The 55293-nt window shown below is 65.2% G+C and carries 55 protein-coding genes and 2 pseudogenes (2 of these 57 running past the window's edge); 32 read left to right on the forward strand and 25 right to left on the reverse strand.

Annotation, left to right across the window (positions count from 1 at the left end):
* From J2W36_RS07815 to J2W36_RS07835, 5 genes are all read right to left on the reverse strand, one after another.
* Positions 1 to 1132: the 5' portion of a sugar ABC transporter ATP-binding protein gene (locus J2W36_RS07815; protein ID WP_307689136.1), read on the reverse strand. It extends 425 nt beyond the left edge of the window; 1132 of the gene's 1557 nt are visible here — the first part of the coding sequence; its start codon is at positions 1130 to 1132; its stop codon lies beyond the left edge, outside the window.
* A gap of 29 nt (positions 1133 to 1161) precedes the next feature.
* Complete coding sequence (locus tag J2W36_RS07820) at positions 1162 to 2313, reverse strand: sugar ABC transporter substrate-binding protein (RefSeq protein ID WP_307689137.1); 1152 nt, start codon at positions 2311 to 2313, stop codon at positions 1162 to 1164.
* Positions 2314 to 2367: 54 nt separating this feature from the next.
* Complete coding sequence (locus J2W36_RS07825) at positions 2368 to 3150, reverse strand: SDR family oxidoreductase (protein WP_307689217.1); 783 nt, start codon at positions 3148 to 3150, stop codon at positions 2368 to 2370.
* Between the two features lie 127 nt (positions 3151 to 3277).
* Complete coding sequence (kce, locus tag J2W36_RS07830; RefSeq protein ID WP_307689138.1) at positions 3278 to 4204, reverse strand: 3,5-dioxohexanoate:acetyl-CoA acetone transferase; 927 nt, start codon at positions 4202 to 4204, stop codon at positions 3278 to 3280.
* A gap of 26 nt (positions 4205 to 4230) precedes the next feature.
* A complete protein-coding gene (locus tag J2W36_RS07835) occupies positions 4231 to 5169 on the reverse strand; it encodes a 3-hydroxyacyl-CoA dehydrogenase (protein ID WP_370869283.1) in 939 nt (312 codons plus the stop codon).
* Positions 5170 to 5379: 210 nt separating this feature from the next.
* Between J2W36_RS07835 and J2W36_RS07840 the strand changes: the two genes are divergently transcribed.
* The gene (locus J2W36_RS07840; RefSeq protein ID WP_370869284.1) at positions 5380 to 6186 is read left to right on the forward strand and encodes a GntR family transcriptional regulator; all 807 of its coding nucleotides are present in this window, start codon (positions 5380 to 5382) and stop codon (positions 6184 to 6186) included.
* A gap of 58 nt (positions 6187 to 6244) precedes the next feature.
* Here J2W36_RS07840 and J2W36_RS07845 read toward each other — a convergent pair whose 3' ends face one another.
* Together J2W36_RS07845 and J2W36_RS07850 are read right to left on the reverse strand one after the other, a co-directional pair.
* On the reverse strand, positions 6245 to 7015 hold the full coding sequence (locus J2W36_RS07845) for an NAD-dependent epimerase/dehydratase family protein (protein WP_307689141.1): 771 nt from the start codon (positions 7013 to 7015) through the stop codon (positions 6245 to 6247).
* Positions 7012 to 7428, reverse strand: a complete 417-nt coding sequence (locus J2W36_RS07850) for a GNAT family N-acetyltransferase (RefSeq protein ID WP_307689142.1) — start codon at positions 7426 to 7428, stop codon at positions 7012 to 7014. The genes J2W36_RS07845 and J2W36_RS07850 overlap by 4 nt, the downstream gene beginning before the upstream one ends.
* A 53-nt stretch (positions 7429 to 7481) precedes the next feature.
* Between J2W36_RS07850 and pdxR the strand changes: the two genes are divergently transcribed.
* Together pdxR and J2W36_RS07860 are read left to right on the forward strand one after the other, a co-directional pair.
* A complete protein-coding gene (gene pdxR / locus J2W36_RS07855) occupies positions 7482 to 8930 on the forward strand; it encodes a MocR-like pyridoxine biosynthesis transcription factor PdxR (protein ID WP_307689143.1) in 1449 nt (482 codons plus the stop codon).
* Positions 8931 to 9124: 194 nt separating this feature from the next.
* Positions 9125 to 9568 (forward strand): hypothetical protein, encoded by a 444-nt coding sequence (locus J2W36_RS07860; protein WP_307689144.1) that lies wholly within the window; start codon positions 9125 to 9127, stop codon positions 9566 to 9568.
* A gap of 63 nt (positions 9569 to 9631) precedes the next feature.
* Here the strand turns inward: J2W36_RS07860 and J2W36_RS07865 are convergent, their stop codons facing one another.
* Positions 9632 to 10351 carry a GntR family transcriptional regulator gene (locus tag J2W36_RS07865; protein ID WP_307689145.1) on the reverse strand — a complete coding sequence of 240 codons (720 nt, stop codon included), beginning with the start codon at positions 10349 to 10351 and terminating at the stop codon, positions 9632 to 9634.
* Between the two features lie 142 nt (positions 10352 to 10493).
* On the opposite strand from J2W36_RS07865, the gene J2W36_RS07870 reads away from it, so the two are divergent.
* The 5 genes from J2W36_RS07870 (at position 10494) to J2W36_RS07890 (ending at position 14597) form a co-directional block, all read left to right on the forward strand.
* Positions 10494 to 11354, forward strand: coding sequence for a fumarylacetoacetate hydrolase family protein (locus J2W36_RS07870; RefSeq protein WP_307689146.1), 861 nt, complete (start codon positions 10494 to 10496; stop codon positions 11352 to 11354).
* A 75-nt stretch (positions 11355 to 11429) separates the two neighbouring features.
* Positions 11430 to 12398, forward strand: coding sequence for a tripartite tricarboxylate transporter substrate binding protein (locus tag J2W36_RS07875; protein ID WP_307689147.1), 969 nt, complete (start codon positions 11430 to 11432; stop codon positions 12396 to 12398).
* Between the two features lie 9 nt (positions 12399 to 12407).
* On the forward strand, positions 12408 to 12986 hold the full coding sequence (locus J2W36_RS07880; protein WP_307689148.1) for an amino acid synthesis family protein: 579 nt from the start codon (positions 12408 to 12410) through the stop codon (positions 12984 to 12986).
* A 40-nt stretch (positions 12987 to 13026) separates the two neighbouring features.
* A complete protein-coding gene (locus tag J2W36_RS07885; protein WP_370869280.1) occupies positions 13027 to 14040 on the forward strand; it encodes a zinc-dependent alcohol dehydrogenase family protein in 1014 nt (337 codons plus the stop codon).
* Positions 14037 to 14597 (forward strand): VOC family protein, encoded by a 561-nt coding sequence (locus J2W36_RS07890; RefSeq protein WP_307689149.1) that lies wholly within the window; start codon positions 14037 to 14039, stop codon positions 14595 to 14597. Before J2W36_RS07885 ends, J2W36_RS07890 begins: the two co-directional genes overlap by 4 nt.
* A gap of 269 nt (positions 14598 to 14866) precedes the next feature.
* On the opposite strand, the gene J2W36_RS07895 is transcribed toward J2W36_RS07890, so the two are convergent.
* Positions 14867 to 15670, reverse strand: coding sequence for a FadR/GntR family transcriptional regulator (locus tag J2W36_RS07895; RefSeq protein ID WP_307689150.1), 804 nt, complete (start codon positions 15668 to 15670; stop codon positions 14867 to 14869).
* Between the two features lie 183 nt (positions 15671 to 15853).
* Here J2W36_RS07895 and J2W36_RS07900 point away from each other — a divergent pair, with 183 nt between their 5' ends.
* From J2W36_RS07900 to J2W36_RS07955, 12 genes are all read left to right on the forward strand, one after another.
* Entirely contained in the window at positions 15854 to 16351 is a 498-nt protein-coding gene (locus J2W36_RS07900) for a RidA family protein (protein WP_307689151.1), read from the forward strand.
* 3 nt (positions 16352 to 16354) lie between these two features.
* Positions 16355 to 17020, forward strand: coding sequence for an amino acid ABC transporter permease (locus J2W36_RS07905; protein ID WP_307689152.1), 666 nt, complete (start codon positions 16355 to 16357; stop codon positions 17018 to 17020).
* 1 nt (position 17021) lies between these two features.
* Complete coding sequence (locus J2W36_RS07910) at positions 17022 to 17678, forward strand: amino acid ABC transporter permease (RefSeq protein ID WP_307689153.1); 657 nt, start codon at positions 17022 to 17024, stop codon at positions 17676 to 17678.
* The gene (locus J2W36_RS07915; RefSeq protein WP_307689154.1) at positions 17659 to 18387 is read left to right on the forward strand and encodes an amino acid ABC transporter ATP-binding protein; all 729 of its coding nucleotides are present in this window, start codon (positions 17659 to 17661) and stop codon (positions 18385 to 18387) included. Before J2W36_RS07910 ends, J2W36_RS07915 begins: the two co-directional genes overlap by 20 nt.
* Positions 18338 to 19237 carry a transporter substrate-binding domain-containing protein gene (locus J2W36_RS07920; RefSeq protein ID WP_307689155.1) on the forward strand — a complete coding sequence of 300 codons (900 nt, stop codon included), beginning with the start codon at positions 18338 to 18340 and terminating at the stop codon, positions 19235 to 19237. The genes J2W36_RS07915 and J2W36_RS07920 overlap by 50 nt, the downstream gene beginning before the upstream one ends.
* Before the next feature lie 10 nt (positions 19238 to 19247).
* Complete coding sequence (locus tag J2W36_RS07925) at positions 19248 to 20270, forward strand: M14 family metallopeptidase (protein WP_307689156.1); 1023 nt, start codon at positions 19248 to 19250, stop codon at positions 20268 to 20270.
* Positions 20267 to 21232, forward strand: a complete 966-nt coding sequence (locus J2W36_RS07930) for a threonine ammonia-lyase (protein WP_307689157.1) — start codon at positions 20267 to 20269, stop codon at positions 21230 to 21232. Before J2W36_RS07925 ends, J2W36_RS07930 begins: the two co-directional genes overlap by 4 nt.
* 223 nt (positions 21233 to 21455) lie before the next feature.
* Entirely contained in the window at positions 21456 to 22253 is a 798-nt protein-coding gene (locus tag J2W36_RS07935) for an alpha/beta fold hydrolase (protein ID WP_307689158.1), read from the forward strand.
* 24 nt (positions 22254 to 22277) lie between these two features.
* Positions 22278 to 24455 (forward strand): EAL domain-containing protein, encoded by a 2178-nt coding sequence (locus J2W36_RS07940; RefSeq protein WP_307689159.1) that lies wholly within the window; start codon positions 22278 to 22280, stop codon positions 24453 to 24455.
* 175 nt (positions 24456 to 24630) lie between these two features.
* Entirely contained in the window at positions 24631 to 26274 is a 1644-nt protein-coding gene (locus tag J2W36_RS07945; protein ID WP_307689160.1) for a hypothetical protein, read from the forward strand.
* A gap of 142 nt (positions 26275 to 26416) precedes the next feature.
* The gene (locus J2W36_RS07950) at positions 26417 to 27325 is read left to right on the forward strand and encodes a class I SAM-dependent methyltransferase (RefSeq protein ID WP_307689161.1); all 909 of its coding nucleotides are present in this window, start codon (positions 26417 to 26419) and stop codon (positions 27323 to 27325) included.
* 13 nt (positions 27326 to 27338) lie between these two features.
* The gene (locus J2W36_RS07955) at positions 27339 to 28325 is read left to right on the forward strand and encodes a Bug family tripartite tricarboxylate transporter substrate binding protein (protein ID WP_307689162.1); all 987 of its coding nucleotides are present in this window, start codon (positions 27339 to 27341) and stop codon (positions 28323 to 28325) included.
* Between the two features lies 1 nt (position 28326).
* On the opposite strand, the gene J2W36_RS07960 is transcribed toward J2W36_RS07955, so the two are convergent.
* The 6 genes from J2W36_RS07960 to J2W36_RS07985 are packed head-to-tail and all read right to left on the reverse strand — an operon-like array spanning position 28327 to position 35547.
* Complete coding sequence (locus J2W36_RS07960; protein ID WP_307689163.1) at positions 28327 to 29271, reverse strand: ABC transporter ATP-binding protein; 945 nt, start codon at positions 29269 to 29271, stop codon at positions 28327 to 28329.
* Positions 29268 to 30287, reverse strand: coding sequence for an ABC transporter ATP-binding protein (locus J2W36_RS07965; RefSeq protein ID WP_307689164.1), 1020 nt, complete (start codon positions 30285 to 30287; stop codon positions 29268 to 29270). Before J2W36_RS07965 ends, J2W36_RS07960 begins: the two co-directional genes overlap by 4 nt.
* Positions 30288 to 30291: 4 nt before the next feature.
* Positions 30292 to 31200, reverse strand: a complete 909-nt coding sequence (locus J2W36_RS07970) for an ABC transporter permease (RefSeq protein WP_307689165.1) — start codon at positions 31198 to 31200, stop codon at positions 30292 to 30294.
* On the reverse strand, positions 31197 to 32207 hold the full coding sequence (locus tag J2W36_RS07975) for an ABC transporter permease (RefSeq protein WP_307689166.1): 1011 nt from the start codon (positions 32205 to 32207) through the stop codon (positions 31197 to 31199). The genes J2W36_RS07970 and J2W36_RS07975 overlap by 4 nt, the downstream gene beginning before the upstream one ends.
* Positions 32204 to 33847, reverse strand: a complete 1644-nt coding sequence (locus J2W36_RS07980) for an ABC transporter substrate-binding protein (RefSeq protein WP_307689167.1) — start codon at positions 33845 to 33847, stop codon at positions 32204 to 32206. Before J2W36_RS07980 ends, J2W36_RS07975 begins: the two co-directional genes overlap by 4 nt.
* A 59-nt stretch (positions 33848 to 33906) precedes the next feature.
* Positions 33907 to 35547, reverse strand: a complete 1641-nt coding sequence (locus J2W36_RS07985; RefSeq protein WP_307689168.1) for an ABC transporter substrate-binding protein — start codon at positions 35545 to 35547, stop codon at positions 33907 to 33909.
* 644 nt (positions 35548 to 36191) lie between these two features.
* Here J2W36_RS07985 and J2W36_RS07990 point away from each other — a divergent pair.
* The gene (locus J2W36_RS07990) at positions 36192 to 37916 is read left to right on the forward strand and encodes a methyl-accepting chemotaxis protein (RefSeq protein ID WP_307689169.1); all 1725 of its coding nucleotides are present in this window, start codon (positions 36192 to 36194) and stop codon (positions 37914 to 37916) included.
* Positions 37917 to 38038: 122 nt separating this feature from the next.
* A pseudogene (locus J2W36_RS07995) lies at positions 38039 to 38149 on the forward strand (integrase core domain-containing protein); the annotation flags it as partial.
* A gap of 210 nt (positions 38150 to 38359) precedes the next feature.
* Here the strand turns inward: J2W36_RS07995 and J2W36_RS08000 are convergent.
* A complete protein-coding gene (locus J2W36_RS08000) occupies positions 38360 to 39049 on the reverse strand; it encodes a dipeptidase (protein ID WP_307689170.1) in 690 nt (229 codons plus the stop codon).
* On the opposite strand from J2W36_RS08000, the gene J2W36_RS08005 reads away from it, so the two are divergent.
* Positions 39048 to 39209: a hypothetical protein gene (locus J2W36_RS08005; RefSeq protein ID WP_307689171.1), complete on the forward strand. Its 162-nt coding sequence runs from the start codon at positions 39048 to 39050 to the stop codon at positions 39207 to 39209. The two genes, J2W36_RS08000 and J2W36_RS08005, sit on opposite strands and share 2 nt — an antisense overlap.
* A gap of 273 nt (positions 39210 to 39482) precedes the next feature.
* On the opposite strand, the pseudogene J2W36_RS08010 reads toward J2W36_RS08005, so the two are convergent.
* Positions 39483 to 40120: pseudogene (locus J2W36_RS08010) on the reverse strand (IS5 family transposase); the annotation flags it as partial.
* Between J2W36_RS08010 and J2W36_RS08015 the strand changes: the two are divergent.
* A complete protein-coding gene (locus J2W36_RS08015; protein ID WP_307689172.1) occupies positions 40046 to 40261 on the forward strand; it encodes a hypothetical protein in 216 nt (71 codons plus the stop codon). The pseudogene J2W36_RS08010 and the gene J2W36_RS08015 overlap by 75 nt on opposite strands.
* A gap of 143 nt (positions 40262 to 40404) precedes the next feature.
* Here J2W36_RS08015 and J2W36_RS08020 read toward each other — a convergent pair whose 3' ends face one another.
* The 4 genes from J2W36_RS08020 to J2W36_RS08035 are packed head-to-tail and all read right to left on the reverse strand — an operon-like array spanning position 40405 to position 44219.
* Positions 40405 to 41145 carry a haloacid dehalogenase type II gene (locus tag J2W36_RS08020; RefSeq protein WP_307689173.1) on the reverse strand — a complete coding sequence of 247 codons (741 nt, stop codon included), beginning with the start codon at positions 41143 to 41145 and terminating at the stop codon, positions 40405 to 40407.
* 26 nt (positions 41146 to 41171) lie between these two features.
* Positions 41172 to 41816, reverse strand: coding sequence for a bifunctional 4-hydroxy-2-oxoglutarate aldolase/2-dehydro-3-deoxy-phosphogluconate aldolase (gene eda / locus J2W36_RS08025; protein ID WP_307689174.1), 645 nt, complete (start codon positions 41814 to 41816; stop codon positions 41172 to 41174).
* A complete protein-coding gene (edd, locus tag J2W36_RS08030) occupies positions 41807 to 43648 on the reverse strand; it encodes a phosphogluconate dehydratase (RefSeq protein ID WP_307689175.1) in 1842 nt (613 codons plus the stop codon). The genes eda and edd overlap by 10 nt, the downstream gene beginning before the upstream one ends.
* A gap of 43 nt (positions 43649 to 43691) precedes the next feature.
* Complete coding sequence (locus tag J2W36_RS08035; protein WP_307689176.1) at positions 43692 to 44219, reverse strand: gluconokinase; 528 nt, start codon at positions 44217 to 44219, stop codon at positions 43692 to 43694.
* Positions 44220 to 44398: 179 nt separating this feature from the next.
* On the opposite strand from J2W36_RS08035, the gene gntR reads away from it, so the two are divergent.
* Positions 44399 to 45421 carry an HTH-type transcriptional regulator GntR gene (gene gntR, locus J2W36_RS08040; protein WP_307689177.1) on the forward strand — a complete coding sequence of 341 codons (1023 nt, stop codon included), beginning with the start codon at positions 44399 to 44401 and terminating at the stop codon, positions 45419 to 45421.
* Between the two features lie 22 nt (positions 45422 to 45443).
* Here gntR and J2W36_RS08045 read toward each other — a convergent pair whose 3' ends face one another.
* Entirely contained in the window at positions 45444 to 46004 is a 561-nt protein-coding gene (locus tag J2W36_RS08045; protein WP_307689178.1) for an OmpA family protein, read from the reverse strand.
* A gap of 150 nt (positions 46005 to 46154) precedes the next feature.
* Between J2W36_RS08045 and J2W36_RS08050 the strand changes: the two genes are divergently transcribed.
* Positions 46155 to 46802, forward strand: coding sequence for a gamma-glutamylcyclotransferase (locus tag J2W36_RS08050; RefSeq protein ID WP_307689179.1), 648 nt, complete (start codon positions 46155 to 46157; stop codon positions 46800 to 46802).
* On the forward strand, positions 46799 to 47356 hold the full coding sequence (locus J2W36_RS08055) for a superoxide dismutase family protein (protein ID WP_307689180.1): 558 nt from the start codon (positions 46799 to 46801) through the stop codon (positions 47354 to 47356). Before J2W36_RS08050 ends, J2W36_RS08055 begins: the two co-directional genes overlap by 4 nt.
* Here J2W36_RS08055 and J2W36_RS08060 read toward each other — a convergent pair.
* Positions 47343 to 47900: a nucleotidyltransferase family protein gene (locus J2W36_RS08060; RefSeq protein WP_307689219.1), complete on the reverse strand. Its 558-nt coding sequence runs from the start codon at positions 47898 to 47900 to the stop codon at positions 47343 to 47345. The two genes, J2W36_RS08055 and J2W36_RS08060, sit on opposite strands and share 14 nt — an antisense overlap.
* A 55-nt stretch (positions 47901 to 47955) precedes the next feature.
* On the opposite strand from J2W36_RS08060, the gene pdxH reads away from it, so the two are divergent.
* From pdxH to J2W36_RS08085, 5 genes are all read left to right on the forward strand, one after another.
* Positions 47956 to 48603, forward strand: a complete 648-nt coding sequence (gene pdxH, locus J2W36_RS08065) for a pyridoxamine 5'-phosphate oxidase (RefSeq protein ID WP_307689181.1) — start codon at positions 47956 to 47958, stop codon at positions 48601 to 48603.
* A gap of 91 nt (positions 48604 to 48694) precedes the next feature.
* Complete coding sequence (gene asd / locus J2W36_RS08070) at positions 48695 to 49537, forward strand: archaetidylserine decarboxylase (protein WP_307689182.1); 843 nt, start codon at positions 48695 to 48697, stop codon at positions 49535 to 49537.
* A 161-nt stretch (positions 49538 to 49698) separates the two neighbouring features.
* Positions 49699 to 50070 carry a winged helix-turn-helix transcriptional regulator gene (locus J2W36_RS08075; RefSeq protein ID WP_307689183.1) on the forward strand — a complete coding sequence of 124 codons (372 nt, stop codon included), beginning with the start codon at positions 49699 to 49701 and terminating at the stop codon, positions 50068 to 50070.
* Between the two features lie 165 nt (positions 50071 to 50235).
* A complete protein-coding gene (locus J2W36_RS08080; RefSeq protein WP_307689185.1) occupies positions 50236 to 51249 on the forward strand; it encodes a CysB family HTH-type transcriptional regulator in 1014 nt (337 codons plus the stop codon).
* Between the two features lie 21 nt (positions 51250 to 51270).
* Entirely contained in the window at positions 51271 to 52488 is a 1218-nt protein-coding gene (locus J2W36_RS08085) for an acyl-CoA dehydrogenase family protein (protein WP_307689186.1), read from the forward strand.
* A 64-nt stretch (positions 52489 to 52552) separates the two neighbouring features.
* Here J2W36_RS08085 and J2W36_RS08090 read toward each other — a convergent pair whose 3' ends face one another.
* Positions 52553 to 53662, reverse strand: coding sequence for an ABC transporter substrate-binding protein (locus J2W36_RS08090; protein ID WP_307689187.1), 1110 nt, complete (start codon positions 53660 to 53662; stop codon positions 52553 to 52555).
* 38 nt (positions 53663 to 53700) lie between these two features.
* A protein-coding gene (locus J2W36_RS08095; protein ID WP_307689188.1) for an ABC transporter permease subunit crosses the window boundary here: on the reverse strand, positions 53701 to 55293 show its 3' portion. Its footprint extends 195 nt past the window's final position; the window shows 1593 of its 1788 coding nt (coding positions 196-1788); the start codon falls outside the window, past its right edge — the gene reads right to left on this strand; it ends in the stop codon at positions 53701 to 53703.

Here is a 55293-nt window from a genome sequence, read left to right on the forward strand (position 1 = left end):
CGCGGCGAAAGCGGTCGAGCACCGGCATCGAAGCGTTGTGCCTGCCCGATAGTTCGAGGAACAGGCCTTCGGTTTTTCGGTCCTCCGGCACCAGGCTGATGCCGGCCTTTACCGCCTCCGCGGGAGAAAGGATGGCCGCCGGGCGACCGTCGAGCTGCAGCGTTCCACCCGTGACGTCGGCCATGCCGAAGCATGCGAGAAACAAGTCGAGCTGGCCCATGCCCTGGAGGCCGGCGACGCCCAGGATTTCGCCCGCGTGCAAGGAGAAGGATGCGTTGCGAAGCTTGCCGGAGGTCGAGAGGTCGACCGCGCCCAGCACTTCGGCGCCGCCTGCCGAACGCGCCGCACGGCGCCTTGGAAACGCGTGCGCCATCTCGCGGCCCGCGATCATGCCGATGATGTCGCCATCGCTGAAGTCGGCGGACGCGCTGGTCGCAATGTGCTTGCCGCCGCGCAGCACCGTGACGGTGTCGCAGAAGGCACGCACCTCGGACAGGCGGTGGGAGATGAACACAACCGTGACGCCCGAAGCGCGCTGCTTGACGATCAGGTCGCCGAGCCAGTCGACGTCGCTGCCCGACAGGGTGGATGTCGATTCGTCGAGCAGCAGCACGCGCGGCTTGCGCATCACCGCGCGCGCAATTTCCAGCTTCTGACGCACGGCCAGCTCCAGATGCTGCACTTCCTCGTCAAGTGCAATGTCGCCGAGTCCGAGCTCCGAGAGACCGTTGCCGATCTGATCGCGCGCCTGCCGGCGCCGCATCATGCCCAGCGGGTTCACGGCGCCGTACGGCAGCAACATGTTGTCGAGCACGCTGAGGTCCTTGACGTGCGTCATCTCCTGGTAGGCCGTCTGGATGCCCAGCGCATGCGAATGGCGCGGACTGCGCAACGAGGCTTCTTCGCCAAACAGCCGGATCGAGCCGCTGTCGGGCGACACCAGCCCCGACAACAGCTTGACCAGGGTGGACTTGCCCGCGCCGTTCTCGCCGAGCAACGCGTGCGAGCCGCCTTGCCTGATCGAGAACGACACGTCGTCGATTGCCCGTGTCGCACCATAAGACTTGGTGACGTGTGCAATGTCGATCGCCAATGCGGCATCGCTGATGAGCGGCTGTAACGAAGCTTTCATGGCCTGGGCGTCCTCGTGCGCGAGGACACTCACTGCTCGGGCTGGCCGACCAGCGCCGCAGACAGTCCGATTTCGGGCATCTGCTCGGAGAAGATGGATGCGAACCACCCGGGATTTGAAACGACGGCCGGCGCGAAGGCATTGCAACCCGCCTTCATCTCGGCCCAGGTTCCTTCCTTGCAGTATTTGACCGTGTCGTTGGTGACCAGCGGCAATGGCAGCTTGGCATTCTTGGGAATCTCTTTGCCTTCGAGCTTCTGCACGGCGAGCTTGAGCGCATACGCACCCGAGTACGGCGGCGATGCATAGGAGATGCGCGGTGCGCCCATGGGGGCGTAGGTACCGTTCGCGCCGTCGACGACCGTGCCTGCAGGCAACATCTGGATGCGTCCACCGTTGGAGCCTTCTCCCGCGCACGGCTTCAGATCCGCTGGCTTGGCACCCGCCTCCAATTGCATGGTGTTGGCGGTATAGCAGCCAACCTGCATCCAGAGGCCATCGATCTGGCTCCAGTTGCGCGTCGCCAGAATCTTCGACAGCTCCGTGCGAGCGACGGCCTGGCTCCACATGCCGTTGGCCTCATTGACCACCTTGAGGTTCGGATACTTCGCGAACACTTCCTTGGCCGCCTTGGTGCGCGCTGTGTCGACGGAGGTGCCCGGCACCCCGTTGATGACAACCACGTTGCCCTTGCCGCCGAGCTTCTTGACCAGCCATTCGGCCGTCACGCGGCCAGCCTCCTCCTGGTCGATGGTCACGTTGTAAGCGCACGGCTCGGTGATGACCGCGTCGTAAGCAATGACGAACACGCCCTTGTCGCAGGCGTTCTTCACGGCCGCATTGAGCGCGGTCGGCGAAATCGGATAGACCACGATGGCCTGCGCACCTTGCTGGACCATGGCGTTGATCTGCTGGATCTGGCGCTGGGCGTTCGGGCCCGCGACCTGCACTTTGAGGTCCACCTTGTCGGCGAAATTCTTATGGGCAGCCAGTGCCTTGACCATGTTGGCCGCCTCGGCCTGCCAGTCGTTGCCGATGTAGCTCATCGACAGGTAGACCTGGAGCTTCTTGTCGGCCGCATGGACTGCGCTCGACAGCATCGCCCCGGTGGCGAGCAGCGCTGCAGCTGCGACCAGGACCGGCTTCTTCATCGACTGGTATTTCATGTAAGTCTCCTGCATGGTTGTCTTTCTTCGGGATTGGTGAACTCAGCGAACGACGTTCAGGGAACGGGATCAGCTCAGCGCCTGCGTGTGGCCGTCGACCACGAGCTCCTGGCCTGTGACATTGCCGGCCAGATCGCTGGCGGCGAATAAGACCATGTTCGCGATGTCCTGCGTCGTCACCATGCGGCCGAGCGCGGCCTGCGCGGTGTATGAACGCGTCACTTCTTCGAGGGAGTGACCGGATGCCTCGGCCTTGGCTGCGATCACCGCGCGGATGCGGGGTCCATCGACTGCGCCGGGAAGAATGGCATTGACGCGTATGCCATCGGCGCCCAGTTCGATGGCGAGCGTCTTGGTGAAGCCCACCACGCCCCACTTCGAAGCCGAGTACGGTGAACGACCGGGCATGCCGAGATGACCAGCGGCCGACGCCAGGTTGACGATCGAGGCGCCAGGACTCTTGCGCAGGCGCGGAACGGCTGCGCGCACACACAGAAACTGCCCCGTGAGGTTGACGGCCAACGTGCGCTCCCAGTCGGCGAGCGAAAGCGTCTCGACGCCGCCGGTCGGGCCGGCAACCCCGGCATTGTTGACCAGGATGTCGAGACCGCCCAGCTTCTGGTCAAGCAGGTCGAACATCGCTGTCACGTCGACCTCGCTGGAGACGTCGGCGCGGCAGCCATGGATCACAGGCAATTCCGTTGCCAGGCGCGCCAGGGCGGACTGCTGTACATCGCACACCAGCACTTTCGCTCCTGCGGACGCGAAGGCGCGCGCGATCTCAAGACCGATACCGTCTGCACCTGCTGTCACCAGCACACGCTTGCCAAACAGTGAGTTTTGATTCCACATGGCATGGACCTCTTCTTTTCTGACTTTGGAAATCATAGATTTGTGATCACAGTAGAAACACGGTGTTTACCCCCGCGCATGCACGGCGACTCAACCACGTAACGTCGGAATGCTTGCGATCTGGCGATCAGAAAGAGACGTTGTCGCCGCCCTTGAGTTGGAGGATTTCGCGCGCTTCTTCAGGGGTTGCGACCGACAGAGACAGGCCTTCGATGATTCCGCGCATGCGTCGCACCTGATCGGCGTTGGTTTTGGCGAGTTCGCCCGGACCATCCCACAGGGAATCTTCCAGACCCACGCGCACGTGTCCACCCATCGCCGCAGCCTGCGCGCCGATCGGCATCTGATTGCGCCCTGCCGGGAGCACGGACCACTGGTAGGCATCGCCGAACAGGCGGTCTGCCGTGCGGCGCATGTGCAGGACGTCCTCCGGATGTGCGCCGATGCCGCCCAGGATGCCGAACACGGACTGGATCAGGAACGGTGGCTTGATCAGGCCCCGCTCGATGAAATGCGCCGCGGTGTAGAGATGACCGATGTCGTAGCACTCGATCTCGAAGCGGGTGCCCTTGTCGCTGCACGACTGGAGGATGTGCGCGATGTCGGTGAAGGTGTTCTTGAAAATCCGGTCATGGCTTCCTTCGAGATACGGACGCTCCCAGTCGTGCTTGAACTCCTTGAAGCGATTGAGCATCGGATACAGGCCCATGTTCATCGAGCCCATGTTCAAGGATGCGACCTCAGGCGCGAACACGTGCGCAGGCCGCAGACGATCCTCGATGGACATCGTGGGCGCGCCGCCGGTGGTGAGGTTGATGACCACGTTGCTGGCCGCCTTGATCTGCGGCAGGAACTGCTTGAAGAGTTCCGGGTCTTGCGAAGGACTTCCATCGACCGGGTTGCGCGCATGAAGATGGACCATCGCCGCGCCGGCCTCTGCCGCACCGATAGCCGCCTCTGCGATCTGTTGCGGCGTCACAGGCAGATACGGCGACATCGACGGCGTGTGGATCGCGCCAGTGACGGCGCAGGTGATGATGACTTTGCGGGGCATGTTGACTCCAGGGGGTTATGTGCTGTTCAGGCGGCAGGTGCCTGGCGCTTGTGTGCCGCCAGGGCCATCAGGCGGCGGTCCCGCCAAGCCGAGCGCGCGCCGATGTCCTCGACGGCCAAATGGGCGCGACGCTCGCGGTCCACCCGGGCGATCGGCTCAGGCGCCCAGCTGAAGGTCTTGACATCGGACATCGTCTCGCGGTTCGATTTTCCATAGCGACTGGCGTAATCCTTCACGCCGGCGGGAGCGTTGAGGTCGATCGTCTCAAACGGTCCCATGAACGACCAACGAAGCGCCAGGCCGTCCTTCAGGACCTTGTCGATGTCCGCGGCACTCGCCAGCCCCCGCTCGAACAAGGTGAAGCACTCGTTGAGCACCACGGCCTGCACGCGATTGAGAAGAAAGCCGTTGATCTCATGGGCCAGCGCCACCGGTGTCTGACCGGCTGCTTCGTAGATCGCATGGGCACGCGCCATGGCGTGCGCAGCGGTCCAGGGGGCAGGGCACAACTCGACCAGCGGCACCAGATACGGCGGATTGGTGGGATGGCCGACCAGGCAGCGCGCGCGTCCTGGCAACGCCTCGGTGAATGTCGACGCAGGCAGCCATGAGGTTGAGCTGGCGAGCACAGCGTCAGGCGGTGCCAGTGCATCGAGTTGCTTGAAGATCGCGATCTTGGAGTCGACAGTTTCGCGAATGTTCTCTTGCACCATGACGACATCGCGCACCGCTTGGGCGAGGTCCGGCTCGCAGCGGATCCGGGCCAGCACGACCGCTGGCGGGTCATCGAGAAGCCCGAAGCCGTCGAGTTCACCGAGACGTTCCCCGATGTACGCCAGGCTTGCCGCCATCGTGCCCTCGTCCGCATCGTGCAACCGGACAGGGTGGCCGGCCCTGGCAAAGACGATCGCCCAGGCGCGGCCGATCAACCCGGCGCCAACGACGGCAACCGGCAGGCGTTGCACCGACGACAGCGCAGCGCTCGATGGCAGATCAGCAGACTCTCGACTCATGGGCATTCCCGCTGGTTTCAATAATGTGATCTTATTGTCTGTGATCACAGTTGAATCTAGGGATTGCCCTATGAAAAACAACCTCTCGACGCTTCACACCTCGCGCGACCAGACACTCTCGTTGTGCTAAAAGATCACAGGTATACAGCAGAAGCCACCAACATGGATTTATCCAAACTCGTCACGCCGCTGACGCGTCAGACGCTCAGCGGCGATGTCTACAAGCAGTTGAGCGAATTGCTCATGAGCGGTCGCGTGATGCCTGGCGAGCAGCTCTCGCTTCGCACCATCGCCGAGGGTCTGGGCGTCAGCGTGATGCCCGTGCGGGAAGCGGTTCACCGCTTGCTCTCCGAAAAGGCGCTCGTTCTGCTGCCCAACCGTGTCCTCAAGGTGCCCATGATGACGGTCAGCCAATTTCGCGAGATCACGTCCATCCGCATTCATCTGGAGAGCCTCGCTGTGAGTCAGGCCGCGCAGCTGATGGACGATCGGGCGCTGGCAGAGATCCGAAATGCGCACGAACGGTTCTCCAAGGAGATAGCCATCAAGAAGCCGGACGTGTCCAGCCTGATCGCGATCAACAAGGAACTGCATTTCGCCATCTACCGACAAGCTCGGATGCCGATGCTGCTGGAGATGATCGAATCGCTCTGGCTGCGCATCGGGCCCATCCTCAACTACGACTTCCGCTCGGGCTCCGCGCGGGTGACGGAGCACGTCTCTGCCTTTCATCACCAACGCATCGTCGACGCGCTCGGGCGACGGGATGCCGCGGGCGCAGCCCAGGCGCTTGCAGGAGATCTTCAGGGCGCATCGGACTTCATCGTGTCGGCCGGCGTGCTGCTGTCCGACGATCCAGTCGCAGGCACTGCACCGGCGGCATCCGCACGCACCACTGCGAAGCGCTCGCCTGCGGGAAGCGCTGGCGCCAAACGCCGCAACATTCCGGCCTCGCTGAAGACACGGTAGCGCTGTCGAATGTGACGCTGGCACCTCGCCGAAACCCGACGTTCGGGACAGGCGCGAACTATCGGTAGATCTCACTGCAAAGAGATCCAACCGGACGTTGGAAGCCTGACAACCCCGGCGCCCATCCCAGCAGGCGCGCTGCCCTCTCGCAAGTGATCTGCGGATCGGGCTCGCTGAGGTTGAAGACGCCGGTGGCCTGCGGATGTTCCACCGCCAGGAACGCCGCGCGCGCGGCATCGTCGACGTGCAGCGGGAGATCGGCAGACGGTGCCATCGACCAGGTGCCCGGGCCGTAGAGCTTGCCGTACCGCAGCACGGTACCGGAGAGACCAGCCGTTTGCAGCACAGCAGATTCGAGCACGCATACGGCCTCGACGGTCGTGGCACGCTCGCCTTGCGCAGCGATATCCAGCGGATCGTCCTCCGCATGCGGCAGTGGGCCGGGCGCGTAGGCCCAGGCGATGCTCTGCGCCACCATGCGCGTGCAACCCGCGGCGAGCGCGGCGGCCACGAGATGGCGCGTACCCTCCTTGCGCAAGCGCGCGTTGCGCTCGAGCGCACCGACCATCGCCTGCGGCGTGCGTTGGGCGGGGAGGTCAGTGAGCTGGTGTACGACCACGTCGGGACGCACGGCCGAGACCGCCTCCGCCAATGCGCTCGCGTCGAACACATCGACGACAACGGGCGACACACCCATATCGCGGAGCGCCTTCGCGCGATCCAGGCTTCGAGTGCTGCCATGCACGCGCCATCCGCCCGCAACAAGCATGCGGGCCAGTGGTGCACCGATGACGCCACTGGCACCGGCGAGAAAGACCGTGCGTGTCATGCCGCCAACGCCTGCGAACGCCCACACCACGCTTCAGTCCAGGCGTGCGCGATTGCCTCGCTGTCGAGCACCAGCTTGCCGCAGCCTCGAGCGCGAGCGATGCGTTCGATCTCGGCCAGCAGCCGTGCGCCGGCACCACCGCCGCGCGCCGTCGCTGCGGTGACAAGGTCGTCGACATAGAGGAAACGGCCATGCACCAGGTTGTCCATGAACCGATAGCCCGCCAGCGCCACGGGCTCGGCGCCCTGCCATTCCGCCAGCAGATGCCAACCCTGTGGGCGCTGTGCACGCACGCGCTCGAGGAACGCCTGCGGTGTCTGCACCATCGGCCGCAGTTCGTGCATCACGGGATGGCACGCGATCAGGTCGTCGTCCGTCTCGGCATGGCGCCAGGTTCGTTCGGTCAGGATCATTTGAATGCACAGCGGCAGTGAAGATGACGCCAGTCTCGTCATCCGATGTCACAATGAACAGGGCCAATTTTCTCCAAAACTACCAGGCCATGACGGCACCTCTCCGAAGCACGCTTCACGAGCAGATCTATGCGCGGCTGAAGCACCAGGTCACCGAAGGCACGCTCGCACCCGGACAGCGCGTGCCTTCGTTGCGCGCCCTCGCCAGCGAACTCGGCATCGCGCGCGGCACGGTAGAGGCGGCCTACGACCGCCTCATCGGCGAAGGCTGGCTGGTGGCACGGGGGCCCGCCGGCACCTTCGTGGCGGAGGGCACGCTGTCGGCGCCCGCCGCCACGGCGTCGACGGTCCGCAAGAAGCATGCGCTGAAGTCCGCCGCGCGGGCCAGGCAGCCCGAACTGCTCCGCCTGGGTCTACCCGCGCTCGACGCATTTCCGCGCAAGCTGTGGACACGGCTGGTCACGCGGCATGCGCGCAGCGCTGGATCGCTCGATCGTCCCGAACCGGCCGGCCATCTGCCGCTGCGCTCAGCGATCGCCGCGTATTTGCAGCGCGCCCGCGGCGTTGCGTGTGATGCGAACCAGGTGTTCATCGTGCCGGGATATCGTGCGGCGCTTTCCCTGGCGGCAGATGTCGTGCTGCGCGCCGGTGACGCCGCATGGATGGAGTCCCCGGGCTTTCCACCGACAGCCCAAGTGCTTGCACGCACGGGTGTGCGTCTCGTGCCGGTGCCGGTGGACGCAGACGGTGTGGTCGTCGCTGATGGCATTCGGCTGGCACCTCGCGCGCGGCTCGCTGTGGTCACGCCGTCGCACCAAAGCCCGCTGGGTGTCTCGCTGGCAATGAACCGCCGCACCGCGCTGCTCGCGTGGGCGAGCGCCGCTGATGCCTGGATACTGGAAGACGACTACGACGGCGAATACCGCTACACGGGTCACCCCCTGCCCGCCCTGCAAAGCCTGGATCCCCACGGCCGCGTCTTGTATGCCGGAACCTTCAGCAAGGTGATGTTTCCGGGTATCCGGCTCGCCTATCTCGTCGTACCGCCGGCGCAGATCGATGCCTTCCAAAAAGCAGCCGAGCAAAGCCCGCATGGGGGCTGTCCCGAGCTGTACCAGGCGGTGGTGGCCGAGTTTCTCTCTCAGGGACACTTGGCGCGTCACGTCAAGAAAATGCGCGCACTCTATGCGCGCCGTCGGAATCAGTTTGTTGAAGCTTTGGCCCCGCTCGAGCGCGACGGCCTGTTCGTCGAACGGCGCCCGGGCGGCATGCACCTGGTGATCCGTTCGACACGCGCGGAAGCCGACACCGCAATCGCCGGTCGACTTCAAGCGGCAGGTTTCGCCGTGCAGGCGCTCTCGACGTGGTGCGCCAATGGCCGTGGCCCCCAGGGCCTGCTCGCAGGTTTCGCCAATGTAGCGACTCCCGCCCAGGCGACAAGAATTGCGGCAAGGATGCGCCGGGCGATGGGCGCCCCTTCCCTGTCCGACCAGATCCCCTGAAGAGGCAAGGATGACCTGGGATCGGGCGGAGGTTCGGCGGGAGCTGACTGCCGCCGAGAAAGTGACCACCGCATGACAAATCAAGCTCCTGATAGTGGAATGTTTTGCTGTCTCGTCATTCCCAAGCCATCTAGAGATCGTAGCCTTGCCCATCGTGTGCCGCATACCGCGACACCTACGAAGGAATTCAAACCATGAACCCCGCTATCTATCGAATCACCGCCACAGCTGCTTTCTCTTGTCTGCTCGCGTGGAGCGCGCAAGCTCAACCCAGCGCTGGCCGCAGCAGTGCCGAAGTCGAAGCCGAGGCCGTTGCCGCAGCACATGCCCCCAATCAGAACGTCGTGCGCGGCTCGCGTGGCGCAGAGGCATTCACCCCCATGGCTGACCCCGATGCCATGCAACGCCAGGCGATTGAAACAGCACATGCGCCGAACCAGAACATCACACGTGGTTCACGGGGCTTTGATCCTTTCACATCGTCTGCAGACGAAGCTGCGATTCGCGCGCAAGCCGTGGCCGCGGCATCAGCACCAGATCAAAACGTCGTCGGTGGTTCGCGCGTCAACAGCCGAGTGATTTCCACGATGCGACCAGCTTCAGACAGCGCGCGCACCGCAACACAAACAAATCGCTGATTTACGCCTTCGCCGGACTCGCAACGACTGCGTTGCAAGCGGCTTCGGCAGGGCGCGCTGCAACTACTGCAGCAAGCCCTGCGCCTGCATGCTCAGCAAGGCGGCAGTCACATTGCGTTCGGTCATCGAAATGTGCTGGCGCAGCAGGCCGACGGCTTGTTCCGCGTCTCGTTCGAGCGCGGCGGTGACCAGCTTCTTGTGTTCGGAGTTCTTTCGGCGCTCGACCTTCCGATGTCGCGCCGAGAACTGCCGGTAGCGTTCCGCGCTGTCGAACAGCGAGGACACCAAGTCCATCAACATCGGCGACGATGTCCCGCCATACATGGCAAGGTGGAATTCTCGATGTGCTGCGGTCCAGGCCTCGCTCAGGATCAGCGGGCCCTCGGGCAACCGCTGCTCGACGAGCGCCAGTGCGTGTGCAGCCCCCACCAACCTGGACTCCCACTGATCGTCTCCACAGGCGATCGCATCGCGCAAGGCCTCCGATTCCACCAGGAGCCGCACGCGGGTCAGATCGGCCACACCCGCGACAGTCAAAGGCGCAACGCGGAATCCCCTGTTCTCGAAAGCACGCACGAACCCTTGCTCCGAGAGGCGGCTCAGCGCTTCCCTCAAGGGGCTGCTGCTCAACGCGTATTGCTTGCTGAGCTCATCGACCCGAAGGCGCTGGCCGGGCTGGAATTCGCAGCGAACGATCGCTTGGCGAAGCCGTCGGTAGGCCCTTTCCGCCAAAGGCACCTCGGATTCCACGAGAACGTCGGATGAAGAGGAAGACTTGATCACGGCGCCATCATACGGTAAGCGCATATTCCAAGTAAAACCGCACAAGGGTTATTACCATGCATAACATTACTTTTTATGCACAAAATAGGTCGACGAGACGCAATCGGACGTCTCGCACCCCTACCCTTGCTGAAAGATTTGTATGAAGCTGATGTCGTACCAACATGCCGGACGAGAAACCTGGGGCGTCGTCGTCGGTGACGGCGTTGCCGATTTGGCCGCCAGAACAGGGCACGCCACCCTCGCGGATTTCATCGCAAGTCCTGACTTCCAGCGACGCGACGCTTTGGTTGCGGGCCTGAAGGCCGATGCCGCGCTGGCTGAGGTGGCGTTTCTGCCGGTCATTCCTCGGCCTGAGAAGATCGTTTGTGCGGTGCGCAACTACATGGACCACCATCAGGAAGTTCTTGCTGCAGGCATGCAGCGTGAACTCTCCGAGCAGCCACCGATCTTCCTGCGCGTCTGGCGCTCGCAGACGCCCCACAACGGACCGATCGTGCGCCCGCATGTCTCGGAGTCACTGGATTGGGAGGGCGAACTGGCTGTGATCATCGGCCAGGGTGGGCGCGATATTTCCGAGGCCGACGCCTGGAAGCATGTGGCGGGCTACAGCTGCTACAACGATGCCAGCATCCGCGAATGGCAATTCCACGCCAAGCAGATCGCGTCCGGCAAGAACTTCGAATCGACCGGGGGCTTCGGGCCATGGATGGTGACCGCCGACGAAATCGAACCGGGCCGCGAATTGAAACTGGAAGTCCGCCTGAATGGCGAAACCGTGCAGTCCAGTCACACCGGTCACATGATCTTCTCCATACCGAAGCTCATCAACTACGCGTCCACCATATTCACGCTGACCCCCGGCGACGTGATTGCCACAGGCACGCCGGCGGGCGTCGGCTGGAGCAAGAAACCTCCGCGCTTCATGAAGCCTGGCGACATGGTCGAGGTGGAGATCGAGGGCGTCGGCCTGCTGCGCAATCCGGTGGTCGCGCAGGACTGAAGCTGCACGCATCCCGCAAACGCGCAGCCGCATCTCGTCGCGATGCGCCCCACAAGAAGATGACGGAGACAAACCATGAAAAGAAGGCATTTCGCCGCGGCGTGCGGCGCCGGCTTCGCCTGGCCGGCGAGCTTCAGCTTCGCGGCGTCCTACCCAGACAAGGCCATCCGGCTGTACCAAGGCTATGCGCCGGGCGGAAACGCCGACGCGATCGCACGGGCTGTCGGTGTGGAAATGAGCAAGACACTCGGTCAAGCGGTGGTGGTGGAGGCGCAGTCGGGGGCCGGAGGCAATATCGCCGCTTCGACGGTAGCGCGCGCCAAGCCGGACGGCTACACGTTGTTGCTGGCGACCGGAGGGCATGCGGTCGCGGGCGCCTTGTACGAAACACTCGCCTACAGAACAGTGAGCGATTTCGACATGGTCTCAACGATCACTTATTTCCCATTCCTGTTCGCGGTCAACGCCAATTCGAAGTTCCGCACGCTCACCGACCTCATGGCGGCGGCCAAGGCGGCTCCGGGCACGGTGAGCTATGGCACGGCAGGAATCGGGTCGACGCAGCACCTCGCCGGTGAACTGTTCGCGTCGATGTCCATGCGCTCGCTGCTCCATGTTCCATATCGAGGCGATGCCGCGTCGCTCACCGCATTGCTGGGTGGCGATGTCGCGTTCATCGTCGCGCCACCCACCGCGGTCATGTCGAACATCGAGGCTGGCAAGCTGCGCGTACTGGCTGTCTCCGGCCCACAGCGCTGGCCCGGCCTGCCGAATGTTCCCACGGTCGCAGAGCAGGGCGTCCCAGGCTACGACGTACGGTCGTGGGCGGGCTTGATGGCGCCGGCAGGAACGCCCGTTGCCATCGTCGAACAGCTCAATGCAGCGGTGATCAAGGCGCTCGAGGTTCCGAGCGTCCGCAAGCGGCTCGAGGACATGGGCGGAGAAGCACGCTCGAGCACGCCCGCTGAGATGAAGACCATGGTCTCAGACGAACTCGACAAATGGAAGCGCGTCGTCGCAGACGCCAGGATTCCCAAACAATAGGCCCTACACATGTCATTGATACAGATACGCAAGCGCAGCCTCGCGGTCGACACCGTCTATCACGAAGGCGGCCCTGTCGCCGACAAACCGTTGAGACTGGCCGCAGCCAGTGCCGTCATCCGAAACCCCTATGCCGGGCGCTACGAGCCGGAGCTGCGCCCCTTCATGGCGGAACTCAGAGACCTCGGCCGCCTGCTGGCCGAGGAACTGGTGCAGACCCTGGGACGCGATCAAGTCGAGGCCTACAGCAAGGCTGCGATCGTCGGCGTCAGCGGGGAACTCGAGCATGCGGCCGTCTGGCACGAAGCAGGTGGATGGGCCATGCGTGAGGTGCTGGGCCATCCAAAGGCCATGGTCCCCGCTGCCATGGCGGTCGCGCACACCGGTTACAGACTGATGGTGCCACTGCACTACATCCACGCCTCTTACGTGCGCAGCCACTACAACACCTTCGAGGTCGGCACTCAGGACGGACCCCGGCCCGACGAAATCCTGTTCGCGCTGGTCATGGCCGACGGTGGGCGGATCCATGCGCGCCTGGGCGGGCTCGCCAAGGAGGAGGTCTCCGTCAACGATGGGCAGCGCTGAGCTGCGAAGAAAACTGCTGATTGGAATTTCGATGACAGACATGAAAGCCGTTCAATTGCGTCAAACGGGAGGACCGGAAGTCCTGTCGCTGGTCACGCTTGCCAGGCCGCGGCCTGGCAAGGGCGAGGTATGCGTGCGCGCGATGGCCATCGGGGCGGGAGGCCCCGACATCCTGATTCGCAAGGGCACCTACAAGTGGATGCCGCCGCTGCCGGCCATCCCTGGCAATGAGATGGCCGGCGTCGTCGATGCCGTCGGGGAAGGCTGCGCACGGCTCGGCGTGGGGGACCGGGTCTTGGTCAGCGCGCGCGAACTGCCGCAGCGCGGCGGATGCTACGCGGAGTACATCTGCGTCGCCGAAGAGGTCCCGTTCCTGCTGCCGGAGAGCGTCGCATTCGACGATGCCGTGAGCCTGGGCAACTTTCAGCTGGCGTTGGCGCTTCTGGCCAGCAACGGCAACCTGCCTGCCCGATCGATCCTGCTGCCCGGTGCAGCCGGAGGTGTTGCCACCGCGGTGACCCAGGTCGCGAAGTCGCGCGGGCTGAAAGTATTCGGGACCGCATCCAACGCGGAGAAGCGCGAATTCGCACTCGCCCATGGTGTGGACGAAATCCTCGATGGCACGCCGTCGCGACTCCCCGAGGCCGTCATGGCGGCGACCGGTGGGCGGGGCGTGGACCTGGCGTTCGACCATGTCGGCGGCGACCTGTTCATTGCGTGCCTCCGCTCGCTTGCGCCATCGGGCATGGCGGTCTCCTACAACATCCTCGCGGGTATGCCGTCCAGTGACGTCTTCGGCGAACTGCGTGCGTTGCTCTCCAGGAGCCTGGCGGTGCGCACGTTCTCGATCCATGCCATCGACCACGACCGTGCGCATCGGCGCGGCTTGATGGACGACGCCATCCGGCTGATGGCGTCGGGCCAAGTTCGCGCACCGACGGCGATCCGTCTTCCGCTGGCCGAAGCGCGCCACGCGCACGAGCTTCTCGACAGCGGAAGCTCGCTCGGAAAGATCGTCCTCTTTCCAACCGCCCAGGAAGAGAGTCCCCAATGACCTCGAGCTACCTGCCCAACCTGTCGCACTGCGGCATCTTCTGTCGTGACCTCGGTCCGATGAAATCGTTCTATTGCGGCGTGTTCGACCTGATCGAAACCGACCGCGGCCACGGCGTCACCTTCAACTTCGAGATCATCTTCCTGAGCGGACGCGGCGACCAGCATCACCAGTTGGTTCTCGCCGGCGGCCGCGGCGCGGATTCGGCAAGTACCGTGATGCAACTGTCGTTCAAGGTGCACACGATCGGTCACCTGCGCGAGGCGCGGCGCCGCGCGCTGTCGCTGGGTGCCACGAAGATGCGCGGGCTCAACCATGGGAATGCACTCTCCATCTACTGCATGGATCCCGAGGACAACACCGTGGAGGTGTATCTCGACACGCCGTGGTATGTGAGTCAGCCGCACGGGGATCCGCTCGACCTCGACCGGCCCGACGATGAGATATGGGCTGAGACCGAACGCATGGTCTGCGCCGATCCCAGCTTCATGCCGGCGTCGGCATGGTCCGGCCAGTTCGCCCAGCGAAGCGCGGAGCTGAAGAAAGAGCTTTCGTGAAGTCACCTGCCCCCTGCCAGCCATACCAGCCGTACCAGCCGTACCAGCGCAATGCCAGCGAAGTCCGTCAACCTGGAGAATGCCCGACCTGAGAAAGAGCAGATACACCGAGGAGCAGCTCATCGGTTTCAGCAAGCACACCGAGGCCGGCTTGGCGGTCAAGGATCTGTGCCGCAAAGTCGGCTCGTGCTGCGCCCACACATCCTGGCCAGACACAGCCGCGTGGCGCCGTCTGAATCCGCATCCGCAATGCCGCTGGCACGCTTTGCCTATCCGTAAACGCTGAGCGAAGCGAGGATTTGTGTGAAGTAGTCGGTGGCAAGACGCGTTGCCGCCTTGGCGTCGCGCGCCTGGAGCGCATCGACGATTGCAGTCAATTCGCGCAGCGCTTTCTCTCGCACGATGGTGCCGACCGGGCTGTGCAGGCTGGATCGCCCGTCATACTGCACCGCGCGGCGATCCGTGACCACCGCTTCAAATACCTGCATCATGAAGCGATTCCGGGTGGCGCGATAGATCGCTTGGTGCACGCCATAGATGCCTTCCTTGAAATCGATCCATTGGTCGGCGTCGCGCACGGCGGCGAGGTGGCGGCGCATCAGCGCGAAGTCCTCTTCGTCCGCACGCTGCGCTGACAGGGCCATCATGGCAGGCTCGAACAGCAACCTGCCTTCCAGGATTTCCCCGTAGGTCGGCACGTTTTCGTGGTGTGCCGCGACCGGAAGATCGGTCTCGCTGAGCAACTGGAGCAGCGTCTCTGCCAAAAAGGTACCGCTTCCAACCTTACGCACCAACAGGCCCTGCGTACTCATCATCGCCAACGCATGGCGCACCGTTCCACGCGATGTCTGGAACTGCGCCGAAAGGTCGCGCTCGTTGGGAAGCTTGTCGCCGGGCTTGAGCACGCCGTCTCTGATCGACTGAAGAATTGCGCGGTAGACCTTTGAGGCCGTTGCCTTGTCCTGCGCGGCAATGCGGTCCGACAAATCCGCGACGTCGACCGGCGCGGACGAAGGAGAAGTGGACGGGCCGTTCGACGAAGGGCGTGCTGCAGTGGTTTGATATTTCGCCAAAATGGTTGACCAATCGTGAAAGGTAGTCCTAGAATAAATCCAACTCGCGGTGAAACGTCAACAGCGATTCGCAATGAGGAATGCACTTGATTGGTTGACCAATCGCAGTGAATTTGCCGATTTTCCCAGATAACGTGGCTGATGCACCATCCTGGTGGTAAGTGCGGCCCGGCTTCCTGACCCATGGCACTGGATTCCAACATAGCGCCAGCCGTTGTGCTGACGCCTGAGATGCGGCTCGCCGTACTCGGCCTCGCACTCCCACCGGCACCTGCGCCGGTCGCCAACTTCGTTGCATGGCGGCGCGTCGGTCCGTTTCTCTACCTCTCGGGACAGGGCCCGCTGGAAGCCGATGGGCACCTGCATATGGGCCGCGTCGGCGAAGAGGTCGACATCGAGGCTGCCTATGCACATGCGCGGCTGACAGGGCTCAATCTGCTTGCCGTCGCCAAGGATGCGCTCGGGGAACTTGATCGCGTGCGCAGCGTTGTGAAGCTGCTGGCCTTCGTCAACGCGGTGCCCGGCTTCACCCAGCATCCCAAGGTCATCAACGGTTGTTCTGACCTGTTCGTTGCGGTATTCGGCGAAGCGATCGGCCGCGGCGCGCGCTCCGCGATCGGTGCCGGGTCACTGCCTGGTAACCAGACCGTCGAGGTTGAGGCCATCCTGGAAGTGGACTGACGCATGGCATACCAGTTCCAGTTCGAGGCGCTCGTGCCGTACACCGGCCAGTTGGTTGATGGCATGCTGCACACGTTGGCCTATGCGGCGTCGAGCATTGTGCTCGGCATGGCGATCGGCGTGGCAGGCGCCCTTGCGCTGATCTACGGCAACAATGTGTTGCGCGGTGTGACGCGCGCGTATGTGGAGTTCTTTCGCAATACGCCGGCTCTGGTGCAGTTGTTCCTGATCTATTTCGGACTGCCCACCTTGGGGCTGCGCCTCGATGCACCAGTGGCCGGCGTGATCTCGCTGGCGCTCTACTGCGGCGCCTACATGGTCGAGGTGTTTCGTTCCGGCCTGCTGTCCGTGCCACGTGCGCTGTCGGAGGCCGGTGCCGCGCTCGGCCTACGGCCCCGTCAGGTGCTGGTGCACGTGCTCTTTGTGCCGGCCCTGCGCAATGTGTTTCCTTCGCTTGCGAGCCAGATGGTGCTGACGCTGATCGGCACCAGCCTGATCTCGCAGATCGGCGTGGAAGACATTTTCCATGCCGGCAGCTTCATCGACTCGCGCACGTTCCGCAGCTTCGAGGTCTACCTCGTGATCTGCGCGATGTATTTTGTCGCCGTGCAGGCCTTGCGCGTCGTGCTGGGCTTCGTGCAGCGGCGCCTCTTTCCGAAGGAGTCCTGACATGCGCGGCCTCTCCATGGCGGATCTCTGGCTGATCCTCGGCGCCATCCGCTGGACCGTGGCGCTCGCACTCACCGCCCTGGCCGTCGGCAGCGTGATCGCGCTCGGCGTTGCCGTGGCGCGCACCTCTCGCCAGGCGTGGTTGCGCGTGCTGGCGCGCATCTATGTCGAACTGGTCCAGGGCACACCACTGCTCGGCGTGCTGTTCCTGCTGTACTTTGGCGTGCCCATGCTGATGGGCATCGAGATCAACGCCTTTGCCGCGGCGTCCATTGCCTTCTCGCTCTCGGCCGGCGCCTTCCTCGGGGATATCTGGCGCGGCAGCATCGAGTCGGTATCGAAGGGACAGTGGGAGGCCGCCGCCTGCGTCGGGCTGCGGCGCTGGCAGGTCATGCGGCACGTGGTGTGGCCGCAGGCGGCGCGCGTGGCGCTCGGGCCGACCGTGAGCTACCTCGTCCAACTCATCAAGAACACATCGCTTGCCGCACTGGTCGGCTTGGTCGAGCTGACGCGTTCGGGCCAGATCGTTGCCGGTTCGACGCTGGCGCATCTGCCTGTCTTCTGCGGCGTGGCGCTCTGCTACTTCGCCATCTGCTACCCGCTGGCTCGCCTGGCACTCTCACTGGAAGGACGCATGAATGTCGCTCGTGCAAATTGATTCTGTCGAAAAGCACTTCGGCGAGAACCACGTGCTGCGCGGCGTGTCGACCGAGGTCGCAAAGGGCGACATCGTGGCGCTGGTGGGACGCAGCGGCTCCGGCAAGAGCACGTTGCTGCGCTGCGTGAACGGGCTGGAAACCATCGGCGCTGGCCGCATCGTCGTTGATGGCGTCGATGTGCATGCACCGTCGACCGACCTCGCATCGTTGCGCCAGCGCGTAGGCATGGTGTTCCAGAGCTTCAATCTGTTCCCGCACCTGTCCGTGTCGGCCAACGTCACGCTGGCTCCAGTGTTGACGAAGAAGATCACGCGCGATGAGGCGCCTGCACTCGCCAAGCGGATGCTCGAGCGCGTCGGTCTGGGGCAGAAGCTCAACGCCATGCCGTCACAGTTGTCGGGCGGCCAGCAGCAACGCGTGGCCATCGCACGAGCGCTGGCGATGTCGCCGCAATTGATGCTGTTCGACGAGGCAACCTCCGCACTCGACCCGGAACTGGTGGGCGAAGTACTGCGTGTCATGGAAGACCTCGCGCGCGACGGCATGACCATGATGGTCGTCACGCACGAGATGGCCTTTGCGCGCCGCGTCGCCTCCGAGGTGCTCTTCATGAACCAGGGCCGCATCTGGGAGCGCGGAACGCCGGACCGGATGTTCGGTGATCCGCAGACGCCCGAGTTCCAGCAGTTCGTGCAATCCGTTGTTTGAGCGTCCCGGCTCCACCTCTTTTCCTCTGCTCGTCGTCCCTTGTTCCTTCGTGTTCCTTCTCAGGAGTCATTCCATGTTCAAACCCGCATCCCTGATCGCTGCCGCACTGTTGTGCGCGTCCCCGCTGTTCGCGCACGCGGACAAACTCGCTGACATCAAATCAAAAGGTGTGATCCGCATTGCGACCACCATCGACGCGGCGCCCTGGGGCTTTACCGACGCAGCCGGCAAGCCGACTGGCCTCGACGTCGAACTGGCCGAGAACGTGGCAAGGACGATGGGCGTCAAACTCGAACTGCAGCAGGTGACAGGCGCAAATCGCATCCCTTACCTGCTGTCGAACAAGGTCGACGTGGTGATTGCGGCGCTCGGCAGCTCACCGGAGCGCGCTAAGCAGGTGGCGTTCTCAAAGCCTTACGCGGCGGTGTACCTTGGTGTGTACGGCGGTAAAGGCATTCCGAAAGTCGCCAAGGTGGCCGACCTCGCAGGCCAGACCATCGCCGTGCCAAAGGGCTCCACGCCCGATCTGTCGCTGAGCGAAATGGCGCCAGGCGCCAAGCTGATCCGTCTCGAAGACACCGCGTCGACCATCTCGGCCTTCCTTTCGGGGCAGGCGCCGCTGTTCGCCGAGAACAACTTCATTGCCCAGAAGGTCGCCGACGAAAACCCGGCCAAGGGGATCGAGATGAAGTCGCTGATCCGGATCAGCCCGGCCTTCATGGCGGTGCAGCCGGGCGAAACCGCGCTGCTCGCTGAGATGAACAAGATCGTCGAAGCCAAGACGGCCGACGGCAGTCTCGCCGCCTTGCGTCTGAAGTGGTTCAAGGACGAGCAAAAGGAAGTCAAGTGAGGAGCTACCAGTGAGCCAGCGCGGAACGACGGTTTTCACCGACATCGACTGGGCGCGGCCCGGCAAGCAGGTCGGCCATGCGTGGCTGCCGCATTCGGGCCACGACGACGCCTGGGGCGCCGTGGCGCTTCCCCTGGCAGTGGTTGGCAATGGCGAGGGTCCAACAGTCTTCGTGACCGGTGCCATCCACGGCGACGAATACGAAGGCCCGATCGTCATCAACGAGCTGATTCGTTCGCTCGACCCGTCTCGGGTCCGGGGCCGGCTGATCCTCATGCCGGCGGCCAATGCCCCAGCGCTGCGTGCGGCATCCCGGGTGAGCCCGTTGGATGGAAAGAACCTGGCGCGTGTGTTTCCCGGCAACCCGTATGGGACGCCGACCGAGCAGATTGCTGCCTTCATCCACGACGTGATCTTCCCGCTGTGCAACGCCTATATCGACCTGCATGCGGGTGGCAGTTCGTTGTTCATCGAGGAGAGCGCGCAGGTGGTGGTCACGCCGACGCTGGCACCCGAGGTGCGCGAGCGCGCAGAGGACATGGCGCGCTGGTTCGGCGCAAAGTTCACTGTGATCACCGACAACATGGGCGACCCGCGGACGAGTTGCGGCGCTGCGGCGCAACTGGGCCTGGCGGCGATCGCCGCCGAGATGGGTGAGAACGGCAGTGTGTCGCCTCGTGGCGTGAAGCGCACCCGCGAATGTCTGGCGCGCGTACTGGCGCGGCTCGGTATCGTACCGGCCGAGTTGCCGGCTACGCCTCCGCCGAGCCGGCGCGTGCGCATCGTCTCGCACGGCGGTAACCTGCTGTCGCCTGGTGACGGTTACTTCGAGCCATTGCACAGCCTGGGCGACACCGTCGCGGTCGGCGATATCGCTGGTTACCTGCATTCGCTGTCGGAGCCTGCATTGGTCCCTCGCGAGCTTCGCTTCATGGCTGGCGGTACGGTCTATTCGCAACGCACATTCGGCATGACGCGCCAAGGCAACAGCCTTTGCGTACTGGTCGAAGACGAACCGGAGGCCACGGCATGACCGAGAGCGCAACGTCTGTGCCGATCACGCTCGAGGACTACGTGGCCGCTCATGCCCGCGTGAAGCCCTACATTCGGCAAACGCCTCTGGTGCAGGCGCATCCATGGATTCCGGGCGGTGCGACGCATGTTCGTTTCAAGGCCGAATGCCAGCAGGTGACGGGGTCCTTCAAGGCGCGCGGTGCATTCAATCGCGTGCTCAATCTGCCGGAAGAAGTACGCTCTCAAGGGCTCGCGACGGCCTCTGGCGGCAATTTTGGCGCTGCGGTGGCCTACGTGGCGAGGACGCTGGGCCTGCCGGCCAACGTTTACGTCATGAACACCAGCACGTCCATCACGCGTGCGCGCATCGAGAGCCACGGTGCCCGACTGACCGTGCACGGTGACTTCTGGGACCAGAGCTGGGACGCCGCGGGCGCCAACGTCGCCGAGCATGGCGGCGCTCTGCTGCACCCGTATGCCGATCGTGACGTGGTGATCGGTCAGGGCACGACCGCGCTTGAAATCATCGAGGAGTGGCCAGAGGTCGAGACCCTGGTGGTCGCCATCGGTGGTGGTGGGCTACTGGCTGGCATCGCGCAGGCCGCGAAGTTGCTCAAGCCATCGATCCGCGTGATCGGCGTCGAGGCAGCGGGTTGCCCCACACTGTTCACGTGCAGGGCCGAAGGCCGCATCGTCAAGCTTGAGAATGTGAAGACCAAGGTGCCGATCCTCGCAGCGCGTTCGACCGAGCCACTGAATTTCCAGCTTATCGAGCGCCATGTGGACGAGATCGTTCTGGTCGACGAAGCCGTGATCGAAGAGGCGGCACGCGATGCCTGGCGTCACACTGGACTCGCCATCGAACTGGGCGCCGCCACTGCGGTGGCCGCAGTCACGCAACGCTGCTTCGCGCGGCGAGACGACGAAAGAATCGCAGTGGTGCTGTGCGGCAGTGGGAGCGACGGAATGCCCGTTGGCTGACATGCCAGAGATCGTCATCAGGGCCTCACGTAGGGCGCCAACCATGCGCGAACGCATCGGCTGTGACGACTGATCATGTGCACGTGCGTTCACGCAGCGCAACTTTTGCAGGATGGCGGTTTGAATACCCGTACCGGCTGAAACATTTTCGTCGTGTACCTTAAGACTGGAAACGCTTTGCCGATAGAGAATTGATTCGTTCTGTCTTTCGTTTTTTCCTGTCATGTCCGTTCTTCAACGCCACAACGTCACCCGTACCGGCGCCGGGAAAACGCTGCTTTTCGTCCATGGCTACGGCTGTGATCAGAACGTGTGGCACCAAGTCGCGAATGCCTTGGTCGCCGACCACGACATCGTCCTGTATGACTGCGCGGGCTGCGGTGCCGCTGACCCGACGCTGTACGACACCGTGCGCCACGCCACGCTCGATGGCCACGCGGACGACCTGATCGCCATCTGCGAAGCAGCGCAACTCGACCGCCCGGTTCTGGTCGCGCACTCCGTCGGCACGATGATCGGCGTGCTGGCCGCGCGCCGACGACCGGATCTCTTCGACTCACTGGTGCTGATCGCACCGTCGCCGTCGTACCTCAACCACGGTCCCTATGTCGGCGGTTTCGAGCGGGAGGACATCGACAGCCTGCTCGACACCCTGGAATCCAACCATTTCCGCTGGGCCCGCATGATGGCGCCGGTGATCATGGGCAACCCCGACAAGCCCGAGCTCGCCGGCGCGTTGGGCGACAGTTTCTGCCGCATGGAGAGCAGCGTTGCTCGCCATTTTGCGCGGGTGACCTTCCTGGCCGATCATCGCGCGGACCTTGACGGCATGCCCGTGCCGAGCCTGCTCATGCAGTGCAGCGACGATGCACTCGCCGCGCCAGCGGTCGGCGAGTACCTCGCCGCGCGCATGGCCGGCAGCCGCCTGGTGCATCTCGCCGCAACGGGTCACTGTCCCCACATGAGTGCCCCCGCAGAAGTGGTCGACATTCTGACCGACTTCCTGCGACAGCAGTCTTGAGTGCGGGAGCATCGGACGTCGTCCATGACCAAGAGCACCGCAGCCCCCCCTGCCATCGACGATGGCCCCGACACGCCGTGGGGCCTGCTCAGCACAGCCGTCGACGGCACGATCCTCGACGCCAGCCCGCGCTTCGCGTCATGGGCGGGTCGCACCCGCGATTCACTGTGCAGCGGCGTGAAATGGCAGCAGCTCCTGGCGCCAGCGAGCCGCATCCTCTACGAAACGCACTTCGTGCCACGGCTCGAAGCCCAAGGGGCGGTCAGCGAGATCTCGCTAGACCTGACGCGCCAGGACGGCACCCGCTTTCCCATTCTCGCGAGCGCCCTGCGACGCGCCGGCGGCGCCGGTGTCGTGATCGTCTCGATCACTGTCTTCGATGCCACGGAGACGCGCCGGTTCGAGAAAGTCTTGCGCGCGGCCCGGCGCGACGCCGAGGATGCGGCCGAGGCGTTGATACTGTCGCACAAGGCGCTGCGCGCTGAGCACGAACGGCTGCGCGTGCTGTTGCGATCCATCGCCGATGCAGTGATGACGACCGACGACCAGGGGCGGATCACCACATTCAATCCCAGTGCCGAAACAGTCACCGGTCTTTCTGCTGCGCAGGCGTTGGGGGCGCCGGTCGACTCCATCGGCCGGGTGTTCGAGGCCCAGTCGCGGCGACTCATCGACCTGCGCGTGCTCCAGCGTGAGGGGCAGAGCCAGAGCTTCTCCGATTTCCTGCTCGTTCGTGCCGATGGCACGGAGCGCTACATCGAAGGCACTGCGGCGCCCCTACGCGACGAAGCCAACGGCGGGGAAGGCGGCGTCTACGTCTGGCGCGACGTGACTCAAAGGCGCGCCGATGCCGCAGAACGCCAGTTTGAGGCGACCCACGACCCGCTGACGCGACTGCTCAACCGCCGCGAATTCGAACGCCTTATCAACTTCGAGTTGAGCCGCGCCAGTGGCACGCCTGACAAGCCCCACCTGCTGCTCCACATCGGACTGGACCAGTTCAAGATCGTCAACGACACCGCCGGTGCCACGGCTGGCGACGCGTTGCTGCTTGAGATCGCCGACCTGCTGCGTCAGAGCCTGCGCCAAGGTGACATGCTGGCGCGACTCGGTTCGGACGAGTTCGGCGTGCTGTTGCCCCGGTGCCCGGTCGGCGCAGGCACCACCCTGGCAGACAACCTGCGCCAACGCATTGAGGAGTTCCGCTTTTGCCACGGCGAGTCCTCGCACATGCTGACCGCGAGCATCGGCTTGGCGGTGCTTCCGGAGGGCAAAGGGTCGGCGGACGGCGCGCTGGCCAGTGCTGGCATGGCCTGTCAGGCAGCAAAAGAGGCCGGGCGCAACCGCGTGCACACCGTGCATGCCGGAGACGCGGAAATCCAGCGGCGCCGTGAAGAGATGGGCTGGGTCGCAAGAATCCGCGGCGACCTGAACGAAGATCGCTTCGAGCTGTTCTTCCAGTCCATCGTGCGGGTCGACGGCACCTTGGATGGGCCTCCGCACGGGGAGCTGCTGCTGCGCCTGCGCGACGACGAGGGACGGCTCGTGCCTCCTGGGGCATTCATCAGCGCGGCCGAGCGCTATCACCAGATGGGCCACATCGACCGATGGGTGGTGCTCAACGCCTTCAGCTGGTTGGACCGCCATGCGGGGGTGCAGGTCTCGATCAACCTGTCCGGGCAGTCCTTCGGCGACGCCGATTTCCTCACCTACGTCGTTGAACAGATGGCGGGACGTGCGCTCGACCCGGCGCGCGTGTGCTTCGAGATCACCGAGACCGCGGCCATCGCCGACCTGCCGGCCGCCCTGCGCTTCATCGCCTGCCTGCGGCAGCGCGGTTGCCTTTTTTCCCTGGACGATTTCGGCGCGGGCCTGTCGTCCTTTGGCTATCTGCGCTCGCTGCCGGTCGACTTCGTGAAGATCGACGGCAGTTTCGTCAAGACGATGGGGCAGGACCCGGTCAACCGGGAAATTGTGGAGTCGATCCATCGCGTCGCCAAGCTGTGCGGCCTGAAAACGGTGGCTGAATGGGTGGAGGACGCAGCCATCCTGGCGGCGCTGCGTCAGATCGGCGTCGACTATGCCCAGGGCTGGGGGGTCGGCAAGCCGGTGCCGCTTTCGGAGGTCGACGTGCGCCGACCAGCACGGGGCGACGCCGCAGGGCGAGATCTACCGGACTGTCTTGGCAGCCACTCAGGCTGAGTTCGACGCACAGCGAGCTTCGCCGCGCCATTCCCCTCCCGTCGGTAGAGCTCCAAGCGACTCTAAATCGCGGCGCTGCGGTTCGCCGGGGGAGCGCAAGTCCGAGGTGCACGATTCGCAGCCGTGTCATGCGACCAGCTAAGAATTGGAGCTCATAACCACACCCCCTTAGATCATGAAATACGCCCCGCGTTCGCCTGCCTCCAGCTTTTGCTTTCGGAATTTAGCTATTGCCGCAGGGGTCTCTGTCTTGTTATCAGCATGTGGAGGAGGTGAAAACGCACTGCCTAATGATGCCAACACTACCTCAAGTCAACCGATTGCACCCATTTCCACGCCGACTGGCTCGCCTGCCGCGCAGCCTTCGCAAACCATTGACATATCCGTCGTGGGATGGCCCGGACTCAGCGCATTGACATTGAAAGTGGACGGCGTTGTCTCTGCCCTTGACTCTTCAGGAAAGCTTTCCGTCAAAGCCAGCAGCGAGTTGACGTTCGAGGTGGCAGGAGTTGAATTGGCGAAAATTCGACCGAAGAAGAAGATTTCTATTTTTGATCTTCTCCCTGCGCATGATTGCACCAGCTCTGCCGAGCTTGGAAAGTTAACCAGTCTCCTGTTGTCGCTTGACGCAGACCAGGATCCGTCGAACGGCGTTCAGATTCCGGATGCCATATCGCAGGCTGCGTCTGGAACAAAGCTATCCATGCTTGGGGAAGATGATCTCGTCGCCTTGGAGAAACGCCTCGTCAATCGGAGCATGCCGATCAATGTGAGCTTGCGGGCTGCGAGCAAGTTGCTGGATCAGGAGACTTGGACAGAAGATGTGGCTCGGCGAACGCTGTTTAATAACGACATGTCGGTACTTCAGAGTTATCTCGATCGTGTCTTATCGGTTTTGACGAGCACGCCGGGCAACTTGGCCGGATTCGCCTACATCAGCAACGACGAAGCGGCAAAGATACCGGCAACCTTGAAAGGTCAGGGTTTGGCCTTCGACGAGGAAACTGCCGTTTTTTCCTGGCGCTACGGGTTGCAACGCACAAACACCGACTACAACGCCACGCTGACGCAAGCATTGGCGCTACCAACCGAGATCCAGGCTGAGTATGCGGCGAACGCCAGTGGCGTTCATATGGGGCACATCGGAGATATCGACATCCTCAAAGGCAAGCTTTATGCGCCGATAGAAGATGAAGATGACTCTTCCCAGCAATCTTATGTTGCCGTCTACGACGCGAAGACCCTGATTTACACAGGAATCAAATATGCTTTGCCGCGTGCCGAGCATGCGGATGGTGTTCCATGGATCGCAGTTGATGGCCCTCGTGGATTGGCTTACACAGTGACTTGGAGCACCTCAGCGGCGAGCAAGCTCAACGTATTTGATCTTGCGAATTTCAAACTGCTTCGGTCAGTCCCATTGGAGGTTTCCTTTGATGGAAAACGCGTTCAAGGTGCAAAGGTATTTAATGGAATGCTGTATGCCTCAGCAGATACGAAGGACTCGGTATCGGGGAGTACATTGAAGCGAAAACGAATCTACAAAGTCGACCCCAGAAGCGGCGCGGTAATGGAACTTCTTCACTATGATGAGCCGAACCGAACCGAAGGAGAGGGCCTCGCATTCAGTCCCGACGGCCGACTGCATTTGGCGGTTCTTGCGCCTTATACGACGCCGCTTTACGCCCAGTCCACGACCAATTCAAAGCCTTTCGATGACACCTACAGCATCGACGGCGACGACTGGAATCCTTCAGGTAGCCTGCGACATTTCAGCCGAACCTCGATTCCTCTGCGTGAGCAGCTTTGCTCGTTGTAAGAGGGGTTAACGGGGTTAGCGGGGCACGCTGAGTATCAGCGCCGTCCAGCACATCGGCGCGCATAGCCAAGCGTGGCGAGCGCCGCGATATGCCATCCTCACACCCGCGCACCAGCCAGTCATGCAAAACACCGCAAACCCGATGAACGACCGTACCGCCCCGCTCGACCAGACCGTTGACTCCGCCGAGCCATCCAGCATTCGCCGACGAGTGCTCGCGACGCTGGCCCTGTTGCCATTGACGGGCGTCGCAGCAGCCGTCGACCGACCGGCTACTGCGTCCGCCGCGGCCTTGCACGCCGCGGTCGATGGGCCGCAACGCAGCGCGGCCAACCGCGCACGCGACGGTGCACGCCATCCCTTCGAGACGCTGGAGTTCTTCGGCCTGCGCCCCGACTGGCAGGTGATCGAGATCGCGCCCGGCGGCGGCTGGTACACCGAGATCCTCGCGCCCTTCCTGAATCCGCACGGCCGGCTGTATGCAGCGCACTATCCCGCCGACGGTACGAGCGATCAGCGCCGCGCCCGCGCCGCATTCCGCGCCAAACTCGCGGCCGACCCGGTGACCTACAGCCGCGTGGTGCTCGGCACGTTGCCGGTCACGCGCTTCACGGACGTCCATCCACCGGGTGGTGCCGATGCCGTGCTCACCTTCCGCAACATCCACAACTGGATCGCAGACGGGCACTTCGACGAGACGCTGCGCGCCTTCTTCGACGTGCTCAAGCCCGGGGGCGTGCTGGGCGTGGAGGAGCACCGCGCGCCGCCCGGCACCTCGCTGGCACGCGTGATCGACAGCGGCTACGTTCCGCAGGACTTCGTCGTCGAACGCGCCCGCGCCGCCGGCTTCGTGTTCCAGGCCGCCAGCGAGGTCAATGCCAACCCGCGCGACACGCACGACCATGCGCAAGGCGTGTGGGCGCTGCCGCCCACGCTGCGAGGTGGCGAGGTCGACCGCGCGAAGTACGTGGCGATCGGCGAGTCGGACCGCATGACACTGCGCTTCGTGAAGCCCCTGTCGGCCGCTGCACCATCGCGCGCCACGCGTTGAACCGGAAGAGCTCATGCGTCTATCGACATTCCTTCAAACCGCTTTCGTGCTGATCTGCAGCACCGCGCACATCGCGTCGGTGCAGGCGCAGACCGCGGTCCCCAACTGGCCGACCCACCCCGTCCACATCACAGTGGCCAACACGCCCGGCAGCGCGCCCGATGTCTTGGCCCGTTATCTCGGGCCGCGCCTGTCCGATGTATGGCAACAGCCCGTCGTGATCGACAACCGTGCGGGGGCGGGCGGCATCGTCGCGGCGGAGGCGCTCGCGAAAGCGCCCGCGGACGGCTACAGCATGCTGGTGGGCGCCGATGGCCCGATCACGATCCTGCCCCAGCTGCTGCCTGGCCTGCCCTACGACGCGCGTGCCGACCTGGTGCCGGTCGTGTCGCTCGGAAAGATCGATTTCGTCCTGGTGGCCAACCCACGAACCGGATTCAAGACGCTGCGCGACTTCATCAACGCCGCGAAGCTCAAGCCGGGCCAATACAACTACGCATCGGCCGGCAACGGCAGCCCGCAGCAGTTCGGCATGGAGTTGCTCAAGCAGCGAGCCGGGATCCATGTCACCCACATCCCGTACCGCGGCGGCCCGCTGGGCATGCAGGACGTGATTGCCGGCCAGGTCGACGTGATGTTCATCGCCATCGGGCCCGCGCTGCCGCACATCCGCAGCGGCCGATTGGTCGCGCTGGCCGTCGGCGGTGAGGCGCGGCATCCGCTCCTGCCCGACGTACCCACCGTGGCCAACAGCTACGCGGGCTTCAAATCCGGCACCTGGTTCGGCCTCTTCGCGCCGGCGCGGACGCCACAGGCGGTCGTCGACGCGATCGGCGCGGCGGTGACGCCGATCGTGCGCAGCCCGGCGGTGCGCGCCGATCTCGCCGCGCAGGGCATCGAGAGCACGGGCGACACGCAGCGCGCCTTTTCTCTCCAGGTGGCAGCGGAGTACGAACGCTACGCGCAGCTCGTCAAGGTGAGCGGCATCAAGGCGGATTAGGTCAGACGAAGTGACAGGCGACCCATTGCGAGGCGACCGGCCGCAGCGCGGGCGCCTCCTGCCGGCACCGCTCTGCTGCCTGCGGGCAGCGTGGATGAAAGCGGCAGCCCACGGGCGGCTGCAGCGGATCGGGCAGGTCGCCCGCGAGCACCGTGCGAGCGCGATGCACCGTGCCCGGCTGCGTGCGCGGAATCGCGGACATGAGGGCGCGGGTGTAGGGATGCAGCGGCGCGCGCCACACCGCATCACGCGGTCCCTGCTCGACCACCAGGCCGGCGTACATCACGGCGATGCGGTCGGACATGTGCCGCACCACCGACAGGTCGTGCGAGATGAAGAGATAGGACACGCCGAACTCCTCGCGCAGCCCGAGCAGCAGGTTCAGCACCTGCGCGCGCACCGACACGTCGAGCGCAGACACGGCCTCATCGCAGACAATCAGCTCAGGACGCAGCATGAGCGCGCGCGCGATGCCGATGCGCTGTCGCTGCCCGCCTGAGAACTCGTGCGGGTAGCGCGTGGCCATCTCGGGCCGCAGGCCGACACGCGCCAGCGCCCAGGCCACGTGCTCGCGCCGTTCGGCCGCGGTGCCGCGCTGCTGCACCACCAACGGCTCCTCCAGCGCACGGCCGACATTGACGCGCGGATTGAGCGAGGCATAGGGGTCCTGGAACACCATCTGCAAGCGGCTGCGCACCGACTGCAAGGCCTTGCCTTCGCGCTTCGTCACGTCCTCACCGTCGAAGTCGATCCGACCCGCGGTCAGCGGCGTCAGGCGCAGCGCGACGCGTGCCACGGTCGATTTGCCGCAGCCGCTCTCGCCGACCAGGCCGAGCGTTTCGCCGCGCCCGACCTCGAGATCGACGCTGTCAAGCGCATGCACCATGCCGGCCTGGGTCGGGTAGTGCTTGACGGCCTTCTTGAGGCTCAACAGTGGAACACTCATGCGACCTCCCGCAGCAGTTCGCGCGGTTCGGCCGACGCGGCGGCATCCGACAGCGGCAAGAAGCATGCGACACGGTGCGCACCGCTGCCCACCGGAGCGAGCGCAGGCCGCATGCCGAGGCAGGTGGCGCGCGCCTGCGGGCAACGCGGCGCGAAGGCGCAGCCGGGCGGCATGTCGAGCAGCGAAGGCACAGTGCCCGCGATCTCGGGCAACCGACTGCCCGGCACCAGCTCGCCCAGCGCCATCGACGCGAGCAGGCCGGCCGTGTACGGATGGGCCGGCGCGTCGAACAACTGCGCCACAGTGCCCTGCTCCACCACCCGCCCGGCGTACATGACCGCGGCGCGGTCGGCCACTTCGGCCACCACGCCCAGGTCGTGCGTGATCAGCAGCAGGCCCATGCCGCGCTCGGCCTGCAGCTCCTGCAGCAGCTCGAGGATCTGGGCCTGCGTCGTGACGTCCAGCGCGGTGGTCGGCTCGTCGGCGATCAACAGGTCAGGTTCGCAGGCCAGCGCGATCGCGATGACCACGCGCTGCCGCATGCCGCCCGAGAGCTGATGCGGGAAGTCGTCCGCGCGGCGCCGCGCCATCGGGATGCCGACGCGGTCGAGCAGGTGCACCGCCTGGTTCCAGGCCGCGGCCCGGTCCACCGGGCGGTGCAGGCGGATCGCCTCGGCGATCTGGCTGCCGATGCTCAGCACCGGGTTGAGCGCCGACAGCGGTTCCTGGAAGATCATCGAGATGCGGTTGCCGCGCAGCGCGCGGATGCCGGCCTCGGGCAGCGTGACGAGGTCGGTGCCGTCGAAGACGATGCGACCGCCGGCGATGCGACCTTGCGTGCGCGGAATCAGCCGCAGGATCGAATACGCGGTGACGGACTTGCCGCTGCCGCTTTCACCGACCAGCGCGACCGTCTCGCCGCGGTCGACGCTCAGCGAGACGCCGTCCACCGCCTTCACCACGCCGGCGCGGGTGTCGAACCAGGTCTGGAGTTCATGGATTTCGAGCAGGGCCATGCGCCTACCTCCGCCGCAGATGCGGGTTCATGGCGTCGTTCAGGCCCTCGCCCAGCAGGTTGAAGGCCAGCACCGTGATGACGATCGCAAGACCGGGCAGGCCGCAGATGTACCAAGCGTCGGTGACCTGTTCGCGGCCGCTGCCGATGATGGTGCCCCAGCTCATCACGTTGGGGTCGCCCAGGCCGAGGAAGGCCAGCGCCGCTTCGGTCTGGATCGCATGCGCCACGGCCAGCGTCGACACCACGACCACCGGCGGCAACGCGTTCGGCAATATCTGCGTGAGGATCAGCCGCGCATGGCTCATGCCCGCCGTGCGCCCGGCCAGCACGAATTCGCGCTCGCGCAGCTGCAGGAACTGCGAGCGCACGAGCCGCGCGGTGGGCGGCCACGACACGATGCCGATGGCGAACACCACGGTCGCCACCGACGGCTTGAAGAGTGCCACCAGCACGACGGCCAGCACGAAGCTCGGCACGGTCTGGAACACCTCGATCACGCGCAGCAGCACCGCGTCGACCTGGCCCCGGTAGTAGCCTGCCAGCGCACCGATGGTGATGCCGACGAAGGCCGAAATGAAGGTGCTGACCAGGCCGATCAGCAGCGAAACGCCGGCGCCCGACACCAGGCCGGTCGCGAGGTCGCGGCCCATGAAGTCGGTGCCCAGCGGATGGGCGGCGTCTTGGCCGGGCCACAGCATCGGTGAACCGGCCATGTCCCACGGGTCGCCGGGAAAGAACCAGCGGCCCAGCGTCGCCGCCGCGACCACGAGCAGCATCAGCACCAGGCCCACCAGTGCCGGGCGGTTGCGTGCGACCTCGCGCGCGAAGCCCGCCGCACGCGCGAGGCGGCCGCCGTCGTAGCGGACGGGCGTCACGGCACCGTTCGTGCCGTTCACCAGGACCGGCTTCATGCGTGCGCTCCCGACGATGCGAGCTGCACGCGCGGGTCGAGCCAGGCGTAGAGCACGTCAACGAGGATGTTGATGAGCGTGACCAGGATCGAGCTCAGCAGCAGGATGCCCAGCAGCAGGTTGAAGTCGCGCGCCAGGATCGCCTCGAAGGCCAGGCGGCCGAGTCCGGGCCAGCTGAAGACCGACTCGACCAGCACCGCGCCGCTCAGCAGCGAGGCGATCTGGAAGCCCAGCATGGTCACCAGCGGCAGCAAGGCGTTGCGCAGCGTGTGCACGAGCGTGATGCGCGTCTCGCCGGCGCCCTTGGCGCGGGCGGTGCGGATGAAGTCGGCGCCGTACAGCTCCAGCATCGAGGTGCGCACCAGCTTGGCGTAGACCGCCAGGTAGAAGGTCGCGAGAGTGGTCGCCGGCAGCACCGCATGGCGTGCGACGTCGACCACCCAGGCGAAGCCGGTGTGGTTCGCGCTAATGTCCACCATGCCGCCCGAGGGCAGCCAGCCCAGCCGGGCCGAGAACAGCACGATCGCCATCAGCCCGAGCCAGAAGGTCGGCATCGCGTACGCGGCCAGCACGAACAGCGAGCTGAGGTTGTCGACCCAGGTGTGCACCTTCAGCGCCGACAGCACGCCCAGCGCCACGCCGAGCACCAGCGCGATGGCGATGGCCGCGACCATCAGCAGCAGCGTGGCCGGCAACCGGTCGATCACCAGGTCGAACACCGGCATGTTCTGGCGGAACGAGAAGCCGAGGTCGAGCGTCACGATGTTCCAGAGGTAGTGGCCGAGCTGCAGGTACAGCGGCTGATCGAGCCCAAAGCTCGCGCGCAGCTGCGCCATGTACTCCGGCGTGGCGGCACCGGCCTCGCCGGCCATCACGTCGACCACGTCGCCGGGCGCAACCTGCAGGATGAGGAAGTTGAGCAGCGCGATGCCGAACACCACCGGCAGCACCTGCAGCAGCCGCTTTTTCAGGAAGCCCCACAGCGGGGACGCGAGGCGGACGCTCATTTCTTGGCGTCGAGCCAGGCGTCGCCGTACGACGCGAAGAGGCCGTCGCCCTGCAGCACCTGCTTGTGCAGGCGCGCGGTCGACACCGTGACCCAGGTCTGCTCCACCAGGTCGAGCACCGGCAAGTCTTCCTGCACGATCTGCTGCCATTCCTTGATGAGCGCCTTGCGCTTGGCCACGTCGGCTTCGCCGCCGGCCGCCTCCATGATGCGGTCGAGTGCGGGATTCGAGTAGCCCGAGCCGTTGGTCCACGGCGACCCCTTGACGATATTCTTCGTCCAGAACAGCCGCTGCACGCCGAGCGTCGGATCGGGCAGACGGTGCAGGCTGGAGATCATCAGGTCGTAGTCCTGGTCGCTGAAGATGCGGCGCAGGTAGGTGGCGGTGTCCCCACCGCGCAGCTCCACGTCGACGCCCACGCGCGCCAGCGACTGCTTGATGAATTCGGCCGGCCGGGTGGCGGTGACGCCACCGCCGGCGTCGAAGTCCAGCGTGATCTTCAGTCGCTTGCCATCCTTGCCCGGCTTCAGTCCCGCCTCGTCCAACAGCGCCGCCGCCTTCTTCAGGTCGTAGGGGTACTGGCGGGTTTCCGGCGAGTAGTAGTTGACGACCGACGACGGCACCGGGCCGGTCGCCGCCTTGCCGTAGCCGAGGAACACCACCTTGAGCAGCGCGTTGCGATCGATCGCATGCGCAAAGGCCTGTCGAACGCGCTTGTCCGACAGCGCCGGCCGGCGCACGTTGAACTGGGTGAGGAAGATGGTCGCGAGGTAGCGGCCGTCGTCCAGGTTGATCGTGTACTTCGACTTGTCGCTGAACTTGTTCAGGTTCGACAGCGGGATGCTGGAACCGAGTGCGACGTCGAGCTCCCCGGCCTCCAGCGCCACGGTGCGCGCCGCGGCATCGGGGATGAATTTGAACACCACGCCGTCGAGGTAGGGCTGCTGCTCGCCGCCGGGGCCGCGGCCCCAGTAGTTCGGGTTGCGCTCCAGCCGCACATGGCTGCCCTTCACCCATTCCTTGAAGACGAAGGGGCCGGTGCCGATCGGCGCGTTGTTCGCCGGGTTCTTCAGCACGTCGGTGCCCTCGTAGAGGTGCTTCGGCAGGATCTGCGCACCGTAGGTGTTGATGTAGTTGAGCAAGTAAGGCGCGGGCGACGACAGGCGCACGATCACCGTGTGCGGGTCGGGCGTGTCGACCGCCGTCACGTTGGTGAACGCGGCGCGGCCGAAGGGATGCAGTGGCTTCCAGACCTCCAGCAGCGTGTACTTCACGTCGGCCGCGGAGAAGTCCTTGCCGTCGTGCCACTTCACGCCCTTGCGCAGGTGGAATGTCACGGTCAGCCCGTCGGGCGCGACCTCCCACGAGGTCGCAAGTTCGGGCACCGGCTGCAGCTTCAGGTCGTAGCTCACCAGCCCTTCGAGCACCTTGCTCGACACCTGGCCGATGTTCATCGTGGTGATGAAGGCCGAGGTCAGCAGCGTCGGCTCGGGCGAGACCGCGACGTTCAGGATGCCGCCGCGCACCGGCTTCGTGCCGGTCGTCTGTGCGAAGGCCGAGAGGGCAAACAGGCTGTCGGCCGTGGCGATGGCGCCGAGCGTGGCCGCGGAATGGATGAAGTGTCGTCGGTTCGAATGCATGAAGAGATCGGTCGCAGCAGGAAAGGTCGATGAAGGAATGGGAGGGAAGTCGGGCGCTGTCAATCGGCCGAGACGAGATAGGCATCGGCCAGCGAGGCGTAGAGCCCGTCGCCCTGTGCCCGCACCTTGCGGTAGCGGCTGCTCGAGACGGTGGTCCAGTCGAGTTCGATCAGGTCGAGGATCGGCACCTCTTCCTGCACGATGGCCTGCCATTCGTCGACGAGGCTGCGGCGCTTGGCCGGGTCCGGCTCGACGGCGGCCGCTTCCATCACCCGGTCGAGTTCGGGGTTGACATAGCCGGCGCCGTTGCTCCACGGCACGCCCTTGGCGATGTTCTTGCTCCAGTACCAGCGCTGCACGCCCAGGCTCGGGTCCGGCAGGTTGTGCAGGCTGGTGAGGAACAGGTCGTAGTCGGCATCGCCGAACACCCGGCGTATGTAGACGCCGGCGTCGGACGCGCGCAGTTCGAGCTCGACGCCCACGCGGCCGTAGTACTGCTTCATGAACTCGGCGGTCCGCGTGGCTTCGAGCGAGCCGCTGCCGTAGTCGAGCGTCAGCTTCAGCCGCTTGCCGTCGCCCTTGCGCGGAAAGCCGGCGGCCTCGAGCAGCGCTTCGGCCTGCTTCGGGTCATGCCTGTACTGGCGACCCTTGGCACTGTGGAAGGCCGGCACCGTCGACGGGATCGAACTGGTCGCCACCTTGCCGTAGCCGCCGAAGACCACGCGCAGCAGGGCGTCACGGTCCAGCGCATACATGAGCGCCTGCCGCACCCGCTTGTCGGCCAGCGCGGGTCGGCGCACATTGACCGTGACCAGCTGGATCGAGGCGAGGTAGCTGCCATCGGTCGTGTTGATGTTGAACTTCTTCTTGTCCGAGAACTGCTTGAGGTTCGACACCGGAATGTTCGAGGCCAGCGCCACCTGCACCTCGCCGCTGGCCAGCGCGACCGAGCGCGCAGCGGCGTCAGGGATGAACTTGAACACCACGCCGTCGAGGTACGGCAGCCCCGGGCGCCAATAGTCCGCATTGCGCTCCAGCGCAATGTGGCTGCCGCGGACCCACTCCTTGAAGCGGAACGGGCCGGTACCGATCGGCGCCGTGTTGGCCGGGTTCTTGAGCAGGTCGGTGTTTTCGTAGAGGTGCTTGGGAATGACCTGCGCACCATAGACGTTCAGGAAGCTCAACAGGTACGGCGTCGGGCGCGACAGCCGGAGGATGGCGGTGTGCGGATCGGGCGTGTCGACCGCCTGCACCGACGCGTAGGCCAGGCGCCCGCCCGGGTGGATCTTCTGCCACACATTGAGCAGCGAGAAGGCCACGTCGGCCGAGGTGAAGTCGTGCCCGTCGTGCCACTTCACGCCGCGGCGCAGCCGCAACGTAAGCGACAGGCCGTCCGGCGCGAACGCCCAGGACTCGGCCAGCTCGGGTTGCGGCTGCAGCTTGTCGTCGAACCACACGAGCCCCTCGCTGATCTTGCCCGCGATCATCGTGACCTGCATGGTCGTGAGAAAGGCGGCCGTGATGATCTGCGGCTCCGGCGCCAGCGAGACCACCAGCGTGCCGCCGCGTTGCGGTGTGTTGGACCGCTGCTGGGCGTGGGCCGTGCCGAGCATCGGCAGGGTGGCAGCGGCAACGCCGCCCTGCAGAAGCAGACGCCGATTCAATGAGGACACCATGGCGCTCGAAATCTCCGTGGACATGCTGAGCCCACCGGGACAGCGATCGAATGAAACCGCCAAAGATTAGAGGCAGAGGTCGCCATGCCCAAGCCAGAAAAACGAGGATCGTTATGCGTGCGCCATGGGAAAGCGAAAGCCGCATAAGCAAGCGCACGGACCGTCTTTGGCCGTTCACCTTTTATTAGATTGCGCTCGCTGCCGGCTCATCCGCAAGCGTTCGACCAATACCTACTTGACCTACTCAGCGGCGCGACGCTGAGCGGACCCTGGCAGCGGTACGGCGCAGGTCGGGGAGACCTCCGCCTAGGTATCTCGCTGTGTCTTCAGCCGGCAGGGTGTCCTTAGCGCGACCACTTTCGCTTAAGAAATCTCTTGATAAGAACCAACTGGCCAAAGCAACTAGGGAAAACACCCGAATACGCATTCACGAGTCAAATCATGGATGGCAATCATTCTCATATTTCATTTAGATCCATGTGATTTGACAATTCAGACACATGCAGGCGGCGTATCACATGCATGCTCGCCCGGTATCGAATCGAATGCCATGGAAAATCTATTTCTGGCGTCCTGTTAGGGTAAATTCATAAAAATATGATTGGCCCAAACATTCATGTCAATACAGTCAAATCAGAGTTACGCCAAATACCTCGGAAACAACGGAAATGAAATTCGCCAATATAAAACTTGGATTCAAGCTATCCATCGGCTTTGGCGTGATTCTCATGCTCCTATGCGCATTGGCTGCCGTTGGCGCGTACCAGACCTCTCGGATTAACGACAGGGTTCTGGATCTTGCCGATAATTGGCTTCCCAGTACCAAGACGTTGGGCGACCTTCGCAGCCAAGCCAATGCCGCACGTCGTGCGACGCTTCGTCATGTCCTGGAGTCGGAAAAAACGGGCAAGGAAGTTCAAGGCGCGGCCCGAAATGAGTTGGTTGACAAAAAAATTCCAGCAACTTTCGCTAGCTACGGGAAAATGGTGTCTTCGCCTGAAGAATCCAAACTATTCGAACAGATCAAAACACTGTGGGCGATCTATCTGGAAGATGACAATAAATTGCTCGCCTTGTCCGATTCGGGACCTTCAGGCTTCGACGAAGCGCGACGCCTGAGCACAGGCAGTTCAGCGATTGCGTTTTCCAAGGTACTCGAGGTCATCGAGAAAGATGTTCAACTCAACATGAATGGCGCAAATGCGAGCGGAGAAGCCGCGTCGGCAACCTACCAATCGGTGTTGCAGATCAATGCAGCGGCCGTGGTGCTGGCATTGATAGCGGGCATCACTCTGGGCATCGTCATCACGCGTTCGATCACGCGACCGCTAGGCGAAGCATTGAAATTTGCACAAACGGTGGCAAGCGGCGACCTGCGCTCGACCATCCCCACACCCACCCGCGACGAGACCGGGCAACTGCTCCAGGCGCTGGGCACGATGCAGGGGAACCTTGCGGCAGTCGTGAGCGAGGTGCGTACGGGCACGGACACCATCGCCACCGCTTCACGCCAGATCGCCGCGGGCAACCAAGATCTGTCGTCGCGAACGGAAGAGCAAGCCAGTTCGCTGGAGGAGACCGCCGCGTCGATGGAAGAACTGACATCGACCGTCAAACAGAATTCCGACAACGCCCGTCAGGCCAACCAGCTCGCCGTCTCCGCCTCTGGCATTGCGGTCAAGGGGGGCGATATCGTGGGCCAGGTAGTGGACACGATGGCTGCGATAGAGACCTCGTCCAAGAAGATCGTCGACATCATCTCGGTGATCGACGGCATTGCCTTCCAAACCAACATCCTGGCGCTGAACGCGGCAGTGGAAGCAGCGCGTGCGGGCGAGCAAGGGCGCGGCTTTGCGGTAGTTGCCGCCGAAGTGCGCAACCTTGCCCAACGCTCGGCCGCCGCAGCCAAGGAGATCAAGGGGTTGATCGACACATCGGTGGGGAATGTCAGCGCCGGCACCTCATTAGTGAGCGAGGCCGGCCGTACGATGGGTGACATCGTCGAGAGCGTCAAGCGCGTGACCGACATCGTGAGCGAGATCACCGCAGCCAGCCAAGAGCAGACCACCGGCATCGAGCAGATCAACCAGGCGATCACGCAGATGGACCAAGTCACCCAGCAGAACGCCGCACTGGTTGAGGAGGCAGCGGCGGCAGCCAGCTCGCTGCAGGAGCAGGCGCAGAGTTTGGTGAAAACGGTCAGCGTCTTCAAGCTGGAGGGAAATTCGGCCACAGTGCCGACACGCATCACCCAGGCCACGCCTCCCGTTGCAGCCAAGAACACGAAGCCAGCGAAGGTTTCAACGGAACTCAAGCAGCCTGCCCTTAACAAGCCCGCAGCGTCAGTGGCGGTCGCCAGCGCGGCATCGACCAACGAATGGGACGAGTTCTGATAGCGGGCGACCCCGACCTGCTCGTCGCGAGCAACTGGCCTTCGTGCGCGCACGGGGCTTGAGTCTGCGCCGTGCCTGCGAAGGGGCGATCCGCAGGGGCGCTTCGTCGGTGATCGCGGTAAGGCAAGTTCCGCGACGAGTGCCTGTCCATCGAGTGGTTTCGCTCGCGCCGCGAAGCCGCTGTTCTGATCAAAGCCTGGCGCTACAACGACGTACATCCCCACAGCAGCCTGCAATAGTCAACCCGAGTTCAAACTGGAGCTTCGCAAAGAACCGCAAGCCGCCGTCTTCTAGAAACAACTGTCTCGACTAGGGCCTGGCCACGCTAAAACGAGCCTGAGAAGCGGCACCGTCTTGCGGAGAGCGCACGATAAGTAACGGTCGTCGACGAGTAACCAGTCTTCACAAGCGATACGGTCCAACTGATGCCACGATGAGCACGCTCAGGTCGCCGACCTTGCCGCGCCGCCCTTCGGCCGCGTGACCTGGTCGAAGATCCGCAGGTAATTCCCGCCCGCGATCTTCGCGACCTCGGCGGCGCAGAAGTGCGTCAGCAGGTGGCCGATGAGTTCCGACCAGTCGGCACATGACGTCATCGTCGGCGGATGCATCGCTTCCATGTCGGTGCCGATCCCCACGTGGTCGATGCCGATGGTCTCCACAAGCCTGGCAAGGCCGTTGGCGTAGTCCGCGAGGGTGTCGAACGAATGGCCGTTCGCCCAGATGCCGACGACACCGCCGGTGTCGGCGACATGCCGCGCATGGTCGACGCCGATCCAGCGCGTCTCGGGCTTCAGCACACCCGTGGAAAAACCGGTGTGCGACAGCACCAGCGGCGTCGTGCTGACCTGGGCCACCTGCTTGACGGTCGGCAGTGTGGCGTGCGCCACGTGCAGCACCAGGCCGAGTTGGTTGCAGCGGCGCACGACGTCCAGGCCGAACGGCGTTGCGCCGCCATACAGCGGATGTTCGGTCTGGATGTCGCCCAGCGCGTTGTCGGCCCGGTAGTGCACCAGTTGCCAGTGGCGGATGCCGCGGTCGTAGGCCGTTTGCAGATGCTCGATGCGGCCTTCGAGGAAATCGCTGCCTTCCACCGCCAGGATGGCGCCGGGCATATTGCTTCTGGCTGTCATGGGCGAGCAGAATGCTGTCCGAGACGAGCGAGAGACACAGCGCCGACAGCTTGCCTTGCTTCATCGGCGTGGCGATGTCGCGCGCTACGGCGTTGCGGCCAAGGACGCCGCCGGCATGGCTGTGCATGTCAACGGACAGGACGGTGTCGAGCAGCGCTGAACCGCGCGCCCGGGCTTGCGCCGCAGTGTCGGCGGCCTGAGTGGCGCAGGCCGGCAGGCCGGACGCCATGACGCAGCCCGCGGAGACCTTCAAAAAGCGACGTCGCGACGAGTCCTCGCGTGCCGACGGATTTTGAAAAGACCGCACCATGTGTTTCGAGTCGTATGCTTGACGGCCCAAATGGTATCGAATGCCGCCAAGCGAGGTATTTCTCGATGGTGACGCTTCGGGACTGTTACAACCGCAAGCCACCAGCGATGAGCGCGAAGTTGCGAGACGTCGGAACAGGCGCTCGACTTCGTTGCGGCGCTTGCACATCGCTCGGTCGTACTCCCATGGCTCAACGCGCGTGCGCATCGGCGGCACGACTGGGATAAAGCCCAGATCGAGCGCAAGCTGCCGAGTCTCGTTGCCTTCATAGGCGCGATCTATGAGCAGATGCAGCGGTCGATTCGGCGCGCCCAAGCGCCTGGGCAACGCGCGGCCTTCGGGTGCATCGTGCGCCTGGCCCGGCGACAACGACAACGACAACGACAACGACAACGACAACGCTACGTCCGTGCGCGCGTCGGCGGCGAGAAGGTGGATCTTGGTATTCCATCCGCCGCGGGACTTGCCGATAGCTTGCGGGCCGTTTTTTTTGAGCGCCTGTGCCATCGGGATGCACCTTGACGCTGGTGCTGTCCAACGACACGGCTTTGATCTTGCTCTGCACCACTTGCGCGAGCTGTAGCTGCGCGAAGGCTGTGTCCAGGACGCCAGATTTAGCCCAGCGATTCATGCGCATGTAGATGGTATGCCAGTTGCCGCTTGGGCAGGCCTCGCCACTTGCACCCATGCTCGGCGACGTACAAGATGGCATTGAGTACCTGCAAGTTCGACAAGCTGACATTGCCTCGCTGAGTCGGCAAGCAGTCCTCGATCTGCTCAAACTGCGCTCGCGCAATCTCCATCACACGAGTGAGATGGATCACCGCATGAGCGGATCGATTTTCAGCCGCCATTTTTCGGCGTCTGTAGTCACCTCGCAGGCATTTTCAGGTTTCTCATGAACATCACCAAGCACACAAGTTGTTGATTTATCCGGATTCAATACATCACGAAACCTGACTCGATCCGCTACAAGATCGAGCTGATCCAGCACGCAGAAGGAGCAGCTGGCGGCGGCCTGCGCTTCCCTCTGCCCCCGCCTGCTTCAGCAGCCCAGCAGATCGGCCAGCGCGCCGATATCGCGTGCGTGCAGTGTGTTGCCCGGTCGAGGTGACACGTCCTTGGTTCGTGCCGGACCGAATTCGAGCGGCCGCTCGATGTAGCCTGTCTTCAGCCCGCAGCCGCGCGCGGCCGCCAGATCGTCGTGGTGCGCGGCCGCCAGCATGACCTGGCCGGGCGACACGTCGAACACCGCGGCCACGCCCAGGTAGGTGCGCGGGTCGGGTTTGTAGGCCTTGAAGACCTCCGCCGACAGGATGCAGTCCCAGGGCAGGCCCGCGTGCTTGGCCATGTCGGTGAGCAGGCCGATGTTGCCGTTCGACAGCGTGCAGATCGTGTACTTCGTCTTCAGCCGCGCCAGGCCCTCGGCCGCGTCGGGCCATGCAGGCAGGCGATGCCAGGCGCGATTGAGTTCGCGCTTTTGCACCGGGTCCAGGTGCGTGACGCCGAAGTCGCGCAGCACGCCTTCGAGGATGCCCAGGTGCAGTTCGTCGATCAGGGTGAAGCCGCCCTCGCCCGCGGCAATGCGTTCCATCACGCTGCGCATGGCCGGCTGGTAGCCGGCGCGCCAGGCGAGCGCGAACGCACCCCCCTCGATGCCCGGCAAGGTCCGTTCGACCTCGGCGGCGATGCCGCCATACCAGTCGACCACGGTGCCGAACACGTCGAAGGCGATGACCTTCAGTTCACTGGCCACGCCCACTGCGCCGGTCATTGCGTCGGTCATTGCCATGGCGTTCGGTAGAGCGGCCGTCAACGCGGGAGCTGCGTGGCCTCATGGGCCAGCTCTTCGATGCGCGCCCAGTCGCCGTTGCGGATCGCATCGGTCGGCACGATCCAGGAGCCACCGACGCAGGCAACGTTCGACAGCGCCAGGAACTCGGCCGCGTTGCCGGCGTGGATGCCCCCGGTCGGGCAGAAGGTCACGTCGCCGAAGGGGCCTTGCCAGGCCTTGAGCATCGGCAGGCCGCCAGCCTGCAGGGCCGGGAAGAACTTCAGCTGGGTGTAGCCGTCGGCCTGCGCCGTCATGATTTCGCTGCCGGTGGCCACGCCGGGCAGCAAAGGCAGGCCCAGTTCATGGCAGGCCTTGCCCACTGCGCTGGTGTAGCCAGGACTCACGCCGAAGCGGGCACCAGCGAGCGCCGAGGCCTGTGCGTCGGCCGCGCTGCGGATGGTGCCGGCACCGACCACGGCGTCGGGGACGTCGCGCGCGATCGCCTCGATGCATTGCAGCGCCTGCGGTGTGCGCAACGTCACTTCCAGCATGCGGATGCCGCCTGCGACGAGCGCACGCGCCAGCGGTACGGCATGGGCCACGTCGTTCAACACGATGACCGGTATGACCGGCGCGTCGCGCATCACTTCGAGTGCGGTGAGTGGGTGGGGGTTCACAGCCATGAGCAGGCTCCTTCTTCGGCGGTTAAAGCATTGCGGCGCATGCCGGCGAACAGTTCACGGCCCAGGCCGTGGCCGTCGGCCGCACGTTGTTCGTCGGGCATTGTCGCCGTCTCGCGCGCCGCCCACGCGTCGGCCGGCAGCAGCACGGTCAACGTGCCGGCGACGCCGTCCAGGCGGATCAGGTCGCCATCGCGCACCTTGGCCAAGGGCCCACCGGCCGCGGCTTCCGGCGACACATGGATGGCCGCCGGGATCTTGCCCGACGCGCCGCTCATGCGGCCGTCGGTGACCAGCGCCACGCGGAAGCCCTTGCCCTGCAGCACCGACAGCGGCGGTGTGAGCTTGTGCAGCTCGGGCATGCCGTTGGCCTGCGGCCCCTGCCAGCGCACCACGCAGACCACGTCGCGGTCGAGCTCGCCGGCGGCAAAGGCTTTCTGCAGCGCCGCCTGCGAATCGAACACACGGGCAGGCGCCTCGATCACGTGCCGGTCTTCGGGTACCGAGGAAATCTTGATCACGCTGCGGCCCAGGTTGCCCTGGAGCAGCCGCAGTCCGCCGGTGGCGCTGAAGGGCGCGGACACCGGACGCACGACGGCTTCGTTCTTCGACGGCCCGGCCGGCGTCCAGCGCAGCGCGCCTGCGTCCGCGGCATCTCCGGCCAGCGTCGGGACGCCTGCGAATTCCCGGATGCCGCCAGCGCGCACGGTCAGCACGTCCGCGTGCATCAGCCCGGCGTCCAACAGCTCGCCGATCACGAAACCCGGTCCGCCCGCGGCCTGGAATTCGTTCACATCGGCGCTGCCGTTCGGATACACCCGCGTGAGCAGCGGAATGACGTCGGACAGCGCAGAAAAATCGTCCCAGTCGATCACGATGCCGGCGGCGCGCGCCACGGCCACCCAGTGGATCAGGTGGTTGGTGGAGCCACCCGTGGCCAACAGCGCCGCCATGGCGTTGACGATCGCCCGTTCGTCGACCAGCTGGCCGATCGGCGGGCAGCGGTAGGCAACGTCGCTGGCGCGGCCGAGCACGGTGCGCACGGCCTCGCGCGTGAGCGCCTCGCGCATCGTGTCCCCGGGCTGGATGAAGGCCGTGCCCGGCACATGCAGGCCCATGGCTTCCAGCAGCATCTGGTTGCTGTTGGCCGTGCCATAGAAAGTGCAGGTGCCCACCGTGTGGTAGGCCGCCATCTCGGCATCCATCAGGCCCTGGCGGCCCACCAGGCCCTGGGCAGCCTGCTCGCGCACCTTGGACTTGGCGTTGTTCGACAGGCCCGAAGGCATCGGCCCGGCCGGCACGAAAACGGTCGGCAGGTGGCCGAAATGCAGCGCGCCGATCAGGAGGCCGGGGACGATCTTGTCGCACACGCCCAGCAGCAGCGCCGCATCGAACATGTCGTGCGTGAGCGCCACCGCCGTGCCCATGGCGATCACGTCGCGGCTGAACAGGCTCAGCTCCATGCCGGGCGTGCCCTGCGTGACGCCGTCGCACATCGCAGGCACGCCGCCAGCCACCTGCGCGGTGGCACCCAGGCGCCGCGCCTCCTGCTTGATGAGGTCGGGGTAGCCCTGGTAGGGCGCATGGGCCGACAGCATGTCGTTGTAGGCCGTGACGATGCCGATGTTGGGCGCGCGCTCGGCCACGATGCGCAGCTTGTCGTTGACCGGCGCGCCGGCCACCGCGTGCGCCACGTTGGCGCAGCCCAGCCGGTCGGAGCCGCGCTCGCGGCCCCCGATGTCGGCCACGCGGCGCAGGTAGGCGTCGCGGGTCGGGCGACTGCGTTCGCGGATGCGTTCGGTGACCTGGGCGACCGTGGAATGTGTGTTTTTCATCGTGTGGTGGAAGGACGGCGCGCGAACACGCGTCGTGGAAATATTACTCCGCGCCTCGGTCGGCGCAGCGTGCGTCATCACCCAGCCAGTGCCGCACCTCGGCCGTCAGCCGGTCGATGGGCGCAACCGCCTGCACGGTGACCACACCCTCTTCGCCGGTGGGCGACTCGAGGGTGGCGAACTGGTTGGCCACCAGGCTGCCAGGGAAGATGTGCGCCCCCGCGCGCGCCTCGACGCGCGCCTGCGCCTCGTCGCGCGAGATTTCCATGAACGCGAAGCGCAAACCGGGCACCGCCGCGCGCAGCCGATCGCGGTACGCACGCTTGAGCGACGAGCAGGTAAGCACGGCGCCCGCCGGACGTGCGGCGAGTTCGTCGCCCAAGCGCGCGAGCCAACCGGCGCGGTCGTCGTCGGTCAGCGGTGTGCCCGCGCGCATCTTGGCGATGTTGGCCTCTGGATGGAAATCATCGCCCTCGATGAGCGGGAGCCCCAGATCGACGGCCAAAGCCTGGCCAAGGCTGGACTTGCCGCAGCCTGAAACACCCATGACCACCAACCAGATCGATTGCATTGACTGCCTTCTTAGGATAACGCTGTCCCATTACGCCAAAAGGTTGTTATTCACAATCGACATTTGCCATACATCGAGATATGGCGCCAATATCATTTGGATAGCGCAATCCTAAGCGATACTGATCTGCAGAGCCCGACGGGTTACAGCTGGTTTCAGTTCAACGACACGCCATCCGCATGACCGAACGCCTTCCGACCCGGCGCAGCAGTGGCCGCGTGACCTTGCAGCACGTGGCAGATGCCGCCGGCGTCAGTCCCATCACTGTCTCGCGCGCACTGAGGGGCGAGCGTGCGGTCGCGCCCGCGCTGGCCGAGCGGGCCCGTGCCGCCGCCGCAGCACTGGGCTATGTGCCCGACCCGGCTGCGCGCGCCCTGGCCTCGCACCGCAGCACGCAGGTCGCCGTGCTGATTCCGCTGCTCTCGAACATGCTCTTCGTCGACTTGCTGGATGCCGTGCAGCGTACGCTGCGACCGGCCGGGTACCAGACACTGATCGGCATCACCCACTACGACCCGCATGAAGAAGAGCAACTGCTGCGCGAACAGCTCGCGCACCGGCCGGCCGGGCTGCTCGTGACGGGTTTCGAGCGCAGCGAGGAAACCCGCGCGCTGATTGCTGGCAGCGGCGTGCCGTGCGTGCACCTCATGGAGACCAGCCGGGCACCGGGCGTGCATTGCGTGGGCTTTTCCCAGCATGCCGCCGGACGCGCGATGACGGAACACCTGATCGCGCGGGGTGCCCGGCGCATCGCCTTCGCTGCCGCGCAGCTGGACGAACGCACGCTGCAGCGCGCCGAGGGATATCGCAGCGCCCTGCGCGATGCAGGCTGCTACGACCCGGCGCTGGAATGGCTGCGTCCGGAACCCTCGTCGATCGCGCTGGGGGCGTCGATGTTCGAGCGGATCATGGCGGCCGATGCGCCGGATGCGGTGTTCTTCTGCAACGACGACCTGGCGCAAGGTGCATTGCTGGCCGCGTTGCGCCTGGGCATCCAGGTACCGCGCCAAGTGGCCGTCGCGGGTTTCAACGACCTGCCCGGCAGCGACCAGATGCTGCCGACGCTCACCAGCGTGGCCACGCCGCGCGCCGAAGTCGGCGTTGCCGCAGCGCGCATGCTGCTCGCGCTGATGCGGGGCGAACCGGTGGCAGCCGCAAGTGTGGCGCTGCCCTGGCACCTCGCTTTGCGCGAGAGTGCCTGAAACAACTTCAGCGCAGAGCGGTTCAGTCGATCAGCTTGACTTCGACACGGCGGGCTTCGGCCTCGTTGCCCGAGCCCGTGGTCACCGCCGGCTTCTCCAGCGTCACCTTGGCGGCAGGAACCCCCAGGCCGACCAGCACGTCCTGCACGGTTTGCGCGCGCAACTTGGCGAGCGCGTCGTTGGCTGCCGCATCGCCCGTGGTGTCGTGGAAGCCTGAAACCACGGCCTTGCGGCCTTCTTCCACGCCCTTGATGACGATGGCGAGCGCTTCGGCCGCGCCCGGCGCGAGGTCGGCGCTGCCGGTCGCGAAGTAGAAGTTCACGATGCCGTCCTTGACCGCGATGCTCGCGCCCTCGGGCACGACCACGGTCACCGTCTCGGTCGTCACCTCCAGGGCCGTCGTGGCGGGTGGCGGTTCGTCGCCTGGCGGCACGATCTCCACGACCTTGGCCTGCGGGGCGTGAACCATGCCGTACTTGTAGACCGCCACGCCGACCACAGTGAAGACGACCAGCGCAATCAGCGCGAAAAGAAACCCGAGGGCAAAGCGTTGCTGACTGTCTTCATCTTGGCTGGACGACATCCGGTGTTCTCCGAAGGAAAGGGGACGGTAAATAATGGGGGTGTGAACCATGAGTCTCAAATTGTAGGTGGCAGGGGGATGTCCCCCGACGGCACAGTTCCTCAGTATGGGCCTGAATCTTTTCCGGTGCCACTGCGCGATCCTGCACCGATGCTCGATCGCACCATCGAGGAATGGGGCGGGCATGACGACCTCTGGCTGTTCGGTTACGGCTCGCTGATCTGGCGGCCGGACTTCGACTTTGCCGAACGCCGGGCCGCGCGCGTGCATGGCTGGCACCGGGCGCTGAAGATGTGGAGCCGGGTCAATCGCGGGACCGTGCAGAACCCGGGGTTGGTGTTCGGCCTGCTCTCGGGCGGCAGTTGCCAGGGTGTGGTCTTTCGAATTCCTGCGGCCGCTGCGCTGGAAGCGCTGGGCCGGCTCTGGCTGCGCGAAATGCCCACTGGCATCTACGACCCCCGCTGGCTCGACTGCGTGACGCCCGGCGGCCGGGTGCGGGCACTGGCCTTCACGCTGTCACGACGCAGCCCCAATTTCACGGGAGACTTGCCCGATGCCCGCTACCGCGAAATCTTTCAGAGCGCTGCAGGGCGTTACGGCACCTCGCTGGACTACGCCGTTCAGACACTGCAGGAATTGCAGCGCCACGCCATCCAGGACCGGGCGCTGGCGCGCCTCGTGCGCCTGGCGACCGCCGACCTGTCGGCGAAAGCCGATTGCGGCCAGGCGCCCGACCCGCTATACCTGAGCACTGCGCCGGCGGCCATGCCGCCATCCCGAAAACTGGAGAAACCATGAACCAACGCTTCGTCCGCCCTGCCCGATCTTCCCTGCCTGGCCTCACGGTCCTGGCCGCCGCCCTGCTCGCTGGCTGTGCCGGCATGGGGGGCGGGGCCCCCGGTGCGGTCGCCGACCTGGCGCCGACTGCTGCGATATCGCCGAACCCCACCATGGGCAAGGTCAATTTCACCGCGCTCGAACATGGCGTGCGCGTCGCCGGCGAAGTGCGTGGACTGCCGCCGGGTACGGAGCACGGTTTCCACATCCATGAGAAGGGCAACTGCGCCGACAACGCGATGGCGTCGGGTGGTCACTTCAATCCGGCAGGCGGCGTGCACGGAAAGTTCGCCGCGCCCGGCAGCCACGCGGGTGAACTCCCGAGCCTGGTGGCCGACAGCAGCGGCGTGGCGCGCTTCAGCGTCGACGTGCATTCGATCTCGCTCAACGAAACGGCTGACAACAACGTGATCGGCCGCGCACTCGTCGTGCACAAGGACCCGGACGACTACACGACGCAGCCGGCGGGCAACTCGGGCGCGCGCGTGGCCTGCGCCATCATCACGAAGCGCTGAGGTACAGCGCCTCGGCACGTGCGAGGTCGTCGAGCGTATCGATGTCGGTGACCACGCCGATGTCATCGACCGCCAGGTCGACCACCTCGCCGGCCGCGCGCAGGGCCCGCAGCACAGGTGCCGCACCCTGGCTGCCGGAGAGCGAGGCCAACGCAGTGCCGCAGCGCGCGGCGAACCCCACGGGGTGACCACGTTGGCGGCCGTACGCCGGCTGCACAGCCCCCGGCGCGTCGCAAAGCGCAGCCGCCACGGCGCGCAGTGTGTCCGCCGTCACCAGAGGCAGATCGGCCGGAAGCACCAGCCAGCCCGCGGCGCCGGGCACCGCACGCACCGCCGCGGCAATCGAATCCCCCATGCCCGGATGGCCGGCATCTTCCAGGTGCCAGGGCAGGCCGCTTGCGTACACGGCCTGCAGCGTGTGCTGGAGCACCGGCGTGCCCGCCAGCAGGGCCTGCAGCTTGTGCACGCGTCCGCCCGAGGCGGCAAAACGCTCGCCACGGCCGGATGCCAGGACGATCACGGTGGGAAGTTGGGCATCGCTCATGGACACCAGTATCCCGCCATCGCCGACACGATGCGTTGCGCCGACAATCGGTGCCATGACCTCTCCCAACGAATCCCTGGCCGCGCTGCGAAAAAGCTACGAGCGCGCCGAGCTTGACGAGACCCGCAGCGCGGCCGAGCCCCTGCGGCAGTTCGAGCACTGGTTCAACGAAGCCGTCGAAGGCCAGATTCCCGAACCCAATGCCATGACGCTGGCCACCGTAGGCAGCGACCTGCGCCCGTCGACGCGCATCGTGCTGATCAAGGGCTACGACGCGCGCGGCATCGTCTGGTACACCAATTACGAGAGCCGCAAGGGCCAGGAAATCGCGGGCAACCCCTACGCGGCGCTGCAATTCCACTGGGTCGAACTCGAACGCGTGGTGCGCATCGAGGGCCGCGTGGAGAAAGTCGATGCCGCCGAGAGCGACGCTTACTTCGCAAGCCGGCCGCTCGACTCGCGCCTGGGCGCCTGGGCCAGCCCGCAGAGCCAGGTGATCGCCGGGCGCGACGTGCTGGTGAAGAACGCGGCGTTGGCGGCGGCACGCCATCTGCTGTCGCCGCCGCGGCCGCCGCACTGGGGCGGCTTTCGCCTGGTGCCCACGCAATGGGAGTTCTGGCAGGGCCGAAAGAGCCGCCTGCACGACCGCCTGCGCTATCGCCAGGAGGGCGGCGGCTGGGTGCGCGAACGCCTCGCGCCCTGATTTCGCCGCCCGACCGAGGGCATGCCCGGAGCGCGAGGAGTGAACAGCTTTCTAGAATGAGGGCATTCCTACGACAAGAACAGCCCCACCCGTGTCCGATCGCCTTCCCGTCCTGCCCCAATACCTCCTTCCCAAGCAGGCGCTGACCTCGTTCGCCGGCTGGGTGGCCGACAAGGAACGCGGCGGTGTCACAACGTGGATCATTCGCCGCTTCGTCGACAAGTACCAGGTCAACATGGCCGAGGCGCTCGACAGCGACATCGCCAGCTACGCGAGCTTCAACGATTTCTTCACCCGCGCCTTGAAGCCGGGCGCGCGGCCCATTGCCGATGCCCCACTGGTGTCGCCGGTCGACGGTGCCATCAGCCAGTTCGGTGCGATCGAGGGCGACCAGATCTTCCAGGCCAAAGGGCACAGCTACAGCACCACGGCGCTGGTCGGCGGCGATGCCGCGCTGGCCGCACAGTTCGCGCACGGCAGCTTCGCGACGCTCTACCTGAGTCCGCGCGACTACCACCGTATCCACATGCCGTGCGACGGCCGCCTGCGGCGCATGATCTACGTGCCGGGCGACCTGTTCTCGGTCAATCCAACCACGGCACGCGGCGTGCCCGGCCTCTTCGCGCGCAACGAACGTGTGGTGTGCGTGTTCGAGTCGGCGCAAGGCCCGTTCGTGCTGGTGCTGGTGGGTGCCACCATCGTGGGCAGCATGGCGACGGTGTGGCATGGCGTGGTGAACCCACCGCGTGGCGGCCAGGTGCGCCAATGGCGCTACGATGACCAGACCATCGCGCTGCGCAAGGGCGATGAAATGGGCCGCTTCCTGCTGGGCTCGACCGTGGTGATGCTGTTCCCACCGCCCCGGCTGACTTTTCCATCCGACTGGGCGCCGACGCGCGCCGTGCGCCTTGGCGAGGCCATGGCCACTGTGTAAGCCTTTGCTTCTGCAGGCCGCATCCAGCGGGCGGCATCAGCTATTAAACTTGTAGCACTTCGTGTTGTGGGCTATAGTCGCCGGCCGGCCGGGCTGCGGCCGGAATCGATCAAGAGAATGCGGGTGCGAATCGCCCGCCATGCCCTGAGCAGAGGATGCCGATGAGTACCAAGGAAAACGCAGCCATCAGCCAGCTGCTCGCGCTGCTGGAGGCGCGTTACGCATTGCGCGTGCTCTGGGCGCTGCGTGACGGCCATGCGCAGACCTTCCGGCTGCTGCAGGACAGCGTGGGCGGCATCACGCCCAACACGCTCAATACCCGCCTCAAGGAATTGCGCGAAGCCGGGCTGATCTGCCATGGTGGCGACGGCTACAGCCTCACGCTCGCAGGACAGGACCTGCTCAAGCGCCTGTCCGACCTGCAGGCCTTCGCCGGCAAGTGGCAGACGAGCCAGGCCCGCAAGGCGACCGCGCCGGCACCAGGGGTGACGGCCGTGGCGTCGCCGATCGTGACGTCACCTGCGGGCGGTTGACCGAGGGGCTGCGCAGGCGCCTACAGACAGGAATCAAGGCATCGTCGAACTGCCTTAGACGTTTGATTCATTTGGAATCAACAAAACGGTTGTTCGTTCGACAGGCGCGGCATTTGACAATGGCCCACCGCGTCGACGATGGCGCTCGTTTCCTGTGTAGGCACCATGAATTTCCAACAGCTGCGCTCAGTGCGCGAAGCCGTGCGCAGCGGCTTCAACCTGACCGAAGCCGCACTCGCACTCCACACCTCCCAACCTGGCGTCAGCCGTCAGATCCGTGAACTCGAAGAGGAGCTGGGCATCGAGCTCTTCGCCCGCGCCGGCAAGCGTTTGACTGGCCTGACGCAGCCGGGCCAGCACATGCTGCCGATCATCGAACGCATGCTCATGGAGAGCAGCAACCTCCGGCAGGCAGGGCAGGAATACCTGGCGCAGCAAAACGGCCTGCTGTCGGTGGCCGCCACGCATTCGCAAGCGCGCTACGCGATGCCGGTGGCGGTGCAGGACTTCCGGGGTTCGTTTCCTCACGTGCGGCTCAGCCTGCACCAGGGCTCGCCCAAGCAGATCGCGCAGATGCTCATCGACGGCGAGGCCGACGTCGGCATTGCGACCGAGGCGCTGGGCGACTACCCGCAGCTCATCGCGCTGCCGTGCTACCGCTGGACGCATTCGATCGTCGTACCACCGGGGCATCCACTGCTCGACGCGCCGCTCACGCTGGCATCGCTCAACCGGTTCCCGCTGATCACCTACGACAACGGCTTCACGGGCCGCACCCGCATCGACGAGGCCTTTGCCAGCCAGGGGCTCACGCCCGGCATCGTGCTCACCGCCATGGATGCCGACGTCATCAAGACCTATGTCCAGCTGGGAATGGGCGTGGGCATCGTGGCCGGCATCGCCTACGAAACCGAGCGCGACACCGAACTGCGCGCACTGGAGGCCGGACACCTGTTCGGCATCAACCTGACCAAGCTCGCCGTGTTGCGCGGCAGCTACCTGCGCAGCTACGTGTACGCGTTCATCGAGGCCTTTGCGCCGACGCTCACTCGCGCAGTCGTCGACCAAGCGCTGCGCAACGAGGGCACCTCGGTCGCGAGCGCTGACACAGACACTGAGTTGCAGTCACAAGACCTGCGCAACGCCACCCGCCACGCCGCGGCGCTGCCCGCCGCCTGATTTCTCGCACCGCCCTTTTTCATGACCGCATCCCACCCCACCTTCGACCTGCTCGCCGCCCGGTTTCGCCCGATCTTTGCACGCATCGCGCAGCACAGCGTGCAACGCGAGCGCGAGCGTGAACTCGCCCATGACGCCGTGCGCTGGCTCGCAGAAGCGCGGTTCGGCGCACTGCGCGTACCGCTCGCCTCCGGCGGGCTCGGCGCCTCGGTCGAGCAGCTGTTCGACCTTCTCATCGAGCTCGGCGAGGCCGACTCCAACCTGCCCCAGATCCTGCGCGCGCATTTCGGCTTCATCGAACGCCTGTTCGCCGAAGTCGATCCCGCCCTGCACGGCCCGTGGCTGCGGCTCGCTGCCGATGGCGCCATCTTCGGCAATGCCACGACCGAGCTCGGCGAAGCGGCATTGGGCACCCTGCAGACACGCCTCTACCGCGAAGGCGACGCCTGGTACCTGGACGGCGACAAGTACTACAGCACGGGCACGCTCTACGCCGACTGGGTCGCCGTCGCGGCACAGCGCGAAGGCGCCGACGGCAGCAGCGAGCGCGTCATGGTGGTGCTGCCGACCGATGCACCCGGTGTGGAGCGCATCGACGACTGGCGCGGCTTCGGCCAGCGCCTGAGCGCGTCGGGCACGACCCGGTTTCGCAACGTCGAGGTGCAGGCCCACCAGGTGCTGCACAGCCCACGCAGCGGCCCCACGCCGATGACGGCGTTCTTCCAGCTGGTGCACCTCGCGACGCTGGCGGGCATCGCGCGCGCGATCGAGCGGGACACGGTGGCCTTCGTGCAGCGGCGCAAACGCATCTACAGCAATGGCAGCGGCGTTTCACCAGCGCAGGATCCGCTGGTGCAGCAGGTGGTCGGCCAACTGGCGAGCACTGCCTTCGTCACGGCATCGGCGGTGCAGGCCGTCGCGCGCGGGCTGGGGGACGTCGACCGGCTGCGCCAGCGCGCAGAACCGGTGCCCGACAGCCTGCTGGTCGACGTCGAGCTGCGCATGGCCAAGGCACAGGTCGGCATTGCCGAGCAGGTGCTGGCCGCCGCCGGGCGGCTCTTCGATGTCGGCGGCGCGTCGGCGCTGCAGGATGACCTGCGGCTGGACCGCCACTGGCGCAACGCGCGCACGCTGGCGTCGCACAACCCGACCCTCTACAAGGCACGCGCCGTGGGCGACCACGCCCTCAACGGGCACCAGCCGACCTTCTACTGGTCAGTGGGCACCGCGAGCAGTTGACCCCGATCGATCTGCTGCGGGTGCTGGCGTGGCTTGACGGCCCCTCACGGGGCCGTTTCCATTTTCAGCGTGCCAGCAGCTGGTTGAGCTTCTGCTGCGCGAACTCCTCGTTCGTCGTGCCGTCCGCGGCCTTGGCGCCCCAGAAATCGGCATTCCACTTGATCGCCTTCTTCTCGACTTCCGGGCTGTTGGTCCAGTAGTCGCGCAGCTTCGGATCGGCCGCAGCGTAGACGCGCGAGGATGGCAGCGCCACGCTGGTGGCTTCGGCCACGCGTGCAGCACGCTGGGCGTCCAGGCGGTACGACAGCAGCTGCAGGACGGCCTCGGGATGCGGCGCATTCTTCGGGATCGAGAAGAAGTCGTAGTAGGTGAAGGCCTGGTCCCAGGTCAGTTCCAGCGGCGCGTTGGCGTCTTCCTTCTTCAGCCTTGCGACGGGACCGCTGTACGACAGGCAGGCCGAGGCCTCGCCGTCGAGCAGCAGCTGCGGCGCCTGCGAGTTGGTCAGCCACCACTTCACCACATGCGGCTTGATCTGCGCAATCTTGCGCAAGGCGCGGTCGAAATCGACCGGATAGAGCTTGTCGGGTGCGACCCCGTCGGCCAGCAGCGCCGACTCGAACACGAAGCGCGACCACTGCGGCAGGCAGCGCTTGCCGGGAAAGTCCTTCACGTTCCAGAAGTCGGCCCAGGTCCTGGGGTACCTCTTGGACGGGAACGCGTCCTTGTTATAGACCAGTGCCACGCCGATCACCTGCAGCGCCACCCCCTTGGGACGCACCGCTTCCTTGGGCAGCGACGCGACGGTCTTCTGCGCTTCGGGCGAGAGCCTGGCGTAGTCGATCTCGGCCAGGTAGGGGTCAAGCAACCGCACCTCCTGGTCGAAGATGAAGCCCAGGTCCCATTCGGTGCGCCTGGCTTCCACCTGCGCCTTGATGCGCGGGCCGCCGCGGGCCTCTTGCACCGTGAGCACCTGGATGCCCGTTTCCTTGGTGAAGGGGTCGTACACCAGCCGGCGCAGCGCCTCGCCGTAGGTGCCACCCGGGTCCTGGATCACGACTTCCTTGGGCTGGCTCCAGACGCTGCCGGCGCCGCAAAGCGAACCCAGCGCAAGGGCAATGGACAGCAGCGTCTTCATGGGGCGACGGCGGGATGCCGCGGCGCGATTCTTCTTCATGGAATTCCTTCTGTGGAAACGGGGAAACAAGGGATGGATCAATGAGGCGTGCGGCGCGCGGACCAGGCCGCGCGCGCCAAGAAGAGGCCCACGAGGATCAGCGCCACCTCGAAGGTGGCGACCACTGCGGGCACGGGGTCGAGCTTGTAGTTGACGTTGCCCCACAGCCGCAGCGGCAGCGTGGTCATGCGCGAACCGCTCAGAAACATCGCGAACACGAGGTCGTCGAAGGAATGCAGGAAAGCGAAGAAGGCCGCCGCGGCCATGCTTGGCCCGATGGCCGGCAGCGTGACGAAGCGGAACACCCGCAGCGGCGATGCGCCATGCACGGCGGCCGCCTGCTCCTGACGCACGTCCACCGACTGCAGCGCGGCCGCGACGATCACCAGCACCAGCGGGATGCCGCCGATGGCATGCGCGGCAGCCAGGCCCCAGACCCCGCCGACCAGATCGGCCCGCAGGAACAGGCTGTAGAGCGACAGGCCGAGCACCACGCCGGGCACGATCAGCGGGCTCACGAGAAAGGTCATCCACGCCGACTTGCCGGGCAGCGACGAACGCACGAGCCCCAGTGCGGCGGTGGTGCCCAGCAGCACCGAGATCAGCGTGGCCAGCACCGCCACCTGGGCGGACGTCATCAATGACGCGAGCCACACCGGATCGGCCAGGAACTTGACGTACCAGCGCAGCGAATACGACGGCGGCGGAAAGCTCATGTAGACCGCGTTGCTGAAGGAAATCAGCGCGCCCACACCGATGGGCAGCAACAGCGTGAGCAGCGCAAAGGCTGCCAGCGCGCGCGACACGAGGCGTGCGGGCAAGGCCGGGATGCGGCCGAGTGCGCGCAACAGCGGCCAGCCCAGTGCGTCCGCCAGCCGCGCGGCCAGCGCCGCGCGCCACCTTGCCGCGCGCGACGGTGGCCGCACCTCGCGCGCGCCCACCGGCGTGGCGCGCTGGCCACCCCAGATGAACTCGAAACCCAGGAAGCGACCCGCCACCCCCACGACGGCCAACGTCACGGCCAGCAGCACGGCGGCCAGGGCCTGCAGAAAACCGCCACTCGCCAAAAAGTCGGCCTGCTGCGTGATGTGCATGGCGAACATCTGGTCGCCCGGTCCGCCCAGCAGCGAGGGCGTGATGAAGAATCCCAGCGCGGAAATGAACACGAGCAGCAGGCCGGCCAGCAAGCCCGGCAGCGTCAGCGGAAAGACGACGCGCCAGAACGCCGCGAGCGGCCCGGCGCCGCTGGCCGCGGCGGCGCGCTGCACCAGAGGGTCCAACCGGGCCAGGCTGCCCAGCACGGTGAGCACCATCAGCGGCAGCAGCACGGCGCTGATGGAGATCAGCACCGAGGCGCGGTTGAAGATCAGCGGCAGCGGCGCGTCGATCAGGCCCACGCCGAGCAGCAGTTTGTTGATGGGGCCGTTGCGGCCCAGCAGCACCATCCAGGAGTAGGTCCGGATCAGCACCGAAATGAAGTACGGCAGCACGATGGCCGCCAGCAGCGCCAGCCGCCACAGGCCTTGGGCGCAGTGCACCAGCAGCGCCGTCGGGTAACCGAACAGCGCGCACAGCAATGCCACCGTCGCCGCGATGCCAAAGGTGCGCACCAGCGAGTCCCAGTACAGCGG

The organism is Variovorax ginsengisoli, assembly GCF_030811835.1.
In the GTDB taxonomy this organism is placed as follows: domain Bacteria; phylum Pseudomonadota; class Gammaproteobacteria; order Burkholderiales; family Burkholderiaceae_C; genus Variovorax; species Variovorax ginsengisoli_C.

What these genes read in the sequence shown, in the direction of transcription:
- J2W36_RS07825 (WP_307689217.1), bottom strand. Translation starts at nt 3,150, where the DNA reads ATGTGGAATCAAAACTCACTGTTTGGCAAGCGTGTGCTGGTGACAGCA.
- J2W36_RS07940 (WP_307689159.1), top strand. Translation starts at nt 22,278, where the DNA reads ATGACCAAGAGCACCGCAGCCCCCCCTGCCATCGACGATGGCCCCGAC.
- J2W36_RS08060 (WP_307689219.1), bottom strand. Translation starts at nt 47,900, where the DNA reads ATGAGCGATGCCCAACTTCCCACCGTGATCGTCCTGGCATCCGGCCGT.
- J2W36_RS07860 (WP_307689144.1), top strand. Translation starts at nt 9,125, where the DNA reads ATGAACCCCGCTATCTATCGAATCACCGCCACAGCTGCTTTCTCTTGT.
- J2W36_RS08075 (WP_307689183.1), top strand. Translation starts at nt 49,699, where the DNA reads ATGAGTACCAAGGAAAACGCAGCCATCAGCCAGCTGCTCGCGCTGCTG.
- J2W36_RS07850 (WP_307689142.1), bottom strand. Translation starts at nt 7,428, where the DNA reads ATGATCCTGACCGAACGAACCTGGCGCCATGCCGAGACGGACGACGAC.
- J2W36_RS07870 (WP_307689146.1), top strand. Translation starts at nt 10,494, where the DNA reads ATGAAGCTGATGTCGTACCAACATGCCGGACGAGAAACCTGGGGCGTC.
- J2W36_RS07970 (WP_307689165.1), bottom strand. Translation starts at nt 31,200, where the DNA reads ATGAAGCCGGTCCTGGTGAACGGCACGAACGGTGCCGTGACGCCCGTC.
- J2W36_RS07985 (WP_307689168.1), bottom strand. Translation starts at nt 35,547, where the DNA reads ATGTCCACGGAGATTTCGAGCGCCATGGTGTCCTCATTGAATCGGCGT.
- eda (WP_307689174.1), bottom strand. Translation starts at nt 41,816, where the DNA reads ATGGCTGTGAACCCCCACCCACTCACCGCACTCGAAGTGATGCGCGAC.
- J2W36_RS07885 (WP_370869280.1), top strand. Translation starts at nt 13,027, where the DNA reads ATGAAAGCCGTTCAATTGCGTCAAACGGGAGGACCGGAAGTCCTGTCG.
- J2W36_RS07930 (WP_307689157.1), top strand. Translation starts at nt 20,267, where the DNA reads ATGACCGAGAGCGCAACGTCTGTGCCGATCACGCTCGAGGACTACGTG.
- J2W36_RS07910 (WP_307689153.1), top strand. Translation starts at nt 17,022, where the DNA reads ATGCGCGGCCTCTCCATGGCGGATCTCTGGCTGATCCTCGGCGCCATC.
- J2W36_RS08050 (WP_307689179.1), top strand. Translation starts at nt 46,155, where the DNA reads ATGCTCGATCGCACCATCGAGGAATGGGGCGGGCATGACGACCTCTGG.
- J2W36_RS07990 (WP_307689169.1), top strand. Translation starts at nt 36,192, where the DNA reads ATGAAATTCGCCAATATAAAACTTGGATTCAAGCTATCCATCGGCTTT.
- J2W36_RS08045 (WP_307689178.1), bottom strand. Translation starts at nt 46,004, where the DNA reads ATGTCGTCCAGCCAAGATGAAGACAGTCAGCAACGCTTTGCCCTCGGG.
- pdxR (WP_307689143.1), top strand. Translation starts at nt 7,482, where the DNA reads ATGAACAGGGCCAATTTTCTCCAAAACTACCAGGCCATGACGGCACCT.
- J2W36_RS07935 (WP_307689158.1), top strand. Translation starts at nt 21,456, where the DNA reads ATGTCCGTTCTTCAACGCCACAACGTCACCCGTACCGGCGCCGGGAAA.
- J2W36_RS08090 (WP_307689187.1), bottom strand. Translation starts at nt 53,662, where the DNA reads ATGAAGAAGAATCGCGCCGCGGCATCCCGCCGTCGCCCCATGAAGACG.
- J2W36_RS08035 (WP_307689176.1), bottom strand. Translation starts at nt 44,219, where the DNA reads ATGCAATCGATCTGGTTGGTGGTCATGGGTGTTTCAGGCTGCGGCAAG.
- J2W36_RS07900 (WP_307689151.1), top strand. Translation starts at nt 15,854, where the DNA reads ATGGCACTGGATTCCAACATAGCGCCAGCCGTTGTGCTGACGCCTGAG.
- J2W36_RS07945 (WP_307689160.1), top strand. Translation starts at nt 24,631, where the DNA reads ATGAAATACGCCCCGCGTTCGCCTGCCTCCAGCTTTTGCTTTCGGAAT.
- J2W36_RS07880 (WP_307689148.1), top strand. Translation starts at nt 12,408, where the DNA reads ATGTCATTGATACAGATACGCAAGCGCAGCCTCGCGGTCGACACCGTC.
- J2W36_RS07840 (WP_370869284.1), top strand. Translation starts at nt 5,380, where the DNA reads ATGGATTTATCCAAACTCGTCACGCCGCTGACGCGTCAGACGCTCAGC.
- kce (WP_307689138.1), bottom strand. Translation starts at nt 4,204, where the DNA reads ATGCCCCGCAAAGTCATCATCACCTGCGCCGTCACTGGCGCGATCCAC.
- J2W36_RS07955 (WP_307689162.1), top strand. Translation starts at nt 27,339, where the DNA reads ATGCGTCTATCGACATTCCTTCAAACCGCTTTCGTGCTGATCTGCAGC.
- J2W36_RS07875 (WP_307689147.1), top strand. Translation starts at nt 11,430, where the DNA reads ATGAAAAGAAGGCATTTCGCCGCGGCGTGCGGCGCCGGCTTCGCCTGG.
- J2W36_RS08085 (WP_307689186.1), top strand. Translation starts at nt 51,271, where the DNA reads ATGACCGCATCCCACCCCACCTTCGACCTGCTCGCCGCCCGGTTTCGC.
- J2W36_RS07980 (WP_307689167.1), bottom strand. Translation starts at nt 33,847, where the DNA reads ATGCATTCGAACCGACGACACTTCATCCATTCCGCGGCCACGCTCGGC.
- J2W36_RS07975 (WP_307689166.1), bottom strand. Translation starts at nt 32,207, where the DNA reads ATGAGCGTCCGCCTCGCGTCCCCGCTGTGGGGCTTCCTGAAAAAGCGG.
- J2W36_RS08020 (WP_307689173.1), bottom strand. Translation starts at nt 41,145, where the DNA reads ATGACCGACGCAATGACCGGCGCAGTGGGCGTGGCCAGTGAACTGAAG.
- pdxH (WP_307689181.1), top strand. Translation starts at nt 47,956, where the DNA reads ATGACCTCTCCCAACGAATCCCTGGCCGCGCTGCGAAAAAGCTACGAG.
- J2W36_RS07845 (WP_307689141.1), bottom strand. Translation starts at nt 7,015, where the DNA reads ATGACACGCACGGTCTTTCTCGCCGGTGCCAGTGGCGTCATCGGTGCA.
- J2W36_RS08055 (WP_307689180.1), top strand. Translation starts at nt 46,799, where the DNA reads ATGAACCAACGCTTCGTCCGCCCTGCCCGATCTTCCCTGCCTGGCCTC.
- J2W36_RS08000 (WP_307689170.1), bottom strand. Translation starts at nt 39,049, where the DNA reads ATGACAGCCAGAAGCAATATGCCCGGCGCCATCCTGGCGGTGGAAGGC.
- J2W36_RS07950 (WP_307689161.1), top strand. Translation starts at nt 26,417, where the DNA reads ATGAACGACCGTACCGCCCCGCTCGACCAGACCGTTGACTCCGCCGAG.
- J2W36_RS07820 (WP_307689137.1), bottom strand. Translation starts at nt 2,313, where the DNA reads ATGCAGGAGACTTACATGAAATACCAGTCGATGAAGAAGCCGGTCCTG.
- J2W36_RS07890 (WP_307689149.1), top strand. Translation starts at nt 14,037, where the DNA reads ATGACCTCGAGCTACCTGCCCAACCTGTCGCACTGCGGCATCTTCTGT.
- J2W36_RS07915 (WP_307689154.1), top strand. Translation starts at nt 17,659, where the DNA reads ATGTCGCTCGTGCAAATTGATTCTGTCGAAAAGCACTTCGGCGAGAAC.
- edd (WP_307689175.1), bottom strand. Translation starts at nt 43,648, where the DNA reads ATGAAAAACACACATTCCACGGTCGCCCAGGTCACCGAACGCATCCGC.
- J2W36_RS07965 (WP_307689164.1), bottom strand. Translation starts at nt 30,287, where the DNA reads ATGGCCCTGCTCGAAATCCATGAACTCCAGACCTGGTTCGACACCCGC.
- J2W36_RS08015 (WP_307689172.1), top strand. Translation starts at nt 40,046, where the DNA reads ATGCTCGGCGACGTACAAGATGGCATTGAGTACCTGCAAGTTCGACAA.
- J2W36_RS07960 (WP_307689163.1), bottom strand. Translation starts at nt 29,271, where the DNA reads ATGAGTGTTCCACTGTTGAGCCTCAAGAAGGCCGTCAAGCACTACCCG.
- J2W36_RS08005 (WP_307689171.1), top strand. Translation starts at nt 39,048, where the DNA reads ATGGGCGAGCAGAATGCTGTCCGAGACGAGCGAGAGACACAGCGCCGA.
- gntR (WP_307689177.1), top strand. Translation starts at nt 44,399, where the DNA reads ATGACCGAACGCCTTCCGACCCGGCGCAGCAGTGGCCGCGTGACCTTG.
- J2W36_RS08080 (WP_307689185.1), top strand. Translation starts at nt 50,236, where the DNA reads ATGAATTTCCAACAGCTGCGCTCAGTGCGCGAAGCCGTGCGCAGCGGC.
- J2W36_RS07905 (WP_307689152.1), top strand. Translation starts at nt 16,355, where the DNA reads ATGGCATACCAGTTCCAGTTCGAGGCGCTCGTGCCGTACACCGGCCAG.